The organism is Streptomyces sp. NPDC088194 (genome assembly GCF_040702025.1).
Lineage (GTDB): Bacteria > Actinomycetota > Actinomycetes > Streptomycetales > Streptomycetaceae > Actinacidiphila.
Genome location: NZ_JBFBIV010000008.1, coordinates 1 through 57,671, shown reverse-complemented (window position 1 = coordinate 57,671; position 57,671 = coordinate 1). Strand labels below are relative to the sequence as shown.

Genomic DNA, 57,671 nt, shown 5'->3' with positions numbered 1-57,671 from the left:
CGTCAACCTGCGGATCGGCAAGGGCGAGATCGTCGCGCTCATCGGCGAGTCCGGGTGCGGCAAGTCCACCCTGGCCCGCTCGCTGGTCGGCCTGGTGAAGCCGACCGCCGGCGAGGTGCGCTACGACGGCACGCCGCTGGACTACACCGCCAAGGGCCTCAAGGCGTACCGCCGCCACACCCAACTGGTCCTCCAGGACCCGGGCGGCGCCCTCAACCCGAAGCAGAACGTCTACGACGCCGTGGCCATGGGCCCGCGGCTGCACGGGCTCACCGACGGGCTGCCGCTCACCGTGCACGACGCGATGGTCCGGGCCGGATTGCGCCCGCCGGAGGACTTCTTCGGCCGCTACCCGCACGAACTGTCCGGCGGGCAGCAGCAGCGCGTCGTCATCGCCGGCGTGCTGGCGCTGAACCCGTCGGTCATCGTCGCGGACGAGCCGGTGGCGTCGCTGGACGCCTCGGTGCGCGGGGAGATCCTGGCGCTCATGCTGCGGCTGCGCGACGACCTCGGCCTGTCGGCCCTGGTGGTCAGCCATGACCTCGGCCTGGCCTGGAACATCGCCGACCGGGTGGCCGTGATGTACCTGGGCCGGGTGGTCGAGCAGGGCACCGTCGAGGAGGTCCTGCTGCGGCCGCAACACCCCTACACCAAGGCGCTGCTGTCGGTGGTGCCGACCGGTGCCGAGGACTGGCGCCCCACCCTGCTGACCGGTGAGCCGCCGGACCCGACCGCGATCCCGTCCGGCTGCCGCTTCCACCCGCGGTGCACCCGCTGGGCCGGCGCCTCGCCGTCCGACCGCGCCACGGCCGCCTGCGACCGCCGTGAACTGCCGGTGCTGGCGCCGGACACCTCCTGCGCCGCCTGCCATCTGCTCGGTTCGACATCCCTGGAGAAGATATGACTCTGCTTCGCCCGCCCGGGTTGAAGCCCGGCGACACCGTCGCCGTGATCTGCGCCAGCTCGCCCGTGGACAACCAGGACCACCTGGAGTCGGGGCTGGCGGCCATGCGGTCCGTGGGCCTGGTGCCGGAGGTCTTCGGGTCGGCCCGCGACGCCGGGAGCATGTACGACTACCTGGCGGGTGACGACGCGCTGCGGGCCGGCGACCTGACCCGCGCACTGACCGACCCCGAGTACGCCGCCGTGTTCCTCGCCTGCGGCGGCTACGGCTCGCAGCGCACGCTGGAGCTGGTGGACTGGAGCCGGATCGACCCGAACCGCCCGAAGGTCGTGGTCGGTTACTCGGACGTGACCGCGCTGCTGGAGGCGCTGGCCGTCAAACTGGGCTGGGTGTCGCTGTTCGGGCCGATGGTGGCCTGCGGCGGCTTCTGGGAGGGCCCGCAGGAGTACGACTTCACCGAGCTGATGAAGCTGCTCTACACGCCGGCCGAGGTGAAGGAGCTGACCTTCCCGGGGGCGCGGACGCTGGTGCCCGGCGTCGCCGAGGGGCTGACCCTGGGCGGGACGGCCACCTTGATCGCGGCCAGCCTCGGCACGGACACGTCGTATCCGGCCAGGGACGCGATCCTGTTCCTGGAGGACGTCGACGAACTGCCCTTCCGGATGGACCGGATCATCACCCAGATCCGCCGCGCCACCAGCTACCTCGACGGCGTGGCCGGGATCGTCCTCGGCACGTTCACCGAGTGCGGGGACCCCGAGCACATCGATCGGATGCTGGCCGAGCGCTTCGGCGACCTGGGCGTTCCGGTGCTGGCCGGGGTGAACATCGGCCACAACACGCAGATGCAGACCTACCCGGTCGGGGTGCGGGCCCGGTTGGACGCCGACGCCAGGACGCTGACCTTCCTCGACCAGCCGCTGACCGACCCGGGGGAGTGACGGCACGCCGAAGCGGCCGGTACGACGGGGCAGTCGATCCCGTCGGGCCGGCCGCTTCGCGCGGATGGCGGGCGCGCGTAACACGAACAGCGCGCCTCATACGAACAGTGCGCCTCACACGAACAGCGCGCGTCGCAGCGACAGTTCGCGTCCCGCGCGCAGCGCGCTTCACACGAACAGGCTGAGCAGGTCCTCCTGCGTCTCGCGGCGGACCAGGGTCCGGGCCGCACCGTCGCGCACGGCGACCACCGGCGGCCGGGGGACCTGGTTGTAGTTGCCGGCCGCCGACCGCTGGTAGGCGCCGGAGCAGGGGATCGCGACCAGGTCGCCCGGCCGGATGTCGCCCGGCAGCTCGACCGACTGCACCAGCACGTCCCCGCTCTCGCAGTGCTTGCCGACGATCGTGAACGTCCGCGGCGGGGCCTGACCGGCCCGGGAGGCGAGGACCGCCGTGTACGCGGCACCGTAGGTGGCCGGGCGGGGGTTGTCGCTCATGCCGCCGTCGACGCTGACGTAGTGTCCCTTCACCGTGCCGACCTCGTAGACCGCGACCGTCGTCGGCGCGGCGATCGACCGGCCGGGCTCGACGGCCAGCCGCACGTCGTCGGGCACCGCCACCCGGAGCGCGTCGGCGAGTTCGGCCGGTGTCGGGGCCGGCTCGCCGCCCGGGAGGTAGGGGACGCCGAGGCCGCCGCCGAGGTCCAGCCGGGCGATGCGGACCCCGTGCTCGGCCTCGACCTCCTTGAGGAAGCGCGCCATGCGCTCGGCCGCGGTGGTGAAGGAGCCGAGGTCGAAGATCTGCGAGCCGATGTGCGAGTGCAGGCCGACGAGTTCCAGGCCCGGCGTGGCCAGCACCCGGCGTACCGCCTCGGCCGCCTCGCCCGAGGCCATGGACAGCCCGAACTTGGTGTTCTCGCCGCCCGTCGCCAACGCCGCGTGGGTGTCCGCGTCCACCCCCGGCTTCACCCGGATCATGACCGGCTGCCGGGCGCCGCCGGCCCGCACCAGGTCCGCCAGGCGGTCCAGTTCGTGGAAGGAGTCCACGACGATGCACCCGATGCCCCACTCCACGGCGGCCCGGAGCTCGGCGACCGACTTGTTGTTGCCGTGGAAGACCACCCGCTCGGCAGGCATGCCCCCCAGCCGGGCCACGGCCAGCTCGCCGCCGGTGCACACGTCCAGCGACAGGCCCAGTTCCCGCAACCAGCCGACGAGGGCCGGGGCCAGGAACGCCTTGCCGCCGTAGTGGACGTCACCCGTGGGGAACGCGGCCGTCCATGCGGCGCACCGGGCCCGGAAGTCGTCCTCGTCGAGAACGTAGACCGGTGTGCCGAAGCGCGCGGCGAGTTCGCCGACCCCGATGCCGCCGACCCGCAGTTCGCCGTCCGTCCGACCGGCCGTACGCGGCCATACCTGATCCATCTCGTGGTAGCTGCCCATACGGCAGAAGCTAGGGACGGCAGCGCCGCCTGACGGGGCAGCGTCGAAGAACTGATTGCTCAGCATGCCGGCCGTGGGTGGAGGGCCCATGGGGGATGTGGCCGGCGCGTGGCGTCTGTCGCGATCATGATCCCTCCATGTCACGGGGTTGTCGCGGTCATGTCCGCGCGCAACCAGCCCGGGTGCGGCGGAACTCCATGAACGCAGAAGGGTCCGCACCATGTGGGCCGGCATCGATCTACGGAGTGGCAATGCGCAGCAGCAAGAGGCTCTCGGTCATCGCTCTGGTCGCCGTGGCCGCCGGACTGTCCCTGACGGCTTGCGGCCCCGACGACTCCAGCGCCTCCGGACCGACGTCGTCCGACACCGCCGGGGCGACCTCGTCCAGCGACGCCGGCCAGACGTTGGCGCCCAGCTCCGCGCCCGGCCAGGACACCTCCTCCAGCGGTGGTTCCTCCAGCGGTTCGTCCAGCGGTTCCAACGGCGGTTCCACCGGCGGCAGCAGCACGAGCGGCGGCTCCGGCTCCTCGAACTCCGGGTCGGGGTCGGGGTCCGGCAGCATGTGCATGACCTCGAACCTCGCCATCTCCGCCGAGCACGGCATCTCGGGGGAGGGCATGGAGCTGGTCCACCTCAAGAACACCGGTTCCAGCTCCTGCACGATGCACGGCTTCGCGGGTGTCGACCTGAAGAACGGCTCGGACTCCGTCAGCGTCCCGCGCCACAGCGGGGGCGACGTGCCCACCGTCAAGCTGGCCCCCGGCGAGGGGACCGACTTCGTCCTGTACTACCCCTTCAACAACAGCGGCGGCAGCGGCTACACGTTCACCACGATGGTCATCACGCCGCCCAACGAGACCCACTCCAAGACCGTCAGCGCGTCCATCAACGTCCCCGTCCAGAACCCCGACGACCAGGGCTCCGACTCCGGCAAGCTGTACCTGCTCGCGGTCGGCGGCGGCGAGTAGCCGCCCCTCGCGGGTCGCCCGCAGACGGGACGGCCGCAGACGGTACGGCCGCACGCGGGACGGCCCGCACCTCGAACGTGCGGCCTCAGGTGCCGGGTGCCGGGTGCCGGATGCCGGGGGCCGGGGGCCGGGGCAGGGACGCGCATCCCTGCCCCGGCCCCCTCGCGTCAGCGGGCCGCCGCCACCGCGCGGCGCAGCGACAGGCCGAGCAGGACCACGACCGCGACGGGCGGCAGCCACCAGGCGTTCACACCGGCGCCGTGCACCAGGCCGGCGGTCGCGCCCAGCGCCACCACCACCCCGACCGCGACCCGCCAGTCGTCGCCGACGACGAAGTCGTACCAGAACAGCGCGAACGAACGAATCCACTTCACTGCGTGCTTCCCTTCGCCGCCGGAGCCGGCGGAACGGTGGTGGCCGCGGCAGGGGGTACCGCGGTGTCGGTGCGGCGCAGCAGCGCGGCGGTGCCGAGGCCGAGCAGCGCGATGACCGGCACGAGGACCAGCAGGGCCGCGTCGGCGCCGGGCCAGTCGACCCCGGCGCCCTCGGCGGACCAGAAGACGCCGAAGGCGGTGAGCATGATGCCGACGGCGAACTTCATCGAGTTCTCCGGCACCCGGGCCAGCGGCGCGCGGACCGCGAGGCCGACACAGGTGACCGCGACCACCGCGGCCGCCGCGCCGAGCGCCGCCAGCGGCACGCTGCCCTGGTTGTTGCCGAAGGTCACGACGATGAAGGCGACTTCGAGCCCTTCGAGGAAGACCCCCTTGAAGGACAGGGTGAAGGCGTACCAGTCGGTGACGATGCCGCGTCCTCCGCCCGCCGCGGCGTCGGCCGCCGCGACCTCCTTGGCGTAGGCGCCGGCCTCGTCGTGCAGGGCCTTGTGGCCGGAGGCGCGCAGGATGGCCTTGCGGAGCCACTGGAGCCCGAAGACCAGCAGCAGGGCGCCCACCACCAGCCGCAGCGCCTCGAAGGGGATCATCCCGATCGCGGGGCCGAGCGCGGCGACCACGATCGCGAGGGTGACCAGCGCCGCCGCGCTGCCTTGCAGCGCCGAGCGCCAGTTCCGGCTGGTGCCGGCGGCCAGCACGATGGTCAGCGCCTCGACCGCTTCGACGGCACACGCCAGGAAGACGGTGAGGACGAGGACGAGGCCGCTCATGGACGACCACCGCCGCGTGGGTGGGCACGGGTGGTGAAGGGGCAGGGCATCACGGTTGGCTCCATGGTTCGGGCCCCGGTACGGGGCGGGTGGGACGGAACGAGCAGGTGGCATCGGGCCGGTGGCCGCTGCTGACGGCGACGGGCCTCAGACGGAGGTGGCCTCGGGCGCGGACGCGGCGGTCGGCGCCCGCCGGAAGGCGGCGGTCAGCGCGGGCAGGACGTCCCGCCAGTCGGCGACGATGCCGATGTCGCAGTGGGCGAACACCGCCGCGTCCGGATCGCTGTTGACCGCGAGGACGGTGTGCGCGCGCTCCACGCCGGCCAGGTGGTGCGGGCTGCCGGAGACGCCGAGCGCCACGTACAGCCGCGGGGCGATGTTCCGCCCGGTGACGCCCAGTTGGCGGCAGTGCGGCAGGGCGCCGGCGTCGGTCACCTTGCGGGTCGCGGCGAACTCCGCGCCGAGCAGGGCCCGCAGCGGCTCGACCTCCGCGTAGCGGTCCGGAGCGACGCCCGCGCCCAGGCCGATGACCGTGGCCGCACGCTCGACCGCGTCGAAGTCGTCCTCGGTGCGCCGGTCCGAGCGCCGCAGCAGCGGATCGGCCGGCACGTCCAGCGTCTCGACGGGGATCGGGGCGGCGATCCGGGCGGGGCTCGCTACGGGGTCGGCGTGCCCGGCGCGCACGGTCAGCGAGCCGGTCCGCAACGTGGCGATCTGCGGGACACCGTCGCTGCCGACCTCGGCGAGCGTGCCGTTGCCCGACGGTTTGCCGCCCACCAGGCGGAGCCGGCCGCGGGCGTCGGGGCGCACCGACGTGGTGGTCAGGTCGGAGAGCAGCCCGGCGTCCTGGTGCACCGCGAGGCGGGCCAGGACCTCGCGGTCCCAGGCGGAGGCGCCGCCCAGCACGGCCCAGGGCGCGCGGGAGCCGCGCAGCCGGCCGGCGAGCGCCGCCGCGGCGGGGCGGGGGTCGCCGCCGGTGAGCCGCAGTGCCGCGTCGGCGCCCCAGTCGCGGAGTTGTTCCGGGTCCGCGGCCGGCGTGACGGCCAGCACGTGGCCGCCGATCCGCCGCGCGATCCTCGCGGCCTCGCCGAGCAGGGCCCGCCCGCCCGTCTCGGGGCTGCCGGTCACCGCGAGGACGGCGGGCCCGGGGAGTCCGGCGGGATACGGGTCCGCCGCCCGGCGGGTGACGGCCGTACGGCCGGGTTCGCCGGCGGTCGCGGACGGCGCCGCGGGATCGGGCGCAGCGACGCCGGCAACCGCGACGTCGGATGCCGCAACACCCGCTGCCGCAACGCCCGTTGCCGCGAGGCCGGTTGCCGCGAGGACGGCGGGCCCGGGGAGTCCGGCGGGATACGGGTCCGCCGCCCGGCCGGTGACGGCCGTATGCCCGGGTTCGCCGGCGGTCGCGGACGGCGCCGCGGGATCGGGCGCAGCGACGCCGGCAACCGCGAGGCCGGTTGCCGCCGCCGGGCCGGGCCGGTCGGCAACGGGACTTCCCGGCCCGGGAGTTCCCGCGTACGTACCGGCCCCGACGGCCGAGGAGCGGCCGGAGCAGTCGGCCGCCGCCAACCGTGCGGTGATCAGCGCGACCGCCTGTGCGGCCTGTTCCGCCGGGCTGCCGGACACGAGCACCGGGCGGCGGGTCGCCGCGACGCGCTCCACCCGGTGCACCCGGGTGGGGCTCGCGGCCCCCGGCTGGGCGCCGGTCAACTGATCCAGCGTCAGGACGCGGATCTGCGGCGCGGCGAGCCAGGCGGCCGGCGGGGCCTTCGCCGGCCGGCAGGAGCGCTCCGCCACCGCGAGCACGGCGGGCAGCGCCAGTTCGGCGGTCTCGGTGACCGCGTCGAGCTGGAGTACCGCGCGCAGCCCGTCACCGCCGACCGCCTCGATCGACAGCGCCGGCCCGGCGAACGGCAGGCCGAGCAGCGCGGCGACCATCGGCCCGACCGCGCCGGTGCCGCCGTCCAGCGTGCTGTGCCCCGCCAGCACCAGGTCCACCGGGCCCAGGCTCCGTACGGCGGCGGCCAGGGCCTTCGCGGTGACCAGGGTGTCCGCGCCCGCCAGCGCCGGGTCGCACACGTGCAGGCCCTCGTCCGCGCCGCAGGCCAGCGCCTCGCGCAGGACGTCGGCGGCGGCGGGCGGCCCCATCGTGACGACCGTGGTGCGGCCCCCGCTGCCCCGGCCCAGTTGCACCGCGCGGGTCACCGCACGGCGGCACCAGGGGTTGAGCTCCACCGGGAAACCGTCCCTGCGCAGGCGCCCGCTGCCGTCCAGGTCGCCCGGGTGGTCGCCGAGCGGCACCTGCTTGACCAGCGCCACCGCGTGCAGCGGACGGTGGTACGCGGCCTCGCCCCACGGGCTGTCCGTCGTCGCCATCGGTCAGGACACCCCCGTGCCGACCAGCAGCCCGACCCCGAAGGTCACCGCCGCCGACAGCCCGCCGAGCACGAGTTGCCGGCTCGCGCCGAACCACCCGGAGCGCGCGGTGAGTTTCGCGGTCAGCGCGCCGGTGACGACCAGCCCCGCGGAACTGGCGAGCAGCGCGGGCACCAGGCCGGATGCGCCGAGCACGAACGGCAGCAGCGGGACCAGGGCGCCCAGCGCGAAGGCGGCGAACGAGGAGCCCGCCGCCGACCAGGGGGAGGGCAGGTCGTCCGGGTCGACGCCCAACTCCTCGCGTACGTGCACGCGCCAGGCGACGTCGGGCTCGGCGGTCAGCGCCCGGGCGACCTCCTCCGCCAGCTCCTGCCGTACGCCCTTCGCCTGGTAGGCCAGGGTCAGCTCGCGCAGTTCCCCGGCCGGGTTGGTGGCCAGTTCGTGCTGCTCGCGGGCGATCTCGGCCTGCGCCAGCTCGTTCTGGGACGACACCGAGACGAACTCGCCGGTGGCCATCGAGCAGGCGCCGGCGGTGAGGCCGGCCAGACCGGTGAGCAGGACGGTGTGGGTGCCGGCGCCGCCGCCGACGACGCCGGCGACCAGGGCGAAGTTCGACACCAGGCCGTCCACCACGCCGAAGGTCGCCGGTCGCAGCCAGCCGCCGGTCACATCGCGGTGCTGATGGTGGATCTCGGCCGTGCCGAGGTCCGCTGTCGCGGTCATGCGCGGGTCCAATCTCGGCCGGGGGAGTGCCCTACCCGGCCCGGCCGGCAAACAGGGAGAACGACCACGGTCGTTCGCGTTCTCGGGTCGTGCTCGGGTCATGGAGCACTGTGGCCGCCGGGCCGGTCCCCCGTGATTGGCGGCGGACGAGAACTCGGCCGGGAAACATTGGCCGCCCGCCCAAAGCACCGGGCGCGGGCCGCGCGCAGACTGGCCGCGCTTGCCAGGCTGCCGCCGTGCGATTGCGAGGACTCGCCCCATGATCCGCCCGCTGAAGTTCGACAGGTTCTACGTCCACGACGAGTTGACCGCGCTGCTGCGGGACTGGGCCGACGGCCGTCCCGACCTCGCGGCGCTGGAGAGCGTGGGCCGCTCGTGGGAGGGCCGCGACATCTGGCTGGTCACTCTCACCAACACCGCGACCGGCCCGGCCGCCGAGAAGCCGGCCCACTTCGTCGAGGCGGGCATCCACGGCACCGAGTGGTCGTCCTGCTTCGCGGCCCTGCACCTGGTGCACCGGCTGCTGACCGGCTACGGGACCGACGAGCGGGTGACCAGGCTGCTGGACACCCGCGCGGTCTACGTCGTCCCGCGGCTCAACCCGGACGGACACGAACACGCCATGGCCGAGGGCCGTTTCATCCGCTCCAGCGTGCGCCCGCACCCGAGCCCGGACGCCGATCCGGGCCTGCAACTGCGGGACGTCGACGGCGACGGCCGGGCGCTGTTCATGCGGGTGCGCGACGCCGACGGGCCGTGGAAGACCCACCCCGACGAGCCCCGGCTGCTGGTGCCGCGCGAACCCGACGAGGTCGGCGGCGACTACTTCCGGCTCTTCCAGGAGGGCGACGTCACCGGCTACCGCGGCGACGTCGTCGAGGTCGCGGAACCGGTCGAGGGCCTGGACCTGGGCCAGAACCTGCCGACCGACTGGGAGGCGGCGCCCGCGCTGCCGCGCAACGCCGGGCCGTTCCCCGGCTCCGAGCCCGAGACGCAGGCGGTGCTGCGCGCCGTCACCGACCGTCCGAACATCACCGGTTGGGTCACCTGCCACACCTTCGGCGGCCTGCACCTGTGCCCGCCGATGAACGCCGGCGTCCGGCTGCCCGGCCCCGACCAGCATGTCTACGACGTGTTCGGCGCCAAGGCGGCCGAGCTGACCGGGTACGACGTCATGTCCTTCCAGGACCTGAAGCACGACCCGGCCGCCGACTTCCGCGGCGGCCAACTGGGCTGGTACTACCACCAGTTGGGCATCTTCGCCTGGATCACGGAGTTCTGGAGCCCGCAGCGGGCGGCCGGCATCGAGTCGTACCACGCCTCGCGCTGGCTGATCGACCACCCGGTCGAGGACGACCTGCGGATGATCAAGTGGAGCGACGCCGAACTCGACGGCAAGGGCTTCGTCTCCTGGTACCCCTTCACGCACCCGCAGCTCGGACCGGTGGAGCTGGGCGGCTGGGACATGATCAACTACTGGTACAACCCGCCGATGGACCGGATCGAGGCCGAAGTCGCCCCGCACACCGAGTGGGTGATCTTCCAGGCGCTCGCCTCGCCGCGGATCGAGGTCCGCCGGCTGACCGCGACCCGGCTCGCGCCGGACGTGCACCGGGTCCGGCTGGTCGTCGGCAACACCGGCTGGCTGCCCACGTACGTCACCAGGACCGCGCTCGACCGCGGGGTGGCGGGGGAGCTGTCCGCGGAGATCACGCTGCCCGGCGGCGCGGAACCGGTCACCGGCGAGCGCGTCGAACGCCTCGGCCAGCTGGAGGGCAGGAGCGGCACCCTGTCGTCCACCACCTGGTGGGGCCATGACCCGGGCACCCCCGACCTGACCGCGGTGGAGTGGACGGTCCGGGCCCCCGCGGGGACCGTCGTCGCCGTCACCGCCCGGCACCCCCGAGCGGGCACCGCCCGCGCCGAGGTCCAACTCGGCTGACCGCCCGCCGAGTCGGGCGGGTGAACGGGCCAGGGGCTGCGGGACGCAAGTCCCCGCGGCCCCTCCGCCGTGCCGGCGGTGCGTGCCATGTCCGGGGGTGCGCGATGTGCGGTGGTGTGCGATGCGCGGCGGTGCGTGATGCGCGGGGCGGCGCGCCGTGTCTGGTGGTGCGTGACGCGTGGTGGTGCGCGATGTGTCCGGCGTCGCGCCGTGTCCGGTGGTGCGCGCCATGTCTGGCGGTGCGCCATGCCCGTCGGTGCGTGACGCCCGTCGGTGCGTGACGCCCGGCGGTGCGTGACGCCCGGCGGTGCGTGATGCGCGCGGCGGCACGCCGTGTCTGGTGGTGCGTGACGCGTGGTGGTGCGCGATGTGCCCGGAGACACGCCATATCTGGTGGTGCGTGATGTGCCCGGTGGCGTGCCATGCCCGGCGGTGCGCGCCATGCCTGGCGGTGCACGACGCCCGGCAGTGCGCGACGGCGGACGGCCGTCCGGTGGTGCGTGAGCCCGCACGGCCGTCCGGTGGGTGCCACCGGACGGCCGCTGTTCCCGCCCCCTCTCCCGCCCGGTCGCTGCTACCCGGCCGGCGCCGGCTGCGGCTCCTGGTCGGCGCGGTGGGTGAACCGCCCCGCGAGCAGCGTGCAGAAGACCGGCATGGCGGGCAGGTCGTGCGGGGCCGGCAGGGCCGGGTCGTACTCGGTGACCACGAGGTCGGCGGGATCGCCCACGCGCAGCGCGCGGCGGCCCGCCGCGGCGGCGGCGAGCGCGTCGGGCACCCCGATCGCCTGCTCGGGGTGCCACTCGGGCCGCCCGTCCGCGCCGGTGCGGTGCACCGCCGCGGCGATGCCCGGCCACGGGTCGAGCGGCGAGACCGGCGCGTCCGAGCCGATCTGCAACCGCGCGCCGGCCCGCGCGAGGTCGGCGTAGGCGAACGACCGCTCGGTACGGCCGGCCCAGTGGCGGTCGGCGATGTCGCGGTCGTCCGCGGCGTGCGCGGGCTGGACGCCGAGCACCAGCCCCGGCCGGGCGAAGCGGGGCAGGTCGGCCCGGTCGATCAACTGGGCGTGCTCGATCCGGCCCGGGCAGCCGACCTCCTCGAAGGCGTCCAGCGCGATGGTGTTGGCCCGGTCGCCGATGGCGTGCACGGCGCTGTGGATGCCGTGCCGCGCCGCGTACGCCATCAGCCGCCGCAACTCGGCCGGTTCGGTCTGGAGGATGCCGTACTCCTGCCCGGCCGCCGTCACCCCGGGATAGGGCTCGTTGCACAGCGCGGTACGGGTGTTGAGCGAGCCGTCGACGAAGAGCTTCAGCGGCCCCATCCGCACCATGCCCCCGGTGCCCGGCAGCCGGTCGCCGGTGCGCAGGCCGAGGGATACGGCCTGGTCCAGGTAGGCCGGGTAGACGGCGCAGGCGACCCGGGTGTCCAGCGGCTGCCGGCCGGCCCTGCGGGTCCAGTCGGCGACGTTGTCGGCGTACTCGAAGTCCAGCAGGCCGACCACGCCGCGCGCCGCCGCCGCCCGGAGCGCGTCGGCGACCCAGCGGTCGACGACCGCCGGATCGGCCGCGCTGAGCCGGGCCACCGCGTCCAGGCAGTCCGCCTCGCGCAGCACCCCGGTCGGGTGGCCGTGCACGCCGAGGCGGTGCAGCGCGGCCTGGTTGAGCCACGCGGTGTGCAGGTCGTTGCTGACCAGGGCGACGGCCTGGCCCGAGCCGTCGGACCAGGCGAGCAGCGCGGGCTCCGGGCGGTCGGGCCACAGCCCGTCACGGAAGCCGAAACCGATCAGCGGCTCGTCCGGGGCCCGTTGCCCGGCACCCGCGGCTTCGGCCATCGTCCGGGCCGCCTCGGCGGCGGACCCGGCGCCCGACAGGTCGACCCGGCGCCGCGCGCTGGCCCACTGCACCATGTGCACGTGCGCGTCCCACAGCCCCGGCAGCACCGTACGCCCGCCGGCGTCCACCACCTCGCCCGCGGTCCGCGCCAGGGCGTCGGGGGCCTCGAGGGTGATGGCGGCGATCCGGTCGCCGTCGATCATCAGGTGCGCGAGCGGCCCGCCGGAGCCGAGCCGGACATTGCGCAGCAGCACGCGGGCGGCCCGCCCCGCGGCCGTCCCGGTGGCGGTCTGCGGTTCAGTCACCGGGCACCAGCACCCGACGCATCGCCGCGGCCAGGGCCGGGTTGCCGTGCGGGCCGCCGTCCTCCAGGGCCTCGACCACCCGCCGCGCGACCTCGTACGGCTTGTCCTGGCTGAGCTTGTGCTTGCCGACCACCCGGCTGGGCCGCAGCCGGAAGGCCGTGGTGTACGGGGCGATCTCCCGCGCGTAGTCCGCCACGGTGTCCAGCCGCCACGGCTCCGGCCGGTCGGCCTCGAAGTGCTCCACGGTGCGCTCCAGCACCCGGTAGCCCGCCGCGCCCTCCAGTACGGTGGGCCGCCCGTGCAGGTGCGCGACGACGAAGTTCCAGGTCGGCACGTACGGTCCGGCGCGGTAGCTGCTCGGCGAGACGTAGCCGCCGGGTCCCTCGACGATCACCACCACGTCGTGCGCGCCCAGTTCGTGCAGCTCGGCGTCGGCCCTGGCCAGGTGCCCCACGATCGTCAGATCGCCCCCGCCCCCGCCACCGTCCCCGCCCTCGTCCGGTCCCGGGTCGGGGATCACCGGCAGATGGGAGACCACCGGGCCGCCCCGGCCGGTGGCGCTGACCAGGGTCGCCCAACCGTGGCCCGCGACCAGTTCACGTAGTCGTACCGGGTCGGTCAGGGCGTAGATCGGTTGTTCCAGCATGGGTTCCCCATCGGCTCGGTTGCGTTGTCCGGGCGACGGTATGCGCGGGGAGGGGGTCAGGAAATCGTGCGGCCCGTGCAATTGAGCCGGGGGGCGTTGTCGGCGCGGACAGCGGCAGCGCGCCGGGGGCGTCGGCGCGGCGGGCGCCGGCCGGTGTCACCCGGAGATCTGGTGCAGCCGCAGTTGCAGCCAGACCACGAGCCGGGTGTCGGGGTCGTCCAGGTCGAGGTCGAAGAGCTCCTGGATGCGGCGGACCCGGTAGCGCAGGGTGTTCTCGTGCACGGCCAGCCGCGCCGCCGCGGGAATCGCCTCGCCGAAGGCGTCCAGGTACGCCAGCAGCGACTGGGCGTACGTGGTGGAGTGCTGCGCGTCGTGTTCGATGATCCGCTGCACGGGGCCCGGTGGCAGGTCGACCGACGGGGCGCCGCGCTCGGTCAGCTCCATCAGCGTCACCCGGCTGCGGACGTCGGTGACCGTGGCGATCGTGGGCGCCTGCGCGCTGCCGGCCAGCGCCCGCAGCACCCGGTCCGCGATACGCCGGCCGGCCGGCACCTCGCCGAGCCGGGCCGCGGGCACCCCGATGCCGACGCGCAGGGCCAGGCCCGCGCTGCGCTGGACCGTGCTGACCACGTTCTCGGCGAACTTCACCACCCGCCGCTCGGCGCCCGCGTCGGTCCTGGTCGGGAGCAGGGCGTAGACCAGGCCGCCGGTCGTCGTGCACAGCGCCTGCGGATGCCACGCCTCGCAGTACAGACCGACCAGGTCGACGATCCGGGCGCCGCCGAGGCCGGGCATCTCCTCGGGTGCGGCCTGCGCGAACGCCACCACCGTGCTGGTGGTGTCCTCGGCGATGCCCAGCTGCGCCGCCGCCGTACGCCCCGACACCGCGCCGTCCAGCAGCGACGCCAGCGCCTCGCCGCGGCTCCACCGGTCCGGGTCCCGGTGGCTGCGGGCCCGCAGCAGATGCAGCGCGGTGACCTTCGCGGCCTCCTCCAGCGCGGTCTCCGCGCCCTCGCCGAGCGGCGGGTTGCCGTCCAGCGCCCACAGCAGGCCGAGCAGTTGCGGCCCGGCGCGCACCGCGACCGCCAGCCGGTCGACGTGCTTGGTGTCGGGGATGTCGAAGCGCACGGGCCGGTCGGCGCGGATGACCCGGTGGTACTCGTCGAGGTTGGTCGGGCGGTCCGGGGTCTGCCGGCCCAGGATGCCCTGCCGCCGGATCTCGTCGATCTCCTGATGCGGCAGGTTGGAGTAGGCCAGCACGTGGCCGAGCGGGTCCTCGATGGTGATCGCCCCGCCGACCTGGTAGGCGATCGCGTTGGCCAGCGGGAACAGGTCGCCCATGCCGATCGAGGTGTACGTGTCCTGGGCCGGCCCGGACGCGCTGGTCGCGGCGGTGACCAGCGCGTCGAAGTGCCGCCACGGCATGTCGTCGGGGATCACCAGCAGGGCGACACCCGCCGCGCCGGCCACCGCGGTGGCCGCCGCCAGGTCGCCGCCGCGGGTCTTGACGACGACCGCGCTGTAGCGGGCGGCGCCGGCCTGCCGGATCGCGTCGAGGCAGTCCTCGCGCTCCGGCGAGCCGCCCACGACCAGCAGCACGCCGTCGGCCTGCCCCGGCACCGGCTCGCACAGGTCGTGGACGACCTGCCGGCCGATGAGGACGTCCTCACTCTGCGGTGCGCACTCGACCTGGAGCACCAGCGGACCCAGGTGCTCGCGCAGGCGGCGCAGCGTCGTGCCGGCGGGCTCGTCGCGCGCTGTCGAGCCGGTGACCTGCGAGGAGGGACGGGAAGTGCTCGGCATCGCCACATCATAGGCACCCCTGGCAAGCCCCGGCCGGATCGCGCCCCGGTGACGTAACGCAGTCGCCGTCGGGGGACGGGCGGGATGCGTGGGGCACTGCGCGGGCACATTCGGCGGGTATCCGGGCACACCCGGCGGGCATCCGGGCGCGGCCGGCGTCGCCCCGGGAGCGGCCCTCGGCCGCAGGGCATGTGCGCCGAGACAAAGCGGCCGCGGCGTTTTTGCCCGCTCCGATAAAGCTGCCGCCTCGGTGAGGGGGCCAGTCTCGGCTCACCCGAAAACCAGACCGCGCCTGGAGGTACCCGAGATGACTCCGCCACGACCAGGACGTGTCACCCGGTCAGGACGTCTCAGCCGGCCGGGACGTGCCGACGGGCCGGGACGCACCGGCCGCAGAACCGCGGTGGCCCTGTGCGCGGTCGGCGCGCTGGCCGCCGTGAGCGCCTGCGGCGGGGGAGGGACGCAGGCCGGCGGCGCGACAGCCGACGGCGGCTCCTACTCGATCGGCGTTCCGACCTGGTACATCGCCCATCTCACCCCCGGCCGGGCCGGGTTCAGCGGTGTCGCGGACGCCATCTGGACCCCGCTGACCCAGGTCGACCGCAGCGGCAAGGTCGTCGACGCCGTCGCCAGGTCGGTGCGCTCCACCGACCAGCGGCACTGGACGATCACCCTGAAGTCCGGGTGGAAGTTCCAGAACGGCGAGCCGGTCACCGCTCAGTCCTTCGCCGACTCCTGGAACGCCGCCGCCTACGCGCCCAACACCATGGCCAACGGCTACCTGTTCGCCGGCATCGAGGGCTACGCCGCGCTCAACCCGCCCGACGGCAAACCCACCACCGACAAGCTCTCCGGCGTGCGGGTGACCGGCACCGACACCCTTGAAGTGACCCTGACCCGGCCGCTGTCGACGTTCCCCTACGTGCTGGCCGGCACCGCCTTCGCCCCGATGCCCAAGGCCGCCTTCAAGAACCTCGCCGGCTACGACCGGCTCCCGATCGGCAACGGCCCCTACCAGGTCGCGGCGCCCGGACTGGCCCCCGGCGGGCAGCAGATCACCCTCAAGCGCTTCGACGGCTACCCCGGTGCCAAGGGCCACGCGGCGCAGATCACCGTCAAGACCTACCAGACCGACGCCACCGCGTTCACCAGCTTCCGCTCCGGCGCCGTCGACATCGCCACGGCCGGCGGCAACGACCTGTCGACGGCGAGCCGGACCTACGCCGCGCAGCTCGTCACCTCGCCCACCGCGGCGGTGGAGTACCTCGGCTTCCCGCTGTGGGACCGCCGGTTCGCCGACCTGCGGGTGCGGCAGGCGTTCTCGCTGGCCATCGACCGCAAGGCGATCGTCGGCTCGCTGCTCCAGGGCCATGCCCAGCCCGCCGCGGGCATCGCCCCCGACGTGATCGCCGGCGGGGGCGGCACCGACTGCGCCGCCTGCGGCTACGACCCCGCCAGGGCACGGCAGTTGCTGGCCGCCGCGGGCGGCTGGCACGGCTCGCTGACCCTGTGGACCAAGCAGGAACCCGAGTCCCAGACCGTCCTGGAGGCGATCGTCAACCAGCTGCGTACCAACCTCGGCATCACCTCCATCTCGCTGAAGGTCCAGCCGACCGACCAGATCTACCCCAACCTGCTGGCGCACAAGACCACCGGGCCGTTCCTGCTCTACATGGGCGCGGCCTACCCGAACATCTACTCCCAGGACGACCAGCTCTTCGGCAGCAGTTCCGGCACCAACGTCACCGGCTACAAGAGCGCCGGCTTCGACGCCCTGATGGACAAGGCCGCGGGCGCCACCACGACCGCCGACGGGCTGCGGTTCGCCCGGCAGGCCGGCCGCACCGCGATGGCGGACCTGCCGCTGGCCCCGCTGTACTACCCGGTCAGCGGCGCCGTGCACGCGAAACGGCTCTCCGGGGTCCGGCTGGGCTACCTCGGCGACGTCGACCTCTCCTCGGTCACCGTCCGATGAGCGCGGCCGGCCGCGCCGCGCCGCGAGGGGGCCGGTGTGGGTAGCTACCTGCTGCGCCGCGTGCTGCTGATGGTCCCGGTGCTGGTGGGCACGACCTTCGTCATCTACGCCGCGGTCTACGCGCTGCCCGGCGACCCGGTCCAGTCGCTGGCCGGCCCCGGCCACGTGGTGACCCCCGCGACGGCCGCGGCGATCAGGGCGCACTACCACCTCGACGACCCGTTCCTCGTGCAGTACTGGCACTACGTCACCGGCCTGGCGCACGGCGACTTCGGCATCGACCTGAACAACACGCCGGTCTCCGCGGTGATCACCGCGAGCTGGCCGATCACGGTCAAACTCGCGGCCCTGACCTGGGTCATCGAGGCGGTCGCCGGGATCGCGCTGGGCTGCCTGGCCGCGCTGCGGGCCGGCCGGCCCAGCGACCTGGCGGTGCTCGGCGGGTCCAGCCTGATCCTCGGCGTGCCGTACTTCATCACCGCCTACGTGGCGCAGAACCTGCTCGGGGTGAAGCTCGGCTGGTTCCCGGTGTCCGGCACCGACGCGGGCTGGCCGCTGAGTTACCTGGTGCCCGCGCTGTGCCTGGCGCTGCTCGGAGTGCCAGAGATCTCCCGGCTGACCCGGGCGAGCATCCTGGAGAACCTCGGGGCGGACTTCGTCGTCACCGCGACCGCCAAGGGACTCAGCGGCACCCGCGTGCTGCTGCGGCACGTGCTGCGCACCTCGCTGGTGCCGGTGGTGTCCATGCTCGGGACCAACCTGGGCTACCTGCTGTCGGGGACGATCCTGATCGAGGGCATCTTCAACCTGCCGGGCCTGGGCTACCAGGTCTTCCAGAGCGTGCAGCAGCACGACGGCCCCACCGTCGTGGGCATCAGCACCCTGCTCGTGCTGGTCTTCCTGTTCGTCAACCTGGTCGTGGACCTGCTCTACGGCGTGCTCGACCCGAGGATTCGCCTTGACTAGCGCCCTGCGGAGGAGGACCTCCGCCGACACCGGGCCCGACGCCCCCACCCCCGCCCCCGACGCCCCCGCCCCCGCCCCCGGCGGACCTGCCGACCGCGGCACCCTGCGGCGCCTGCTGCGCCGCCCGCGCTTCTTCCTCCCGCTGTCCGCCGTCGTGCTGCTGTGCGCCATGGCGGCCGTGCCGTCGGCCTTCGCCGGCTGGTTCGGGCACGGCGATCCGCACCAGTGCTCCCTGGCGCACAGCGGGCAAGGGCCCACCGCGGGCCATCCGTTCGGCTACGACGTGCAGGGCTGCGACCTCTACAGCAACGTCATCCACGGCGCCCGCGACTCCCTCAGCATCGGCCTGCTGACCACCGCGCTCACCCTGGTCGTCGCCGTCGTCCTCGGCTCGGTCGCCGGATACTTCGGCGGCCTCCTCGACCTGCTGGTCAGCCGGCTGATGGACGTCTTCTTCGGCTTCCCCATGCTGGTCGGGATGATCGTGGTGCTGGAGACCTTCAGCGTGCACAGCATCCTGAGCGTCTCGCTGGTCCTCGCGCTCTTCTCCTGGCCGGTGCTCACCCGGATCATGCGCTCCTCGGTGCTCGCCGTGCGCGGCCTGGACTACGTCACCGCCGCCCGTGAACTGGGCGCGGGACCGCTGCGGATCATGCTGCGGCATGCCGTTCCCAACGCGATCATGCCGGTGGCGGTGCTGACCAGCATCAACATCGGCGGGGTGATCACCGCGGAGGCGTCGCTGACCTTCCTCGGTGTCGGCCTGACCGCCCCCGCGATCTCCTGGGGCGTCCAACTCAACACCGCGCAGCAGTACTTCACCACCCACCCGGGCCTGCTGCTGTTCCCCGCCCTGTTCCTGTCCCTGGCCGTGCTCAGCTTCGTCCTGCTGGGCGACTGCCTGCGCGACGCGTTCGACCCGAGGCTGCGATGACCACCATCGAAGACCCGCCCACCGCCCGGACCCACCCGCTCGCCCGGTTCCCCGGATACGATCCCGCCGCGCCCCCGCTGGAAGTCGTCGACCTGCGGGTGGCCTTCGCCGGCCGGACCGGGCGGCCCGGCGCCGGCAGCGTCGTGGTCGACGGTGTCGGCTACCGCACCGAGCCCGGCCGGACGCTGGCCGTGGTCGGCGAGTCGGGCTGCGGCAAGAGCCTGACGGCGCGCGCGGTCATGGGCATCCTGCCGCCCGGCGCGGCCGTCACCGGCGGATCGATCCTGCTGCACGGCATCGACCTGCTGCGACTCGACCGGCGCGCGCTGCGGAAGATCCGCGGCCGGCATATCGCCATGGTCTTCCAGGACGCGCTGTCCGCGCTCAACCCGGTGCTGCCGGTCGGCTTCCAGATCGCCGAGGTCTTCCGCGCCCACCGCGGCCTGACCCGCCGTCAGGCGGCCCGGGAGGCGGTGGCCATGCTCGACCGGGTGCGCATCGCCGACGCCGCCCGGCGCGCCGGCCACTACCCGCACCAGTTCTCCGGCGGCATGCGGCAACGGGTCATGATCGCCATGGCCCTCGCCCTCACCCCCGAGGTCCTGATCGCCGACGAGCCCACCACCGCTCTCGACGTGACCGTGCAGGCGCAGATCCTGGAACTGCTCGCCGACCTCCAGGCCGAACACGCCATCAGCCTGGTGCTGATCAGCCACGACATGGGCATCGTCGCCAACGCGGCCGACCGCGTGGTGGTGATGTACGCGGGCCGGGTCGCCGAGCAGGCACCGGCCGGCGCCCTCTACTGCCGCCCGGCCCACCCGTACACCCGGGCGCTGCTGGACGCGATCCCGCGGCGCGGCTCGCGCGGCCGCCCGCTCGCCGTGCTGGAGGGCGCGCCGCCGGACCCGGCCGCGATGCCGGACGGCTGCGCGTTCCGGGCCCGCTGCCGGTACGCGGACGAGGCGTGCGCGGTCGCTCCGCCGCACCACGGCGTCGCCCCCCTGCGCACCAGCGCCTGCCACCACTGGAAGGAGGTGGTCGGCGGATGACCGGCGCACCGCTGATCCTCGAAGTCCGCGACCTGGTCAAGCACGTGCCGGTCGGCGGCGGACCGCTGCGGCGCGGGACGGGGCAGGTCAGGACCGTCGACCGGGTGAACCTGGAGCTGCGCCGCGGCGAGACCCTGGGGCTGGTCGGCGAGTCCGGGTGCGGCAAGTCCAGCCTCGCCCGGCTGCTCACGGCCGTCGACCGGCCGTCCTCGGGAGAGATCCGGCTGATGGGCGAGCGGCTCGACGCGTTGCGCGGCAGCCGGCTGCGGGCTGCCCGACGGCACATCAGGCTGGTCTTCCAGGACCCCTTCGCGTCCCTCGACCCGCGGATGACCGTCGAGGCGATCGTCCGCGAGCCGTACCTGATCCACCGGGACGCCGCCCCGCGCGGCGAGCACCGGCGGCTGGTCCGCGAACTGCTGGAACTCGTCGGCCTCAACCCCGACCACGCAGGCCGCTACCCGCACCAGTTCTCCGGCGGGCAGCGCCAGCGCATCGCCATCGCCCGCGCGCTGGCGCTGCGCCCGGAGATCCTGGTCTGCGACGAGCCGGTCTCCGCCCTCGACGTCTCCGTACAGGCCCAGATCGTCAACCTGTTCACCTCGCTCCAGCGCGAACTGGGCATCGCCTACGTCTTCATCGCCCACGACCTGTCCGTGGTCGAGCACATCGCGGACCGGGTCGCGGTGATGTACCTCGGCAGGATCGTCGAGGAGGGCACGGCCGAGGAGGTGTACGACCGCCCCCGGCACCCGTACACCGACGCGCTGCTGTCCGCCGTCCCCGACCCGGTCCCCGATCCGTCCCGGACCTCCGCCCGGGTGGTGCTCCACGGCGACGTGCCGAGCCCGCTCGATCCGCCCGCGGGCTGCCGCTTCCACACCCGCTGCCCGCACGCGGCCCCCGAGTGCGCCACCCGCGAACCGCCCCTGCGCGCCCCGGACACGCCGGCCGTCGCCCACGCGGCAGCCTGCCACTTCCCGCTGCACACGGCTCCCTGAGGTGCGCGGGGGCGGGTGCCGCCATACGGCCCGCGGCCGGCGCTTCCGTGACGTTTCTGCGGTGAACGGGTTAGCCCGCGTGAGTGACTAAAGGCCCAGTCATCTATGAATCAAGACTCGGCACCGGAACCATCCTCTTTTGGTAAAGGGTCCCCGTTTCGGGACGGCCCGGGCCGCGCCCGTTCAGAGGGCGCCATCATCCAAGGGAGTCACCTTGAGCTACGGAAACAAGTTGCGTGCGCAGATCGCCGCGCCGGGCACGACGCCGTTGATCGGCGTCTACGACATGTACTCGGCGTCGCTGGCCGCTGAGCACTTCGACGGGATGTTCGTCTCCGGCTTCGGGTTCGCCGCGTCGTACTACGGCCTGCCCGACATCGGGTTCATCGCCTGGCCGGACATGGTGGGCTTCGTGCAGCGGCTGCGCGGCGCGTTCCCCCAGCAGCACCTGCTGGTGGACATCGACGACGGTTACGTCGACCCGGAGGTGGCCTGCCATGTCGTGGAGGGACTGGAGCGGATCGGGGCCTCCGGGGTGATCCTGGAGGACCAGAAGCGCCCGCGCCGCTGCGGGCACGCCGACGGCAAGCAGGTACTGCCGTTGGAGGAGTACCTGGAGAAGCTGGAGATGGTGCTGGCGACCCGCCGGGACCTGGTCGTGGTGGCGCGCACGGACGCGACGGAGGAGAAGGACATCCTGCGCCGCGCCGAGCGCCTCGCGGCGACCGACGCCGATGTCGTCCTGGTGGACGGGGTCCGCAGCGTGGAGTGGATCAGGCGGATTCGCGAGGCGGTAGGCAGCAAGCCCCTGCTGTTCAACCAGATCGCCGGCGGCAAGTCCCCGCGGCTGTCGTTGAGCGAGCTGACCGAGCTCGGCATGGACGTGGCGATCTACAGCACGCCGTGCCTGTTCGCGGCGCACGCGGCGGTGGGTGCGGCACTCGTCGACCTCAAGGCCGCCGACGGACGCCTTCCGGTCGTCGACGAAATGGAGGGGATCGGCGTCGCGGCGTCCACCCGGCTGCTGGAGCGGAACATCGCCCGCCACCACCCCGACGTCGAGCTGGCCGGCGTATGAGCCGGGGTGCGCACGCGGCTCTCCCGGGGTCGCGGGCGCGTTCGCGGGCGCGGGCGGTGCTGCTGCTCACCGCGGCCGCGCTGGCCTGCGGGGCGGCGCCCGCGGTGGCCGACGGAAGCCCGATCACCGTCCTGGACAACTCGCACTCCGACTCGATCCTTGAGGTCGACCGGACGGCCAACGTCCAGACCGGTCACGGCGATGCCGGCAGTGACCACGACGGCAGCGCGGTCGACGCCCTGGAGGTCCTCTTCGGCGGGGGCCACCCGGAGGGTGACGACTGAGCGGACGGGCGAGCGGCCGGCGTGCCGCGACCCGTACGCCGCGGGCCCCGGGCGAGTGCTCCCCGGGGCCCGCGGTACGCCCGGCGAACCGCGGGCCGGCGGCGTTCCCCGGGTGGGCGCTACTTCGGGGCGGGCCGCTCCGAAGCGCACCCGGCGCAGGTGCCGAAGATCTCCATCGTGTGCACGATGTCGACGAAGCCGTGCTCCGTGGCGATCGCGTCGGCCCACCGCTCCACCGCGGGCCCCTCGACCTCGACCGTTCGTCCGCAGGAACGGCAGACCAGATGGTGGTGGTGGCCGCCCTCGGAGCACCGGCGGTAGACGGACTCGCCGTCGCCGGTGCGCAGCATGTCCACTTCCCCCGCCTCGGCGAGGGACTGCAGGGTGCGGTAGACGGTGGTCAGGCCCACCGACTCGCCGCGCAGTTTCAGGATGCTGTGCAGGTCCTGCGCGCTGCGGAACTCCTCGACCTCGTCCAGGGCGGCGGACACGGCGGTGCGCTGCCGGGTCGAGCGGCCGCGGACGGACTGTCCGGCTGCGCTCACGGATCTTCCCTCCGGTGGATGCGGGGTGTGTTCGACGTGCTCGGTGTGTTCGGCGTGCTCGGTGGGCTCGGTGGCGGTGGTGGCCGGCGAAGCGGCGGCCGGGGCGGACACCCCGGCCGGCCGTTCACTCCTCGACATGCCGGATCGCGTCGAGCACGATGTGCGCGACGTGCTCGTCGACCAGGGTGTACTCGACCTCGCGGGCCTGGCGGTGGGTCGCCACGATGCGTGACGTGCGCAGAACGCGCAGGTGCTGCGAGACCAGGGGCTGGTTGACCCCGAGGGCGGCGACGAGTTCGTGGACCCGCTTGCCGCCGGTGGACAGCTCACGCACGATGCCCATCCGTACGGGCGACGCCAGGGCCCGGAGCAGCTCGCTTGCCGCCCGCAGGGCCAGGGTCGAGTCGTCCGGCTGAACGGGAACCGTCATATGCAAAACCTAACATATGAGAATGGGTCCCATGTAGGGCGTCGGACGGGGGCCGGGGCGGGCCCCGGGTGAGGTCCGGACGGGGCGTGGGCGGCTCTGGGTGGGCCCGCGCTCAGTGCTCGTCCCAGTGCCCTTCGTGGGCGGCGTGCCGGTGTCCGTCGTGCACGTAGTCGGTGTGGTCGCCGTGCGGCACCGCGACGTGGCCGCAGCCGGGGCCGTGCTCGTGGGTGTGCCCCTTGTGCTCGGCGTGCTGCGCGGTCGCGCACTCGTCGGCGTGGCCGTCGTGGCTCCGGTGCAGATGTCCGTCGTGCACGTAGTCGGTGTGGTCGCCGTGCGGCACGGCGACATGGCCGCATCCCGTGCCGTGCACGTGCTCGTGATCGGCGTGCGGCCGGTGCTCGGTCGAGGTGGTCATGCTGCCACTCCTCGTCTGGTGGCGGAGTTCGGGTCGGACTCCGGTGTCGGGCGGGCGCGATCGCCCTCTTATGGCGACATTAACATATGGCAATGTGCGCATGTATCGAGGTCGCGAGCGCGCCGCCGTACGAGCCGGGCCGTCGTGCGACGACGGCGCGCCGCCGTACACGGGCGCCCCTCCGCCCCTCCGGAGTGGCCCGCGGACGCCGCGCCCGACCCGGCCCTTCCCGCCGCGCACCGCTGTGACCAGCGGCGATGCGCCGACGGTGGGCTCCGGAGCCTGGACGGCGGAGCCAAAGGTCAAGATTCTGTAATGATTTTCATCTTGCCTTGGCCGAGGTGGGATTGAGATTCGTTTTCAATTACGGTGAGGGAGCCGCGGCCGATCGTGCCGCGGTCCTTGCCGGCACCGCACGAGGAGAACCGCCATGACCAGCCCCGTCGCCCGCAGTACGGCGCACCGCCGCTCCACGTTCGCCGCCGGCGGGATACTGGTCGCCGCCCTGGCGGCGACCAGCGCGTGCTCCACCTCCTCGAAGTCCTCCGGCGACGGCAAGTCCGGCGCCTCCGCCGGAAGTTCGGGCGGCGGCAAGGTCATCCGGGTGGTCGCGGCGGAGAACTTCTGGGGCAGCATCGCCGCGCAGGTCGGCGGCAGCCATGTGAAGGTCACCAGCATCATCTCGAACCCCGACACCGACCCGCACGACTACGAGCCGACCGCCGCCGACGCGCGCACCGTCGCCACCGCCACGTACGCGATCGTCAACGGCATCGGCTACGACGCGTGGGCCGGCAAGCTGCTGGCGTCCAACCCCTCGGGGCAGCGCACGGAACTCGACGTGGGCGACCTGGTCGGGGTCAAGGACGGCGGCAACCCGCACCGCTGGTACTCCCCGGACGACGTGCACAAAGTGATCGAGCGGATCACCGCCGACTACAAGAAGGCCGACCCCGCGGACGCCGGCTACTTCGACGCCCGGAAGGACGCCTTCGAGACCAAGACGCTCGGGGAGTACAACAGCCTGGTCGCCGGCATCAAAGCGACGTACGCCGGCACCCCGATCGGCGCCTCGGAGTCGATCGTCAGCCCGCTCGCGGACGGCCTCGGCCTGAAGATGCTCACGCCGTACTCGTTCCTCAACGCGATCAGCGAGGGCTCCGACCCCACCGCGCGGGACAAGAACACCATCGACCACCAGATCGCCGCCAAGCAGATCAAGGTCTACGTCTACAACAGCCAGAACGCCACGCCCGACGTGCAGGCGCAGGTCAAGGCGGCCAAGGCGAAAGGCATCCCGGTCGCCACGGTCACCGAGACCCTCACCCCGGCGGGGGCGTCGTTCCAGCAGTGGCAGGTCACCGAGCTCAAGGGTCTCCAGCGGGCCCTGGCCGAAGCGACGGGCAAATAGCCGTGCGCCCGCTCACCAGACTCCGCGAGGCCGTCCGCCAGGGCGTGCCCGGTCTGCGCGACGGCGTGCCCGGTCCGCGTGCCGGTGTGCCCGGTCCGCGTGCCGGCGAGGCCGCCGGCTCGTGCGAGGGCTGCCCGCCCGGCCCGCGAGGAAACGTCCCGCCTGGTCCGCGGGGAGACGCCGCGTCCGGCCGGCGAGGAAACGTCCCGCCTGCCGCGCGGGGAAACGTCCCGCCCGCGGCGACGGCCGCCGACCACACGCTGCGGACGGCCGCCGGCGGCCCGCCGCCGCCGGACGGTCCCGCGGTGGTGTCCCTGCGGGACGCGGCCGTGCGGGTCGGCGGCCGCACCCTGTGGTCCCATGTCGAACTCGACATCGCGCCGGGGGAGTTCGTCGCCGTCCTGGGGCCCAACGGGGTCGGCAAGTCGACCCTGGTCAAGGCGATCCTCGGGCTGGTCCCGACGGCCGGCGGCAGCGTCACCGTCCTCGGCCGCGCCCCGGGCCGGCTCGCGCACCAGGTCGGCTACCTGCCGCAGCGGCGCAGCTTCGACGCCGGCCTGCGCATCCGCGGCGTCGACATCGTCCGGATGGGCTGGGACGGCGACCGCTGGGGGCTGGGGCGGCCGGGCTCGGCGCGTGCCGCCCGGGAACGGATCGCCCAGGTCATCGATCTGGTCGGCGCGTCGGCGTACGCACACCGGCCGATCGGGCAGTGCTCCGGCGGCGAGCAGCAGCGGCTGCTGATCGCCCAGGCGCTGGTCAGGCAGCCCCGCCTGCTGCTGCTGGACGAGCCGCTGGACAGCCTCGACCTGCCCAACCAGGCGTCGGTGGCCGCCCTGATCGGCCGGATCTGCCGCGAGGAGAAGGTCAGCGTGGTGATGGTCGCCCATGACGCCAACCCGATCCTCGCGCACCTGGACCGGGTGGTGTACCTGGCCGAGGGCGGGGCGGTGGCCGGCACCCCGGACGAGGTCATCACCTCGCGGACCCTGACCCGCCTGTACCGGACGCCGATCGAGGTGCTGCGGACCTCCGACGGCCGGCTGGTCGTCGTCGGGCAACCCGAGGCGCCCGCGGTGCACGGCGACCGCCACCCGCCGGCGGGGGAGGGGGAGTTCCGTGCTGATCGCTGACGCGGCGACCGACTGGTCCTGGAACCCGGTCGCCGACCTCCGGCAGATGTGGGCGTTCCCCTTCATGGTCAACGCCTTCCGGGCCGGCGCGATCGTGGCCGTGCTGGCCGGGGTGATCGGCTGGTACATGGTGCTGCGCCGGCAGAGCTTCGCCGGCCACACCCTGTCCACCGTGGCCTTCCCGGGTGCCGCCGGTGCCACCCTGCTGGGAGTCGGCGCGGTCTACGGCTACTTCACGTTCTGCGTCGGCGCGGCGCTGGTGATCGCCGCGATCCCGCGGGCCGGGGGGCACGAGTCCGGCCACGGGTCCGGCGGCGGGTCCGGCGGCGGCGAGGAGGCGGCGGTGACCGGAACCATCCAGGCGTTCCTGCTCGGCGCCGGATTCCTCTTCATCGCCCTCTACAAGGGGTTCCTCGGCGGCGTCGACGCCCTGCTGTTCGGCAGCTTCCTGGGCGTCACGACGACCCAGGTGGAGGTGCTGGCCGCGGTGGGCGCGGCGGTGCTGCTGGTGCTGGCCGTCGTCGGGCGGCCGCTGCTGTTCGCCTCCGTCGACCCGGCGGTCGCCGCCGCCCGCGGCGTGCCGGTCCGGCTGCTGTCCACCGTCTTCCTCGTCGTGCTGGGCGCGGCGACGGCGGCGACCAGCCAGATCACCGGCGCGCTCCTGGTGTTCGCGCTGCTGGTGATGCCCGCCGCCACCGCGCAGAACCTGACCGCCCGGCCGGTCCTCGGCATCGCCGCGTCGGTGGGCATCGCGCTCGCCGTGACCTGGACCAGCCTGACCGTGGCCTACTACTCGCCGTACCCGATCGGATTCTGGGTGACCACCTTCGCCTTCGCCGCCTACGCGGCCAGTTGGGGAGTCCGCCTGCTGCGCGAGCGCCGCGGACGGGCGCCCGGCCGCAGGGCCGTGGCTGCCGCGGGCACGCCCGCGTGGACCTCGGGGAGCCTGCTGTGACCGTCCTCGCCTCCGGGTGGCCCGGCGCGCTCGGGCACCCCTTCTTCCTGCACGCGGTCCTGGCCGGGGCGGCCGTCGCCGCCGCCTCCGGCATGGTCGGCTACTTCCTGGTGCTGCGCGCCCAGGTCTTCACCGGCGACGCGCTCAGCCACATGGCGTTCACCGGTTCGCTCGCCGCGCTGGCCGCCGGGGTCGACCTGCGGCTGGGGTTGTACGCCGCGACCATCGCCGTCGCCGTCCTGCTCGGCACCCTGTCCCGGTCCGGCCGGGCCGACGACGTCGCGATCGGCAGCGTCTTCGCCTGGATCACCGGCCTGGGCGCCTTCTTCCTCACCCTCTACACGACCTCCGGCGGCGCGAACAACGCCGGAGCCGGCGTGCGGGTGCTCTTCGGCTCCATCTTCGGCATGTCGGCGGGCCAGGCCGGTACGGCCGCCGCCGTGGCGGCGGGGGTGTGCGCGGTGGTGCTCGCCGTCTTCCGGCCGCTGCTGTTCGCCTCCGTCGACGAGGCGGTCGCCGCGGCGCGGGGCGTCCCGGTACGGTTGCTGGGGTTCGGCTTCCTCGCGCTGGTCGGCGTCACCGCGGCCGAGGCCAGCCAGGCGGTCGGGTCGCTGCTGCTGCTCGGACTGCTCGCCGCCCCGGCGGGCACCGCCCAGCGGCTGACCGACAACCCCGCGCGGGCGTTCGCGCTGTCCACGGTGCTCGCGGTCGCCGAGATGTGGGGCGGCCTGACCATCAGTTACGCGGTCCCGAAGATGCCGCCGAGCTTCGCGATCGTGGCGGTGGCCGCCACGGTCTACGCGGCCGCGTTCGCCGTCGGGGCGCGCCCGCGGAGCCCGGCCCCGCGCCTCGCCCGGGCCTGAACGGGAGGGGTCCGCGCGGAACGGGTCCGCGCCGAACGGGCGTGCACGGAAAGGACCTTCGCGGTCCGGGCCGGTACGGACGGCACGCAACGGCCTTCCAGTGGCGACGAAGGAGTTGTTGCGACGGAATCGCAGCAGCTCAGCGCAGGTATCAGGGTGATGGCTGCAATCGGCCGGAGCTGTCACCGTAGGGGCATGGACGCCGGCGAGCACACCCACGGGCACGGGCACGAGCACGGGCACGGCCACACGCACGAGCGCGCGGACGAGCGGGAGCGCGGCCACGAACACGGCCACGAACAGGGCCACGGCCACGAACACGGCCGCGAACAGGGACACGGCGGTGCGCGGCGGGCCCGGTTCCGGTACCGGCTCGCGCACATGGTCACCCCGCACAGCCATGAGGCGATGGACAAGGTGGACTCCGCGCTGGCGACCTCGCGGGAGGGACTGCGGGCGCTGTGGCTGTCGTTGGGAGTCCTCGGTGCCACCACCGTGATCCAGGTGACGGTCGTCGCGGTGTCGGGGTCGGTGGCGCTGCTGGGCGACACGATCCACAACGCGGCCGACACGCTGACCGCGGTGCCCCTGGGGATCGCCTTCGTGCTCGGCCGGCGCGCGGCGACCCGCCGTTACACCTACGGGTACGGGCGGGCGGAGGACCTGGCCGGTATCGCGATCGTGCTGACCATCGCCGGCTCCTCCGCGCTGGCCGGCTACGAGGCGGTGCGCCGGCTGCTGGAGCCGCGTGACGTGACGCACCTGTGGGCGGTGGCGGTCGCCGCGCTGGCCGGGTTCGCCGGCAACGAGTGGGTGGCGCGCCACCGGATCGCCGTCGGCCGGCGGATCGGGTCGGCGGCGCTGGTCGCCGACGGCCTGCACGCCCGCACCGACGGCTTCACCTCGCTGGCGGTGCTGCTGGGCGCCGGGGGCGCCGCGGTCGGTTGGCGCTGGGCCGACCCCGTGGTGGGCCTGCTGATCACCGCGGCGATCCTGGTGGTGCTCAAGGACGCCGCCCGGCAGGTCTACCGGCGGCTGATGGACTCCGTGGACCCCGCGTCGGTGGACGCCGCGGAGGAGGCGCTGCGCCAGGTGCCCGGCGTGCTCGGCGTCGGGGCGGTGCGGATGCGGTGGATCGGCCACGCGCTGCGGGCCGAGGCGGACATCGTGGTCGACCCGCACCTGACGGTGATGCGGGCCCACGCGTTGGCGGTCGCCGCCGAACACGCCCTGATCCACGCCGTTCCGCGGCTGACCGCCGCGACCGTGCACATCGACCACGTCGCCCACGGCGCCGACCCGCACGCGGAGTTGCGCCACCACGCCGTGGCGTGACCGCCCGCGGGCACGCACCGCTTCGGGGCCGGCCGCGGGTCAACCGCGCTGGTTGACAACGGCGGTAGCGTGCCCGGTGGCCGCCGGCGCGCGTCGCGGGCGGGCGGGCGGAAGCGGACGGGCGCGGACAGGGGCGGGGCGGTATGTGGCGGAGAAGGACCGGGCGTGCGGGTGCGTCGACGGTGGTCGCGGTGCTGCTCGCGGCGGGTACGGTGGCGGTGCCGGCGGCCCAGGCAGCGGCGGCACCCGACTCCACGGCCGGGCCCGCGGATTCGTGGGTGCTCACCAACCGTTCCTACGCGCCGGACGACTACACGCAGGAGCCGTTCGTCGGCAACGGCTACCTCGGCCAGCGGGTGGCCGCCATCGGCGCCGGGTTCGAGGGCGACGGCGACCTCGGTACGGGCAACTGGCCGCTCGGCAACCCCCGTTCGACCACCGCCCTGGTCGCGGGGGTGTACGGGAAGGACGGCGACTCCGACTACATCTCCACCCTGCCGACCTGGTCGGACCTCTCCTTCACCGTCGACGGGCACGTACTGGACCCGCACGTCCCCGCCGACCAGGTCAGCGACTACCGCCAGACCCTCGACCTGCGCACGGCCACCGTCACCACCACCTTCCGCTGGACGCCCGCGCCGGGCCGGTCCGCGACCGTCAGGTACGAAGTGCTCGCCGACCGGGACCGTATGCACCTCGGCGTGGTGCGGGCGAGCATCACGCCGGCCTGGAGCGGCGGCCTGTCGGTCGCTTCGCTGCTGAACGGCGCCGGCGCGCAGCGGATCACCCCGACCGGGCGCGCGGTGGACACCTCGTCCGACACCGCGACCGTTCAACTCACCACGCCAGGACGCGGGACGGCCGTCGCGGAGACCGCCCGGCTGGTGGCGGAGCACGGGGTGCGGGTCGCCCGCCGGGACGCCCTGCTGCCGGCGGACGACGCCGCCACCGCGGGCGAGCGCCTCGCGGTGCCGGTACGCGCCGGGGCCACCTACGCCTTCACCAAGTACGTGGGCGTCTCGACGTCCGACGACCCCGGCAGCCCGGCCGCGGTGGCGCGGGACACCGTGGACCGGGCGGCCGCGACCGGCCGGCAGCGGCTGCTCGCCGCGCACGTCGCGCAGTGGGCCGCGCTGTGGCGGCGGCGCGTGACGGTCGACGGGCAGCCGTCCGTGCAGACGGCCGTCAACAGCTCCTTCTACCTGCTGTATTCCAGCCTGCGCGCGGGCGTGGACTTCAGCATCCCGCCGGCCGGACTGTCCAGCGACAACTACGGCGGTGAGATCTTCTGGGACGCCGACACGTGGATGTTCCCCGCGCTGCTCGCCCTGCACCCCGAACTCGCCAAGTCCATCGTCGCGTTCCGCCACGACACCATCGGCGCGGCCGAGGCGAACGCCAAGTCCGCCGGCTACCAAGGCGGTTCATGGGCCTGGGACAACGGCCCCAGCGGTACGTGCGGCGGCCTCGCGCCGTGCGCCGGCTACGAGGACCACCTCCAGTCGGACATCGCCCTCGCCCAGTGGCAGTACTACCAGGCCACCGCGGACACCGGCTGGCTGCGCGCCGACGGCTATCCGGTGATCAAGGACGTCGCCGACTTCTGGGTCAGCCGCGTGACGCCGGGCCCGGACGGCAAGGACCACATCGACCACGTCACCGGTCCCGACGAGTACACCTCGGGGGTCGACGACGAGTCGGCGACGAACGCCGGTGCGGTCGTCGCGCTGCGCGACGCCGTGGCCGCGGCGCACGCGCTGCACGTGGACCCGGACCCGGCCTGGTCGGCGGTCGCGGCGCGGATCGACGTCGCGACCGACCCCGACGGCACCCACCCCGAGTACCCGGGATACGCCGGGCAGCCGGCCAAGCAGGCGGACACGGTGCTGATGACGTACCCGTTCGGCTATGTCACCGACCTCGGCGCCGCCGCGGCCGACCTCGACCGCTACATGCCCGTCACGGACACCGGCGGTCCCGCGATGACCGCGTCGGTGGAGGCGGTGATCGCGGCGCAGGTCCGGCAGCCGGGCTGCCTGGACTACACGCTCTTCCAGAACTCCTACCAGCCGTTCCTGCGCGGCGCGTTCGCCCAGTTCAACGAGACGCAGTACCTGACGCCCTCCGGCGGCCAGTCCAACCCGGCGTTCGACTTCGCGACCGGGGCCGGCGGGTTCCTGCAGACCCTCGGCTACGGGTTCGCCGGCCTGCGGTGGGACACCGGCGCGCTGACGCTCGCCCCGACCCTCCCGCCGCAACTGCCGGGCGGGATCACCCTGACCGGCCTGCGCTACCAGGGGCGGAGCGTGGACGTGCACGTCGGGCCCGCGACGACCACGGTCCGCCTCGCCTCGGGCGCACCGATCACCCTCGCCTCCCCGGACGGCACCAGGCGCCTCGCCACCGGGCGGACCGCCGTCCTGCCGACCGCCCGCCCGGACCTGAGCCCGACCGACAACTCCGCCCGCTGCCAGGCCGTTTCGGCCAGTTCCGCGCAGGCCGTCGACCAGCCGGCCGCCGCCGTCGACGGCAACGCCGTCACCACCTGGACGGCGGCGGACACCACCTCGTCGTACACGGTGACGCCTGCCCGGCCGGTCAGGACCGGTCACGCGGACGTGCGCTGGGGTGCGACCCGGCCCGCCTCGTACGCCGTCCAGGTGCGGTCGGCCGGCGGGCGCTGGCAGCAGGTCGCCGCGGGCGCCGTGCCGCCGGCCGGGAACCTCGACGCCACCTGGCGCCCGGTCACCGGCCGCGCCGTCCGGCTCGCCTTCGCCGGAGGCGATCCGGCGAGCATCGCCGAACTCGACCTGCCCGACGCGGCGGCGCCCGACCTGATCACCACCCTCGACGCGCCCGACGCGATGGCGCCCGGCTCGTCGGCCGTGGTCACCCAGACCCTGCGGTCGATCGGCGGCGCGGACGCCACGGACGTGCGCACCGCGTTCTCGCTGCCCGCCGGCTGGACGGCCACGCCCGACCAGGCCACGCCCGACCAGGCCACGCCTGACTCAGCGGCGGCGGCGACCGTACGCCAGGGCGCGACCGTCACCCGCGCCTGGACGCTGACCGCCCCGGCGGACCAGGCGCCGGCCCGGGTGCCGCTCACCGCGACGACCACCTGGCGGGGCGCGGCCGGCACCGACTCGGCCACGGCCACCGCCCCGGTCTACGTGGCGACGCCGGTGCCGGCCGGGACCGCCGCCCAGGCCGAGGACGCGATCAACAGCGGCGGCGCGTCCGTGGCGAGCGACCACACGGGCTACACCGGCACCGGGTTCGTCGGCGGCCTCTACGCGGGGGCCGCGACCACCGCCGTCGTCGCGGTCCCGACGGCCGGCCCGCACCGGATCACCGTGCGGTACGCCAACTCCACCGGCGGCCGGCAGCCGCCCTACGAGTCGGTGACGCGGACGATCAGCGTCGTGGCCGGCGGCAGCGCGCAGCAGATCTCGCTGCCGGTGACCGGGAGTTGGGACACCTGGTCCACGGTGACCGCCGAAGTGACGCTGCCGGCCGGCGACGACGTGGTCCGCCTCCTGGTCCGGCCGGGCGACTCCGGCAGCGTCAACGTCGACAGCGTCCTCGTCGAGTGACGAGTGACGAGTGACGAGTGACGAGTGGTGACGTGCTGACGCGTGCCGACCCGTGCTGACGCGTGGGCCGCAAGGCCGCTGTCAGGCGCGGGAGTCGACGTCCAGCGCGGTGTGGGTGCCGAACGCCCGCGCGTGGTAGGTCAGCGGCGGCCTCGGCGCGGCCTCGGCGCTCAGGACCCGGCCGAAGACGACGACGTGGTCGCCGCCCGTCACCAGGTCGGCCACCTCGCACGCCAGGAAGCCGCTCGCGCCGGGCAGCCTGGGCACCTGGGAGCCGAGGCGCCAGTCGACCCCGCCGAACTTGGCCGGGCCGCCCTTGCGGGCGAAGTTCATCGCGAGGTCCGGCTGCTGCGCCCCGAGGATGTTGAGGCCGAACCTGCGGCTGCCGCCGATGACCGCCAGCAGGTCCGAGCCGCGGTCGAGGGAGACCAGGACCATCGGCGGGTCCATCGAGAGCGAGGTGAAGGCGCTGACGGTGGTGCCGTAGGGGGACGGCCCGGCCATGGCGGTGACCACGGCGACGGGGGTGGCCACGCCGGCCATGGCCTCCCGGAACGCGGACTTCAGGTCCGCCGCGACGTCCGGGCGGGATTCGGTACTGGTCACCAGGGCTCTCCTCTGCGTCGTCGGTCTGCTCGGATCGCTCGGTTCGCTCAGCCGTCCTCGGGTCCCGGCTCCGACCCCAGCGCGTAGAGCCGGGGCAGGTTGACCACGATCGCCTCCTGGGTGCTGCGCGCGATGACGACCACGGCCTCGTCGTCGGGGTCCGGGTTCTCCTCGCGGTGCGGCACGTAGGGCGGGACGAAGATGTAGTCGCCGGGGGAGGTGCGCAGCCGCACCTCCTGCGGGGTGTCGCCGGAGTCGTCGACGAAGACGAACTCCGGGTGGCCGCTCACCACATGGATCGCAGTCTCGGACTCGCCGTGGTGGTGGTCGGAGGAGGCCGTCGCGGGAGCCACGTGGGTCTGGCCCATCCACAGCTTCTCCGAACCGACGGTCTTCCCGCTGACGGCGGCGAACCTGCGCATGCCGCCGCTCTGGGCGGTGTCGCCGTCCAGCGCGTCGGCGCGGATGTGGTGCAGGCGGGCCCGCAGGGACGACGTCGGCGGGGTCGGGGTGTCGGTGTCGTGCAGGTGGGGATGGAAGCCTTCACCAGGCTGCGTCGGCGGCGTACTCATGGCCGGGACGCTAGGGCGCCGCCGAAAAGGATGTCAAGAGGTGTCTATTAGCCTTCACCTGCGGCAATGTTCCCGCAATGGTCGGTACACAGCGGAAATCCCCGCCCGGAAGGGGCATCGGGCATGATGGGAGCATGCATATCTCCGCGAAGGCGGACTACGCCACGCGCGCCCTTCTGGAACTCGCCAGCGAGCCCGGGCGCCCGCTCAGTTGCGAGGCCATCGCCTCGGCACAGGAGATCCCGTTCCGCTTCCTGAAGTCCGTGGTGGCCGAGTTGCGAAGAGCCGGACTGGTGCGCAGCCAGCGCGGCTGCGAAGGCGGTTACTGGTTGGGCCGGGCGGCCGACGAGATCACCCTGCTCGATGTCGTGCGCGCGGTCGACGGCGAGCTGATCACGCTGCGCGGCGAGCCGCTGGCCGCGCTGGCCTACCCCGGCCCGGCGGCCGGGCTGACCGCGGTGTGGCGGCAGGTCGAGGCGGAGGCCGCGGCGGTCCTGGGCGGGGTGACCCTGCACTCGCTGCTGGCCCCGGCGAAGCGCGAGCGGCCGGCCCGGAAGCGCGCGGCGTGACAGCTGCGCGGCAGCCGGAACCGGCGGTGGAGGTGGTGGAGTACACCGATCCGCTCTGCCCGTGGTCCTGGGGCTCCGAGCCGGTGCTGCGCCGGCTGCGGGCCGCGGTGGCCGGCCGGGTCCGCTGGCGCCGGGTGTACGCCATCCTCTTCGACCACGACGACGACCCGCCGCCCGACCCCGCCGCGGAGACCGCCTGGTACGCGCGCTACGTCGCGGGGATCACCGAGCACACCCGGGCGCCGTGCGCGGTACGGCTGAGCCGGGTCGCGGCCAGTTCCTGGCCGTCCTCGCTCGTCGCCAAGGCCGCGGAGCTCCAGGGCGGCGACACGGCCGAGGCGGTGCTGCGCCGGCTGCGGGAGACGGTCTTCGTGCTCGGCGAGCCGGCCGACACCGCGGAGTTGGCGCTCGCGGCGGTCCGCGGCGCGCCCGGCCTCGACCTGCGCCGGCTGGCGGCCGACGCGGCGTCGCCGCGGGTGCTCCGGCAGGTGCGCGCCGACCGCGCGGAGGCGCGCCGCCCGGTGCCCGAGGTGCTCGACCCCACCGCCGGCTCGCCGCACCCCGGCGTCGCCAAGGAGACCGCCGACGGGAGCCGCCGCTACGCCCTGCCGACGCTGCTGCTGCGGACGGCGGCCGGCTACCGCGTGGTGCCCGGCTGGCGGACGTTCGAGGAGTACGCCGCGGCCTTCGACGACCTGTGCCCGGGCCTGCTGCCGGCCCGCGACCGGCTGCCGGAGGGCGGAACGCTCTCCCCGGCGGCGGCACTCGCGCGCTACCGGAGCCTGACCGACCCGGAGCGGCTGCTGCTGGTGCAGGGGCCGTGGCCACCGCCGCACGCGGTGCGGGTGGAGACCGGCAACGGCCCGCTGTGGCTGCACCCCGCCGAGGCCGCACTGCATCCCGCCGCCCAGGTGTAGTTCGTCACGCCGGGCGGGGCCGGTCCGCGGCCGGGGCGGGGAAGACCCCGGTCCGCCGAATGAGACATCAAAAGGTGTCCATTGACAGCCGCTCGCCGTAGCCCACAAGATGTGCAGCATGCTCTCGACGCACCCTGGTGTGGTGTGCCGCTACGTGGACCTGCGGCGCACGTGCAGCGCCCTCTGTCGCTGACCATCCGTCACCCACGGTTCACCGGCGCCTGACCGCCCCCGGCGGTACCGGCCCCCCTTCGCGCCGCCGAGCGGCGCCCCCGCCGTTCCGCGTCACCGACGCCGCGCATCGGCGTGCCCCCTTTCCCCGTCCGGCCCGCTTCGCCTGCCCGCCCGGCCCCTGCTCGCCGCTGTGCGCCACCGACCCGCTCCCTGACCAACAGCACCTGAAACGCGGTGCGTTGGCCGAGGTGTGTCCCGACGCGTGCTCGTGAGCCGTACCGGCATGCCCGTACCGACCGCGCCGCGGGCCGGTGCGCTCCGGTACGGGCGCCGGGCCCGCCCTCCGCCCTGCCGCTCCTGCCCCGCCCCGGTCGGGAGTGCGTCGACAGAAAGTATGAGATGTCCATACGCATCGCCACCCGCCGTTCCGCGGCGGGCCCCCGCCTCCGCCCCCGCCCCCGTCCGCGGCTCGGCCGTATCCGGCTGGCTGCCCTCTCCGCCGTCCTCGTCACCACCGCGGGCGCCTCGCTCAGCGCCTGCGGCGGGCAGTCCGCGTCCGCGGGCGGCGGCGACACGCTGAAGTGGGCCTCCTCCTCCTTCCCGAGCCACTGGGACCCGGTGGTCAGCGGCAGCGGCGCCCAGTTCCGCGAACTCGCCCTGGTCTACGCCTCGTTGACGCGTACCGACGCCACCGGCAAGGCCGTGCCCGACCTCGCCAGGTCCTGGGAGTACAACGCCAAGGGCGACCAGGTCACCTTCCACCTGCGGCCCGGCCTGAAGTTCAGCGACGGCAGCGTACTGGACGGCAGCGCGATCAAGGCCGCCATCGAGCGGGCCAAGACGCAGAAGGACTCCGCGCTGTTCGGCGACCTGACGTCGATCAGGTCCGTGGACGCGAGCGGCCTCGACGTGGTCGTCCACCTCTCCCAGGTCGACTACCAGATCCCGCAACTGCTCGGCGAGCGCGTGCTCCAGGTCGCCAGCCCCAAGGCGGCCGCGAACCCGAAGAAGCTGGACCAGAGCCCGGTCGGCGCCGGGCCGTTCACCGTCACCCAACTCGTGCCGGGCACCAAGGTGCTGCTGAAGAAGAACCCGGACTACTGGGACGCGAAGGACATCCACATCGACAACGTGGAGCTGACCTCCGCCCCGGACGCCTCCACCGTCGTCTCCGGCCTGCAGACCGGCGTCTACAACTTCGCCGACATCGCGCCCAGCCAGGCCGACGCCGCGAAGAAGGCCGGCCTCGACGTGTTCGTGCAGCCGGGCTTCAACGCCGAGAACATCAGCCTCAACGTCAACAAGGCGCCGTTCACCGATGCCAAGGTGGTGGACGCCGTCCGCTACGCCGTCAACCGGCAGGAGTTCGTGGACAAGCTGACCTTCGGCTACGGCTCGGCCACCGACCAGCCGTTCCCCAAGGGCTACGTGGCCTACGACCCGAAGTCCGCGGACCTCTACCCGTACGACCCGGCGAAGTCGAAGCGACTGCTCGCCGAGGCGGGCTACCAGCCCGGCGCCATCAAGCTGACCCTGGTCATCCCGGCCGCGGACCCGCAGGCCGAGATCGTCCAGTCACAACTCGCCAAGGTCGGCATCACCGTCACCATCAAGGTCGACAAGAACTGGGCGACGCCGTTCTTCGCCAAGGACCTGACCTTCTCCCTGTACGGGACCACCGGGCGCGACTCGGCCCTCCAGACGCTCACCGCGCACTTCGGCCCCGACGGCCCGCTGAACCTCAGCACGCCGTACGAGCCGGCCGGCTTCGAGGCGGCGGTGGCGAAGGTCCGGCAGACCAGCATCGACTCGCCGGACTACCCGCAGGTCCTCCAGGCGGCGACCCGCGCGGGCCTGCAGAGCAAGGCGCTGGTCTTCACGTACTCCGCGCCGAACCTCTTCGCCAAGAGCAAGGCGCTGTCGAACCTGCCGAAGAACCCCGGCCACATCGACTGGACCGGCGTGACCCTCGGCCACTGATGTCCACCCAGCACAGAGAGGGGGCAACCCCATGACGACGACCACGACCACGACGGCGCCACCGGTGAAGGAGCGCCCGGCACCGGCCGGGCCCGCCCGCCACCGCGGGGTCGCCGCGGCCAGCGCCCGGCACACGCTGGGCCGGGTGACGGCCGCCCTCGCCCGATCCGCCGCGATCTTCGTGCCGGTCTTCCTGGTCGCGACCTTCGTGACGTTCGCACTGCGGTCGCTGAGCGGACTCAGCCCCGCGCGCATCCAGTTGGGCGAGGACGCGACTCCCGCGGCGATCCACCGGGTGGAGGCCCAGTGGGGCCTGAACCAGCCCTTCCTGGTCCAGTACGGGCACTGGTTCAGCGGTGTCCTGCACGGACAGCTCGGCACCAGCTGGACCAACGGCGCCGACATCTCCACGCTCATCGGCCTCGGCCTGGGCGTCAGCCTCTCCATCGCGACCTTCGCGCTGATCATCGGCGTCTGCGCCGGCTTCCTGCTGGGCACGGCGGCGGCGCTGCGGCACACCACCTGGGTGGACCGGGCGATCACCGGGTTCGTCACCCTGATCTCGGTGATGCCGGCGTTCGTGGTCGGCATCGTGCTCGTGGAGGTCTTCGCGGTCGGGCTGCACCTGTTCCCGGCGGCGGGCTACGTCCCCGCGGCGCAGGGCCTCACCCCGTGGCTGGAGCACATCACGCTTCCCGCGCTCGCCCTCAGCTTCGACGTGATCGCCGACGTCGCCCGGCAGTTGCGCACCAGCCTCATCGCGTCGTACCGGGAGAACTACGTCACCGGCGCGATCGTCCGCGGGCTCAGCCCGCGGCGGATCTTCTTCGGGCATGTGCTGCGCAACGGGATCGGGCCCGCGCTCGCCACGCTGGGGCTGAAGTTCCCCGCGCTGGTCGGCGCCTCCGTGGTGACGGAGTGGGTGTTCGGCCTCCAGGGGTTCGGCCGGTTCGCCAACGACTCGGCCCAGTCCGGCGACGTGCCGGCGGTGCAGGGCGTCCTGGTGGTGTCGATCGTGCTCGTCGTCGTCTTCAACCTGATCGTCAACCTGGTGCTGGCCCGCGTGACGCCGGCGTCCCAGCGGGGGGTGTGACGGATGTTCCGCCGCGTACTGTCGCTTCCCACCGGCCGGATCGCCGTGGCGATCCTCACCCTCATCGCGCTGCTCGCCGTCTTCGGCCCGCTGCTGGCGCCGCAGAACCCGCTGGGCACCAGCACCCACACGCTCGCGGCCGGCTCCGGCTCCCACTGGCTGGGCACGGACTACCTCGGCCGCGACGTGTTCAGCCGGCTGCTCGCCGGCTCCCGGGTCAGCGTGCTCGGCTCCCTCGAAGTGGCCGTGACCGCCCTGGTGGTCGGGGTGGTCCCCGGCATCCTGTCGGTGTACCTCGGCCGGGTCTTCGAGTGGGTCACCCTGCGGGTGGTCGACACGCTGGTCGCGCTGCCGTTCCTGCTCTTCGCCGTCGCGGTGATCGCGCTGCTCGGCAACGGCATCACCCAGGCCATGCTGGTCACCGGCGTGCTGGTCTCGCCGCTGTTCTACCGCGTCTCGCGCGCCGCCACCTTGACCGTGGCCCGCTCGCAGTACGTGGAGGCGGCGCTGATCTCCGGCGCCTCCGTCGGCTGGGTGGTCCGCCGCCACGTCTGGACCAAGGTGCTCCCGCCGATCGCGGTCGCGCTCGCCCAGACCGTCGGCGTCGGGTTCGTCATCGTCTCCAGCCTGACCTTCCTGGGGATCGGGGTCCAGCCGCCCGAGCCCACCTGGGGCGGCCTGCTCGCCTCGGACCTGGGATACCTCAGCTACCAGCCGTGGGCCCCGGTGGCCCCCGCGCTGCTGATCATGGTCACCGTCTGGGCCGGCAACCTGCTCGCCGACGCGATCCGGGACGTCTCGGGCGAGGCGGGCCGCGCGCTGGTCGACAACCGCAAGGTCCGCGCCGGCCGCCCCGACCGGACCCCACCCACTCCGGTCGGAGGCGCGTCATGACGGCACTGTCCGAGAACCTGTCCGAGAGCCCGTCGTCCACGCGGACCGCGGAGACGGAGGAGGCCGAGCAGACGCAAGGGGCCGCCGAGACGGCCGGGACCGCGGGCACGCCCGGCACCGCGCCCGCCGAGGCTCCCGCCGGGAGCCCCGAACCCGCCACCGTGCTCAAGGTCGCCGGCCTGCACATCACCGACCGGGCCACCGACCGCGAGATCGTGCACGGCGTCGACTTCGAGCTGACCCCCGGCAAGGCGGTGGGCGTGGTGGGGGAGTCGGGCAGCGGCAAGACCCTCACCTGCCGTGCCGTACTCGGCATCCTCCCCGCGCACTTCGAGATCTCCGAGGGCGCGGTCGAGATCGCCGGCACCGACATCGCCACCCTCACCCCGCAGCAGTGGACGCGGTTGCGCGGCGCCACGATCAGCGCGGTCTTCCAGGACCCGGCGTCCTACCTCAACCCGTCGATCAAGGTGGGCGCGCAGATCGCCGAGGTGGTCCGCGCCAAGAACGGGCTGAAGCGGGGCCCGGCCCGGCAGCGCGCCCTCGAACTGCTACGCGCGGTCCACCTGCGCGAGCCGGAACTGGTCTACGGCCAGTACACCTACGAGCTGTCCGGCGGGATGCTCCAGCGGGTCCTGATCGCCGCGGCGATCGCGGCCGGCCCGCGCGTGCTGATCGCCGACGAGGCCACCACCGCGCTCGACGTCACCGTGCAGGCCGAGATCCTCGACCTCCTGGCCGACCTGCGCGAACGCACCGGCCTGGCGCTGGTGGTGGTCTCCCACGACCTGGCCGTGGTCGCCCAGATCTGCGACGAGGTGCTGGTCATGCGGCAGGGCGAGGTCGTGGAGCACGGCCCGACCCGCCAGGTGCTGCACCACCCGCGCCACGAGTACACCCGGCTGCTCGTCGCCGAGCACGAGCAGTACGGCCTGGACAGGTTCCGTACGTCGAAGGAGGCGTCGTGACCGGCGCGCACCCGCAACTCCCGCCCGCCGCAGAGACGTTGGCGGGGCCGTCCGGCAGTCCGTCCGCCGGGCCGTCCGCCGGTGCCTCGGCCGGGCTGTCCGGCAGTCCGTCCACCGGGCCGTCCGCCGGTGCCTCGGCCGGTCCGTCCGCCGGTCCCGCCGGTCCGGTGCTCGCCATCGACGGGCTCGACGTCCACTACGGCCGGCGCCGGCGCCGGCGGCGCGCCCTGCACGGGATCACGCTGAGCGTCGCCCCCGGCGAGACCGTGGGCGTCATCGGCGAGACCGGGTCGGGCAAGTCCACCCTCGCCCGCGCCGTCCTCGGCCTGGTCCGCGCCTCGGCCGGCTCGATCGTCGTCGGCGGCGAGGAGGTGACCGGGTACGGCGCCGGCAAGTGGCGCGCCCTGCGCCGCCGCGGCGTGGTGCAGTACGTCTTCCAGGACCCGCTGCGCAGCCTCGACCCGGACCTCACCATCGCCGACTCGCTGGCCGAGCCGCTGCTGCTGAAGGGCGTCGCCCACGCCGAGGCGACCGCGCGGACCCGGTCCTTCCTCGCCCGGGTCCACCTGCCCGAGGACCTGCTCGACCGGCTGCCCGGCGAACTCTCCGGCGGCCAGCGGCAGCGCGTCGCGGTCGCCCGGGCCCTGGTCACCGAGCCCGAACTGATCATCCTCGACGAGCCGGTCAGCGCCCTGGACTCCGCGAACCGGGTGCAGATCCTGGAGATCCTCAAGGAGTTGCGCGGCACCGGCGTGGCCATCGTGCTGATCTCCCACGACCTGGGGTCCGTCGCCGGGATCGCCGACCGTATCGCCGTGCTCTACCAGGGCGAACTCGTGGAGGCCGGCGCCGCCCGCGACGTCATCGAGGAGCCGCGACACCCCTATACCCGCCTGCTGGTCAGGTCCGCGCCCACCCTGCACACCGCCCCGGCCGGACGGGCCGAGCGCGACGCCCTGCGCGCGCTGCTCGACGCCTGAACCCGCGCCGCTTCGCGGCCACCCCCGAACGGGCCACCCCACGGCCGCTCAACCGCCGCCCCGCGCCCGCCCCGAGCCCTGCCACCCACGTCTCATCACGGAAGAGGGAGAACCATGTCCCGCACGATCCACCTCGCGCTCCACCCCTACGGCGTCGGCGGCCCCGGCCAGCACGGCCTGTGGAAGGACCCGAGCGTCGCGAAGAACGCCAGCATCGACATCAACTACTACATCCGGCAGGCCCAGGCCGCCGAACACGCGCTCTTCGACGCCCTGTTCATCGTCGACAGCCAGTTCATCAACTCCACCTACCCGGCGCACTACCTCAACCGGCTGGAGCCGCTCACGCTGCTGTCCGCGGTCGCCACCCACACCAAGCACGTCGGACTGGTCGGCACCGCCAGTTCGACGTACAACTCGCCGTTCAACCTGGCCCGCCGGTTCGCCTCCCTCGACCACATCAGCGGCGGCCGCGCCGGCTGGAACGTCGTGACCAGCTTCGACACCGGCGCGTCGAAGAACTTCGGTCTCGAGGAGCACCTCGACTACGCCACCCGCTACGGCCGCGCCCTGGAGTTCGTCCAGGTCGCGCGCGGCCTGTGGGACTCCTACGAGGACGACGCGTTCCCCGCCGACGTCGAGCGCGACGTCTTCCTCGACCCGGCCAAGCTGCACGCGCTCGACCACGTCGGCGAGCACCTCAGCGTGGCCGGCCCGCTCAACCTCTCCCGCTCCCCGCAGGGCCAGCCGGTGATCTTCCAGGCCGGTGTCTCGGAGGAGGGCCGCGACCTGGCCGCGCAGGTCGCCGAGGGCATCTACGCGCCCGGCGGCGGCCTCCAGCAGGCCCGGGAGTACTACTCCGACATCAAGAAGCGCACCGCCGGATACGGCCGCGACCCCGAGCACATCAAGATCTTCATCCACGGCGGCCCGATCGTGGCCGGCACCGAGGAGGCCGCCCGGCGCCGCGAGCGGGAGATCTTCGAGGAGGACGACGACTTCGAGGGCAACCTCGCGCTCCTCGGCCGGTCCTTCGGAGCCTACGACTTCAGCGTGCACGACCTGGACGCGCCGTTCCCCGACGTCGCGCACCTGGCCGAGCGGGGCGGCCGGACCGGCGCGGGCCGGATCATCGAGCGGGCCCGGACCGAGAATCTGACGCTTCGTCAAGTAGCCAACTCCGTACGGGAGTTCCGCCGCTCACCGTTCGTCGGCACGCCGCAGGGCGTCGCCGACACCATCGAGGAGTGGTTCCACGCCGGCACCTTCGACGGCATCAACCTCGCCTTCCGCACCGAGGCCGAACTCGCCGCCTTCGTTGACGGAGTGGTGCCGATCCTCCAGCGGCGCGGGCTGTTCCGCACCGAGTACGAGGCCGACACCCTGCGCGGCAACCTCGGCCTGCCGGTACCGGCCAACCGCTACACCCGCGAGCGCCAGCTCGTGAACGACTGAGAGGCCGGCCGATGACCGCGTCCGTGGCACCGCTGTCCAGATCCCTGCCCCCGTCCGCCCCCGCCTCCTCCCCTTCGCCCTCCGCCCTCTCCCCGTCCCTCTCCCCGACCGGGGGGCGCGACGTGCACACCGTCCGGTTCCCGGTCGGCACGCCGCCGCGGTCGGTGGACGTGCTGATCGTCGGCGCCGGCCCGGCCGGCCTCGCCGCGGCGGTCGAACTGACCTCCCGCGGCGTGCGGGTGGCCGTCGTCGAACGGGCCCGCACCGCGACGCTGGTCCGGGCCGGCGCGATGGGCCACACCCCGCGCGTGGTGGAGCACCTGCGCCGCTGGGGGCTGCTCCAGCGGGTCCGCGACGCGTGGACCTTCCCCCCGGAGTGGAACCAGGGCATCAAACTGGTCACCTCGCTGGCCGGGCACGAACTGGTGCCGGTGCCTCGCCCCGACTTCCGAGGCACGCTCGGCGGCGGCCACTCGGCCGACGAGGCGCTGCGCCGGCCGCAGACCGTCTTCCAGCACGTCTTCCTCGAACACCTCGCCGAGCGCCGGGTGAGCGTGGCCGGCGGCTGGGAACTGCGCGGCCTGCGCCAGGACGAGGACGGCGTGGACGCCGAGGTCGTCGACGTCGACTCCGGCGAACCGCTCGTGATCCGGGCCGGATACGTCCTCGGCACCGACGGCGGCCGCAGCACCACCCGCCGGCTGGCCGGCATCGAACGGGACGGGGAGCACGCCACCGAGAAGCGGCTGCGCCTCATCGTGCGCACCGGCGACATCACCGAACGGGTCGGCGCCGCGCCCAGCGGCACCAACATCGTCTTCAACCCGCACGCGTCCGGCTTCCTCGCCGCCGTGAGCACCCGCGAGTGGCGGGTGTACGCGGGGCCGTTCCCGCTCGAACACGAGCCCACCGAGGAGGAGTTGCTGGCGACCGCGCGGGCCGCCTTCGGCTTCGACCTCGACCTGGAACTCGTCTCCGCCACGACCTTCTACCACGCCACCCGGATCGCCCGGACCTTCCGGCACGGCCGGGTGCTGCTGGCCGGCGACGCGGCCCACGTACGGACGCCCGGCGGCAACCTCGGCGAGGGCATCGGCGACGTGGTGAACCTCGGCTGGAAGCTCGCCGCGGTGCTCGGCGGCCAGGCCCCGCCCGCGCTGCTCGACTCGTACGACCAGGAGCGCCGCCGGCACAACTGGCGGATCGCCGACCACGCGCTCCAGCGCGCCCGCCGGGCCCAGGCCACCCTCGCCGACATCCGGGCCGGCGGTATCCCCGACGACGCCGACCTCGGCCCGGCCGCCGCCGCCCGCCGCGCCGAGATCGGCGAACGCCTGCGCCGGGACCGCCTCGGCGCGAACGGCGTCACCTTCGACGAGCGGTACGACGACTCGGCCGCGGTCTGGTACGAACCGGGCCAGCTCGACACCGAGCCCGCCTGGCGCCCGGACGTCTACGAGGACGACCCCCGCCCGGGCCACCGGGCGCCGGACGGACTCGTGGACCCCTACGGCGGCACCCTCTACGACCGGATCGGCACGTCCTTCGCGCTCCTCGTCCTGACCGACGCGCCCACCGACGTACGCGCGGACGCGCGCACGATCGAGCGGGACTTCGCCGAGCAGGCCGCGGCCAGGGCGCTGCCGTTCACGGTCATCCACCTGACCGACCCGGCGGCCCGCGCGCTCTACGGCACCGCGCACGTGCTGGTCCGCCCGGACCAGCACGTCGCGTGGCGGGGCGCGGAGCTTCCGGCCGGCGGCGCGGCGGCGGTCCTCAACCGGGTGCTCGGCGGAAGCGCCCACCGTGCGGCGGCGGAAGCGGAAGCGGAAGCGGAGGCGGAGGCGGAAGCGGAAGCGGAGGCCGCGGCAGACGGCCGGGCGGCCGGACTGGTGGAGGCGGGCGCCGCCGGCGAGTAGGCGGACGGACCGCGATGCGGGCGGGCCCGCGGCCACGCGAGCCCGCCCGTACACCGATGCCCGTACACCGATGCCCGTACACCGCCGCCCCTTTCAGTCAGGGCTTCGCGGGCCGCCGCCCGCGCCCTCTGCGAGAATCGGGGCGGCGCCGCCGACGCGGCGGACCCCGCCGCCGGGACCATGGAGGAAGCACGTGCCACCTGCCTCGGAGCCGCTGCGGAAGCTGGGCTTCCTGACCATCGGGCTGTTCGACGAGGCCGATCCGCGCGCGGGCCACGAATCGACGCTGCGCGTCATCGAGCTGGGCGAGCAACTGGGCTTCGACAGCGCCTGGGTGCGGCACCGGCACCTCCAGTACGGCATCTCCTCGCCGGTCGCGTTGCTCGCCGCGGCCACGCAGCGCACCAGCCGGATCGAACTGGGCACCGCGGTCATCCCGTTGGGCTGGGAGAACCCGCTGCGGCTCGCCGAGGACCTGGCCACCGTGGACATCCTCTCCGGCGGCCGGCTCAACCCCGGCGTCAGCGTCGGCCCGCCGATGCGGTACGACCGGGTCAAGGACGCCCTGTACCCGGACACGGCCGACGCCGAGGACTTCGGCTACGAACGGGTGCGGCGGCTGCTGTCCTTCGTCCGCGGCGAGCCGGCGACCGCGTCCGGCGCGACCGAGGGCTTCGAGGTGTTCTCGCCACGGGTCCAGCCGCACGCCGCCGGGCTGGCCGACCGGATGTGGTACGGCGGCGCGAGCCTGCGGTCGGCCCGCTGGGCGGGGGAGCAGGGCATGAACTTCCTGACCAGCAGCGTCGTCAAGGCGGGGCCGGCCGAGCGGGCGGGGACGGCCGACGGGTCAGAGGCGGCCGACGGGTCAGAGACGGCCGGCGGCTCCGGCGACTCCGGGGTGCCCGGCGGCTCCGGGGACTCCGGCGAGGCCGCGGCCACCGCCACCTTCGCCGCGCTGCAACTCGCGCAGATCCGCGAGTTCCGCGCGCACCACCCGGCGGGCGACCGGGCCCGGGTCTCCCAGGGCCTCGTGGTCATCCCCACCGACTCCGCGACGCCCGAACAGCGCGCGAAGTACGAGGAGTTCGCCCGCAAGCGGCTGCCGCGCACGGCCGCCCCGCAGGGACCGGCGCGGTTGCTGTTCGCCCCCGACCTGGTCGGCGAGTCCGCGCGACTCGCCGAACGGCTGCACGGGCACGCCGCGTTCCGCGAGGTCCACGAGGTCGCCTTCGCGCTGCCCTTCACCTTCGACCACGCCGACTACGTCCAGATCCTCACCGACCTCGCCACCCGCCTCGGCCCCGCCCTCGGCTGGCACCCCGCCGCGCCCTGAACGGGCGGCCTACAAGGTCGAGAAGGGGGCGGCGCCGACCGCGAGGGTGGCGTCGAGGGTGGCCGGGTCCAGCACGTGGTCGCGGACCAGGTAGGCGGCTCCCGCGATGCCGGCGCGGGACTTGTACTTGGTGGGCACGATCTGCAACTGGCGGGTGGCCAGCGGCAGTGAGCGCTGGTAGATGACCTCGCGGACGCCGGCCATCAGGTGGTCGCCGACGGTGCTGAGCCGGCCGCCGAGCACGATGATGTCGGGGTTGAGCAGGCTGGTCGCGTAGGCGACGGCCTCGCCGAGGACGCGGCCGGCGGTCCGGAGCGCGGCGACCGCGGTGCTGTCGCCGCGCCGCACCTGGTCGACGACGTCGCGCGCGTCCTGGCCCTTGGTCTGGCGGCGGTCGCGCAGGTCGCGGGCGAGCGCCCAGCCGCCGACCAGGGACTCCAGGCACCCCCGGTTCCCGCACCGGCACTGCGGGTCGCCGAACCCGCTGATGTGGATGTGCCCGATGTCGCCGGCCGCGCCCTGCGCACCGCGGTTGACGTGGCCGTCTATCACCATCCCGCTGCCGACCCCGGTGCCGGCCTTGATGTAGAGCAGGTGCGGCTGGTCGCGCCAGAAGCGGCGGTGCTCGGCGAGGGTGAGCAGGTTGACGTCGTTGTCGATGAGGATCGGGACCTGCCAGGTGCGGCGCAGGTGCCCGCGGATGTCGTAGTCGTCCCAGCCGGACATGATCGACCAGCCGAGCACGCGGCCGGCCTCGTAGTCGACCGGCGCGGGCAGCCCGAATCCGATGCCGGCGACCGGGGTGGCACCGAGGTCGGCGTGGCTGATCATGCCGCGCACCGTCGCCGTGATCGTGTCCAGCAGCGCCTCGGGGCCGTCGCCGACGGCGAGCCGTTCGACCCGCTCGGCGAGGATGCCCGCGTTGAGATCGGTGATCGCCACCCGCGTCCGCTGCTCCCCGATGTCCACGCCGATGATGAGCCCGGCGGCGTGGTCGAGGGTGAGCGCGCGCGACGGGCGACCGCGCGAGGGCACGCTCTGGTCGCTCTCCTTGAGCAGCCCCGCGGCGAACAGCGCGTCCAGCCGCTGACCGACCGTCGACCGGGACAGGCCCGTCAACTGGGCAATCGCGGTACGGGTGTTGGCCCTTCCGGTCGTGATCAGCTGCAAGATCCGCCCGGGGCCCTCCTCGGCCCGCCAGGGGGCCGGGCCGCTCGCGGCCGTGCGTGTCGTCTCGCTCATCTCGCTCCGCTCTCGGGACGTCGGACTGCACTGTAGTGAAGGGCCATTTATGTCGGCAACCATACAGAAGTAGTTTATTTTTGCTTGACAGCCGATCGAACGATCCGCAACATCGACGTAATCACCCGGTCATATCGACGCCCGTGGCGGGTTCCTCCCGCACCGAAGCCGAGTTGACGGCCCTGCGTCCAGGAGGACTCAATGAAGATCGTCCGACGTGCTCCCGCCTCCTTGCGGATCAAAGTCGCCGCCCTCACCGTCGCCTGTGGCGTGGCCGCCGTGGCGTGCGGGCCCGGTGGCTCCGGCGGCGGTTCCGGCGGGTCCCCGAAGATCGGGATCGTCGCGCTGAACCTGAGCAACCCGTTCTTCGGCACGCTGGAGAACGCCACCGAGAAGGCCGCGAAGGCCAAGGGCTGGAAGGTCATGAAGGCCGAGGCCAAGACCCCCGGGGACTCGGCGACGCAGGTGACCGCGATCGAGAACATGATCGCCAACAAGGTGAAGGCGATCGTGGTCACCCCGGCCAACGCGACGGCGCTCAACGGCGTGCTGAAGCAGGCCAAGTCCAAGGGCATCCTGGTCCTGACGGTGAACGCGGCGCTCGACCCGACCGACGCCGCGGACGCCACCTACGCCACCGACAACGTCGCCGCCGGCGAACTCATCGGGAAGTGGGCCAAGGCGTCCGCCCCGAAGGACCCGCATGTCGCCCTGCTCGACTTCGACCTCTCGGACAAGCCCGCCGCCGACCGCCACCAGGGGTTCCTCAGCGGGTACGGCATCACGTCCAAGTCGCCGGAAGTGGCCGGCAGCGCGCTGACCCAGGGCACCGAGGACACCGGCCAGTCCGCGATGGAGAACCTGCTGTCGGCGCACTCCGACATCAACGTCGTCTACACCATCAACGAGCCGACCGCGCACGGCGCCTACACCGCCATCAAGAACAAGGGCCTGGCCGGCAAGACCGTCCTGGTCTCCGTCGACGGCGCGTGCAGCGGCGTCGAGGACGTGAAGAGCGGTGCGATAGGCGCCACCGCCATGCAGTTCCCGGACAAGATGGGCGAGATGGCGGTCGACGCCGCCGCCGCGTACATCAAGGACGGCACCAAGCCGAAGAGCGGCGTCATCGACTCGGGCACGGCCCTGATCACCGACCACCCGGTGCCCGGCGTCGCCTCGCAGACCTCCGCCTGGGGCCTGAGCCACTGCTGGGGACCGAAGTGACCGCGACCACCCAGGACGCCGACGTGCTGGCGCTCGAACGGGGCGTCGGTCCCCGCCGGGACCTGCGCGGCCTCGCGTCCCATCAGATCGCCGGGCCGCTCGCGGCCCTGGTCACCGCGGTGATCGTCTTCGCCCTGTCGACGAGCACCTTCTTCAACTCCGACAACCTGGCCCTGATCGCGCAGCAGTCCGTCGTGGTGGGCACCCTGGCGCTCGGTCAGACGCTGATCATCCTGACCTCCGGGATCGACCTGGCCAACGGCGCCATCATGGTGCTCGGTTCGGTCGTGATCGGGAAGATGGCCGTGCACGGCGACCCGGTGGCCGCCGCGCTGGTCGGCCTGGTGGTCTGCGTCGTGGTCGGCTCGGTCAACGGCGTCCTGGTGTCGCTGCTGAAGCTGCCCCCGTTCATCGTCACGCTCGGCGTGATGTCGGTGGTCGCCGCCTCGTCCCGGCTCTACACCTCCTCGCAGAGCTACCCGATCAGCTCGGACTTCCTGACCTTCCTCAACCGGGGCCCGACGGTCGGCGGCGTGACCATCACCTACGGGGTGATGCTGTGGATCGCGCTCACCGCGGTGCTCGGCTACGCGCTCAGCCAGACCTCCTGGGGCGTACGGGTCTACGCGGTCGGCGACAACGACAAGGCGGCCGCGCTGGCCGGCATCAAGGTCAAGCGCATCCTGCTGAGCGTCTACATCGTGGCCGCGGTGATCTACTACTTCGCCGCCTGGCAGGCCCTGGGCCGCACCCCGACCGCCGACCCCAGCGGCTACACCAACGGCAACCTCGACAGCATCACCGCCGTGGTGATCGGCGGCACCAGCCTCTTCGGCGGCCGGGGCGGCGTGGTCGGCACGTTCATCGGCGCGCTCATCGTGACGGTGCTGCAGAACGGCCTCACCCAGGCGGGCATCGACTCGCTCTACCAGCAGGTCGCCACCGGTGTCCTGGTGGTCATCGCGGTCGGCGTGGACCACCTCGTGCGAAGGAGGCAGACCCGATGACCGGCTCCGAGAACGGCTCCGACACCCGGCCGAACGTGCTCCAGGCCCGCGGCCTCACCAAGCGCTACGGCCACGTGGTGGCCATGGACAACAGCGACTTCGACCTGCGCCCGGGCGAGATCCTCGCCGTCATCGGCGACAACGGCGCGGGCAAGTCCACCCTGATCAAGTCGCTCACCGGCGCGGTCGTCCCCGACGAGGGCACCTTGCACCTCGACGGCGAACCGGTGCACTTCCGCAACCCGCTCGACGCCCGCAACGCCGGCATCGAGACCGTCTACCAGGAGCTGGGCGTCGCCCCCGCGCTCGACATCTCGCAGAACCTCTACCTCGGCCGGGAGCAGCGCCGCAAAGGCGTACTGGGCACCGTATTCCGGCAGTTGGACAAGCGCGGGATGCGGCACGGCTCGGCGCGGCACATGGTCGACCTCGGTATCCGCATCCAGTCCATCGGCCAGAAGGTCGAGACGCTCTCCGGCGGCCAGCGGCAGGCCGTCGCCGTCGCCCGCGTCGCCGCGTGGGCGACCCGGGTCGTGGTCATGGACGAGCCGACCGCGGCGCTCGGCGTCCGCGAGACCAACCAGGTCCTGGACCTCATCCTGCGGGTGCGCGAGCGCGGCCTGCCGGTGGTGCTCATCAGCCACAACATGCCGAACGTCTTCCAGGTCGCCGACCGTATCCACATCCACCGGCTGGGCCGCCGGATCGCGCTGGTCGACCCGAAGGACACCTCCATGGAGGAAGCCGTCGCCCTCATGACCGGCGCCAAGTCGCCCGAGGACGTATCCATGCCACTGACGAAGGACGGACCACGATGAACCCCGCACCGACCGGCCGCGACGCCCAGCCGCCGCGCGGCGAGGCCGTCACCTTCGAGGAGCTGACCGCGGCGGCCCGCGCCCTGATCACCCCCGGCGGGCGGCGGATACTCGGCATCACCGGCGCGCCGGGATCGGGCAAGTCCACCCTCGGCGAGACCCTCGTGGCCGCACTCGACGGCCAGGCGGTGCTGGTCGGACTCGACGGCTTCCACCTGGCCGGCGCCGAGTTGGACCGGCTGGGGCGCAAGCCCCGCAAGGGGGCCGCCGACACCTTCGACGCCGCCGGCTACGTCCACCTGCTGCGCCGGCTGCGGGCCCGCGAGGACGCGACCGTCTACACCTCCTTCTTCGACCGGAGCCTGGAGGAGTCCATCGCCTGCGCCGTCCCGGTGCCGCGCGAGGTGCCGCTGATCATCACCGAGGGCAACTACCTGCTCGTCGACCAGGGCCCGTGGCAGCCGGTGCGCGAACTGCTCGACGTGTGCTGGTTCCTGGAGCCGGGCGAGGACGTCCGCTTCGACCGGCTGATCGCCCGGCACATGTCGTACGGGCGGACCGCCAAGGAGGCGTACGAACGCTCGCACGGCTCGGACCAGCGCAACGCCGAACTCATCGAGAGCACCCGGTCCCACGCGGACCGGATACTCCGGGTGCCCGCCGTGCGGACACCGTCCCGACCCACAGAAGAGGCAACCGCATGAGCGTCCTGGATCGATTCCGTCTGGACGGGAAGGTCGCCGTCGTCACCGGCGGCAACCGCGGCATCGGCAAGGCCATCGCGACCGCGCTGGCCGAGGCCGGCGCGTCGGTGGCGATCGCGAGCCGCGACGAGGACCGCAACCGCGAGGCCGTCGCCGACCTCGCGAAAGTCGGCGGCGCCGTCATCTCGACGAGGACCGACGTCACCAGCCGGGCCGACCTGGAGGCCATGCGCGAGACGGTCACCGGGCAACTCGGCCCGATCGACATCCTGGTCAACAACGCCGGCGTGGGCATCCACGGCGAGTCCCTGAGCATCGACGACGAGGACTGGGACCGGGTGATGGCCACCAACCTCGACGCGGTGTGGAAGGCCAGCCAGGTGGTCGGCGCGTCCATGGTCGAGCGCGGCACCGGTTCCATCGTCAACGTCGGCTCGATGTCCGGCATGATCATCAACCGGCCGCAGTGGCACGCCCCTTACGCCGTCTCGAAGGCGGGGGTGCACCACATGACCCGCTCGCTGGCCGCGGAGTGGGCGCCCCGCTCGGTACGGGTGAACGCGATCGCCCCCGGCTACACCAAGACCGAGATCTCCGACATCGACCTGCCCGAGTACAAGCACTACTGGATCGACGAAGTCCCCATGCAGCGCTACGCGCAGGCCGTGGAGATCGCCCCCGCCGCGCTCTACCTGGCCAGCCCGGCGTCCTCCTTCGTCACCGGCGAGGTCCTGGTGATCGACGGCGGCTACACCCTGTGGTGAACCCGCCCCGCAGCGGCCGGCGCACCCCGCGCCGGCCGCCGGTGCGCCGCGCCGGCCCACCCGCACGCCTCACCTCGTCGAAGGAGCGCCCCGTGACGGGCACCGCCGCACCCCAGCCCACCACCCCGTTCGTGTGGACCGAGCAGGACGCGCGCGCCGTCACCACCGCGCGGGTGCTGGCCATGGACGCCGTGCAGGAGGCCGGGCACGGCCACCCCGGCACCGCGGTCAGCCTCGCCCCGGCCGCCCATCTGATCTTCCAGCGGTTCCTGCGCCACGACCCCGCCGACCCGCAGTGGCCCGGCCGGGACCGCTTCGTGCTGTCCTGCGGCCACTCCAGCCTCACCCTCTACATCCAGCTGCACCTCACCGGTTACCCGCTCACGCTGGACGACCTGCGCGGGTACCGGAAGAAGGGCAGCCTCACCCCGGCACACCCCGAGCGGGGACACACGCCGGGCGTGGAGACCACCACCGGGCCGCTCGGCCAGGGCATCGCCACCGCGGTGGGCATGGCCATGGGCGCCCGCCGCGAGCGCGGACTGCTCGACCCCGACGCGCCGGCCGGCACCAGCCCGTTCGACCACCGGATCTTCGTGCTGTGTTCCGACGGCGACATGCAGGAGGGCATCAGCTCCGAAGCGGGCGCCTTCGCCGGCCACCAGCGACTCGGCGACCTCGTGGTGGTCCACGACGACAACCGCATCTCCATCGAGGGCAGCACCGAACTGGCCACGAGCGAGGACGTCGCCGCCCGCTACGCCGCCTACGGATGGCACGTGCAGAGCGTCGACCTCGCCGCCGACGGCGACATCGACCTGCCGGGCCTGTCCCGCGCGCTCCAGGCGGCGACGGCCGAGACCACCCGGCCCTCGCTGATCGTGATGCGCAGCATCATCGCCTGGCCGGTGCCCGGCGCGCAGAACACCCCCGCCTCCCACGGCTCCGCGCTCGGCGCGGAGGCGGTGCGCGCGGCCAAGACGGTGCTCGGCGTCGACCCCGACACGACGTTCGACGTGCCCGCGGGGGTCCACGCGTGGACCGCGTCCGCGGCGCGTGACGCGGGCGCCCGCGCCCACGACGCCTGGGACAAGGACTTCGCGGCCTGGGCCGACCGGCACCCCGACAGGCACGACCTGGTGCGGCGGCTGCGCGGCGGCCGGCCGCCGGCCACCTTCGACGGCGCGCGACCGGCGTTCGCGGCGGGCACCCCGGTCGCCACCCGGAAGGCGTTCGGCCGCGCGCTGAAGGCCGCCGCGGCGCAACTGCCGGAACTGTGGGGCGGCTCCGCCGACCTCGGCGACTCCAACAACACCACCGTCGACGGCGGTTCCTCGTTCCTGCCGGCCTCCAGCCCGCTGCCCGGCGCGGACCCCGCCGGGCAGACCATCCACTGGGGCATCCGCGAGCACTTCATGGCCGCCGCCATGAACGGCATCGCGCTGTCCGGGCTCAGCCGCCCCTACGGCGGCACGTTCCTGGTGTTCAGCGACTACATGCGCCCGGCCGTCCGCCTCGCCGCGCTGATGCGGCTGCCCACCGTCTACGTCTGGACCCACGACTCCATCGGCCTCGGCGAGGACGGCCCCACGCACCAGCCGGTCGAGCACCTCGCCTCGCTGCGCGCCATGCCCGGCCTCGACGTGGTGCGGCCGGCCGACGCCAACGAGACGGCGATCACGCTGTGGAAGGTCCTCGCCGGCCCGGCCCGGCCGACCGGATTCAGCCTCAGCAGGCAGGACCTGCCGGTGTTCCCCGACGACGGGGAGGGCTTCCACCCGGCCACCGGCGCGGTCCGCGGCGGATACGTCCGCTACGAGGCGCCGTCACCGGGCGCCGCGACCGACCCGGACGTGGTCGTCATCGCCACCGGGTCCGAGGTCGCGGTCGCGGTCACCGCGGCCCGCCTGCTCGCCGACGAGGGCGTCCGGGCGCGGGTGGTCTCGATGCCCTGCCGCGAGTGGTTCGACGAGCAGCCCAGGTCGTACCAGGACAGCGTCATCCCGCCGGCCGTCCGCCGCCGGATCTCGGTGGAGGCGGGCGTCAGCCAGGGCTGGCACGACCTGGTGGGCCTGGACGGGAGGACGATCGGGGTGGAGGACTTCGGCGCGTCGGCCTCGGCCGCCGAGCTCTTCGAGGACTTCGGGATCACCCCGCACTCCGTCGCCGCGGCGGCCCGGGAGCTGATGCGGTGACCCGAGCGCCCGGCGGCCGACGGGCTGCGAGCGGTCAGCGTCCAGGCCGGCGACGGGCGGGGCGCCGAGCCGTTGGAGCAGGCTGCGGGCGCCGCCGTGCGGGAACGGGACGGCCGTGCGGGAACGGGACGGCCGTGCGCGGCCGTCCCGGATACCCCGGGCCGGCCCGGGGCACTGACGGCGGGCGGGCACCGACGTCCGCCGTACCGCCTCGCGCGCCGCCGTACCGCCTCGCGCGGGGCGAACGGCCCCGGTGCGCCGCCGCGTTCGGCGGGCTTCGCCGTCGGGAGGCAGCAGGGTCGGGTCGTTCTCGTCGAGGCGGGGGGCCGCGCGAGGCGCGGGGAGCGCGGGCCGGCGGGCTACCGGTGCTGGGCGGTGGCCTCGCGCGCCTCGGCGGCGGTGCTCGCGCCCCGGGCGTCGTCCGGGTCCGCCTTCCCGCGCCGACGCAGGCGCGGCCGGGGCAGGTTGAGGAACGCCTCGGCCTGGAGCGCGGCGACGCTGATCCGGAGCAGGTCGCGGCCGGTCGGGTAGACCAGGAAGCGCGGCTCCCACCGCGGCTGGAACTTGGCGTTGAACCTGTAGAGCGACTCGATCTGGAACCAGCGGGACAGGAAGAGCAGCAGACCGCACCAGGCGCGCAACACCGGCCCCGCGCCCAGGCGTTCACCGCGGGCCAGCGCGGCGCGGAACATCGCGAAGTTCAGCGACACCCGGGTGATGCCGAGGTCGGGGACCTGCTGGAGGGCCTTGACGATGAGCAGTTCGTTGAGCCCCGGGTCGGCCTCCCGGTCGCGGCGCATCAGTTCCAGCGAGATGCCGTCCCTGCCCCAGGGCACGAAGTGCAGGATCGCCCGGATGTTCCCGCCCGGCGCGGCGGCACCGGCCTCCGGCTCCTTGTGGGCGGTGACCACCACGCAGTCGCCGTCGCCGCTGCCGCCGAAGCGGCCGAGCGCCATCGAGAAGCCGCGCTCGACCTCGGTGCCGCGCCAGGCCGCGGCCGCGTCGCGGATCTCCGCCTTCTCCGCCTCGGACAGGTCGCCCACCCGGCGCACCCGGCAGGTGTACCCGGCGCGCTCGATCCGGTTGACCATCTGCCGGACGTTGCGCATCGACCGGCCGGTCAGGCTGAAGGAGCCGGTGTCGATGATCGCCTCGTCGCCGATCTCCAACGCGGACAGGTTCGCCTCGCGCGCCCACACCTCGCCACCGGTCTCGCTGCACCCCATCGCCGCCGGCACCCACGCGTGCCGGGTGGCGGTGTCCATGAACTCCCTGATCGCGCCGGGCCACGCCTCCACGTCGCCGATCGGGTCGCCGCTGGCGAGCATCACCCCGGACACCACCCGGTAGGCGATGGCCGCCTTCCCCGACGGGGAGAAGCAGACGTTCTTGTCGCGGCGCAGCGCGAAGTAGCCGAGCGAGTCCCGCCCGCCGTGCCGCGCCAGCAGCGCGCGCACCCGCCGCTCGTCGGTCTCCTCCAGCAGCGGCACCGGCGAGGAGGGGCGCAGCGCGAGGTAGATGGTGGTGGCCGCGGTCAGCAGGCCGAGCCCGGCGAGCGAGTAGTAGACGAGGTCACTGGTGCGGGTGCTCGCGTACTGGACCGGGCCGCTGATGCCGACCAGGCCGTAGGCGACGTGCTGGAGCCGGTCGGTGAGGGGAGGGGTGCCGATGTCCGTCTTCGGGTGGGCGCTGACGATCAGCAGCCCGGCCCCGAAGCTGAACGCGGTCAGCGCGAGGAAGTTGACCACCGCGCGCCAGCGGGTGCGCGGATCGGACAGTGCGTGGAACTCGCGGTGCGCGATCAGCAGCAGGACGAACAGCACCACGGTGACCATGGCCGGAACCCGCTGGTGCCAGCGCAGCGCCTCCAGTACCGCGCCGGTCGGCAGCAGGACCATCACCGCGCGCCAGGCGCGCCGCTTCCGGCGGCGCAGGGCGTGCGCGAGCATCACCATCAGCACGCCCACGATCAGCGAGGCCGCCGTCGCCAGCGTGGACACCACGCCCGGCAGCGCCACCGCCAGCGTCTGCACCCGCGCCCGGCGCATGTGCGGGAAGATCGCCGCGAGGACGTCCAGCACCCCTGCCAGCAGGCACAGGTAACCGGCCACCGCCGGAACCCAGTCGTATCGGAAGAGCCGAATCCTGTTCCCGACGGAGCGGATTCCGGATGCCGCGGAGCCATTCACGAGCACAGCGTACGGCGTGCCGACGCCCATGACAGCCACCCGTTCGGCCCAGGCGCCGCCCGGATACGAGCAGGTCGGGCGGCCGTCGCGGGCCGAGCTGCGACAACTCCCGGGCGTGGCGCGGGCGGCGGGCGCGGCCGGACGCGCACCCTGGCCGGAAACCGGCGGTCACCGCCCCGAACGCCCCCGCGCCCAGCCCATATATGTAACCCCTGTGTGTGCGCCATGTAGCCAGGGGGTTAGATTCCGATGGGCACGATCGCGGACGCGGCGGTTGCTGGGAGGGGCATTGATCCGGCGAGACAGACAGGTGTACCCGCTCCGCGCAGGCGTGGCAGCAGCAACGTTCCTGTGGCGCACGCTGCGTCGCGAGTGGCAGGGCGTCATCGCCGATCCGGTGCGGCAACTGACCCGGCGAGGCCCGTCCGGGCTCCTGCTGGCCTGTGTCGCCGCGTTCGGCGTCATCTTCTTCCACGACCTGGCGCAGCGTCAGGCCGGCGCCGTGGCCGTACGGATACTGGGCGGCGTCTACGGCAGCCTCCCGCTGTGGCTGGAGCTGCTGCGCACGCCGGTGTCACTCTACGTCCCGGCGCTCGACCTGCCGGTGTGGGCGGGCATCACCCAGCTCTTCCTCGCCTTCGCGCTGGCCGAGTTGGCGCTCGGCCGGCTCAGGACCCTGTTCATCGCCTACGCGACGACGCTGGCCGGCACGCTCACCGTGCGGGTGATGATAGCGATGGGACCGGGCTGGTGGCGGCTGGGGCTGCCGCCGCAGACCGGGCAGGTGCTCGACACCGGGCCGTCGGCCGCGGTGGTCGGCCTGTTCACCTACATCTCCGTCATCCGCCGCGCCCCGATCGTCTTCGCGCTCACCGGCGGGTCCATGGTGTGGGAGTCGATCGCCGATCCCAACCTGGCCGGGCGCGAGCACCTCATCGCCGTGGCCACCGCGATGATCCTGGGCCTGTGCCACGGGCGCGGCCGGTGGTGGCCGGCGTTGAGGGCCCGGGGCGCGTCATGGCGGCATCCGATCGGTCCCGCGCCGCGGCCGGCCGC

General features: G+C 73.7%; 50 protein-coding genes (1 of these 50 running past the window's edge). 34 read left to right on the top strand and 16 right to left on the bottom strand.

Translation table 11 applies throughout. The annotated features are described in order from the left end of the window. Together AB0399_RS06230 and AB0399_RS06225 are read left to right on the top strand one after the other, a co-directional pair. On the top strand, positions 1 to 904 hold the 3' portion of the coding sequence (locus tag AB0399_RS06230; protein ID WP_366410472.1) for an ABC transporter ATP-binding protein. It extends 71 nt beyond the left edge of the window; the window shows 904 of its 975 coding nt (coding positions 72–975); its start codon lies beyond the left edge, outside the window; the stop codon is at positions 902 to 904. Then, positions 901 to 1,845 (top strand): LD-carboxypeptidase, encoded by a 945-nt coding sequence (locus AB0399_RS06225; RefSeq protein WP_366410415.1) that lies wholly within the window; start codon positions 901 to 903, stop codon positions 1,843 to 1,845. Before AB0399_RS06230 ends, AB0399_RS06225 begins: the two co-directional genes overlap by 4 nt. A 168-nt stretch (positions 1,846 to 2,013) precedes the next feature. On the opposite strand, the gene lysA is transcribed toward AB0399_RS06225, so the two are convergent. Continuing rightward, entirely contained in the window at positions 2,014 to 3,285 is a 1,272-nt protein-coding gene (gene lysA, locus AB0399_RS06220; protein WP_366410414.1) for a diaminopimelate decarboxylase, read from the bottom strand. A 238-nt stretch (positions 3,286 to 3,523) separates the two neighbouring features. Continuing rightward, on the bottom strand, positions 3,524 to 3,853 hold the full coding sequence (locus AB0399_RS06215) for a hypothetical protein (protein ID WP_366410413.1): 330 nt from the start codon (positions 3,851 to 3,853) through the stop codon (positions 3,524 to 3,526). Here AB0399_RS06215 and AB0399_RS06210 point away from each other — a divergent pair. Continuing rightward, positions 3,852 to 4,253, top strand: a complete 402-nt coding sequence (locus tag AB0399_RS06210; protein ID WP_329363379.1) for a DUF4232 domain-containing protein — start codon at positions 3,852 to 3,854, stop codon at positions 4,251 to 4,253. The two genes, AB0399_RS06215 and AB0399_RS06210, sit on opposite strands and share 2 nt — an antisense overlap. Before the next feature lie 167 nt (positions 4,254 to 4,420). Here the strand turns inward: AB0399_RS06210 and AB0399_RS06205 are convergent, their stop codons facing one another. From AB0399_RS06205 to AB0399_RS06190, 4 genes are all read right to left on the bottom strand, one after another. Beyond that, positions 4,421 to 4,627 (bottom strand): hypothetical protein, encoded by a 207-nt coding sequence (locus tag AB0399_RS06205; RefSeq protein ID WP_329363378.1) that lies wholly within the window; start codon positions 4,625 to 4,627, stop codon positions 4,421 to 4,423. Further along, positions 4,624 to 5,415 (bottom strand): hypothetical protein, encoded by a 792-nt coding sequence (locus AB0399_RS06200; RefSeq protein WP_366410412.1) that lies wholly within the window; start codon positions 5,413 to 5,415, stop codon positions 4,624 to 4,626. The genes AB0399_RS06205 and AB0399_RS06200 overlap by 4 nt, the downstream gene beginning before the upstream one ends. Before the next feature lie 147 nt (positions 5,416 to 5,562). Further along, positions 5,563 to 7,791 carry an FAD-binding protein gene (locus tag AB0399_RS06195; RefSeq protein ID WP_366410411.1) on the bottom strand — a complete coding sequence of 743 codons (2,229 nt, stop codon included), beginning with the start codon at positions 7,789 to 7,791 and terminating at the stop codon, positions 5,563 to 5,565. 3 nt (positions 7,792 to 7,794) lie between these two features. Continuing rightward, positions 7,795 to 8,514, bottom strand: a complete 720-nt coding sequence (locus AB0399_RS06190; protein WP_328471179.1) for a VIT1/CCC1 transporter family protein — start codon at positions 8,512 to 8,514, stop codon at positions 7,795 to 7,797. A gap of 259 nt (positions 8,515 to 8,773) precedes the next feature. Here AB0399_RS06190 and AB0399_RS06185 point away from each other — a divergent pair, with 259 nt between their 5' ends. Next, positions 8,774 to 10,456: a M14 family metallopeptidase gene (locus AB0399_RS06185; protein WP_329363372.1), complete on the top strand. Its 1,683-nt coding sequence runs from the start codon at positions 8,774 to 8,776 to the stop codon at positions 10,454 to 10,456. Positions 10,457 to 11,030: 574 nt separating this feature from the next. Here AB0399_RS06185 and AB0399_RS06180 read toward each other — a convergent pair. From AB0399_RS06180 to AB0399_RS06170, 3 genes are all read right to left on the bottom strand, one after another. After that, positions 11,031 to 12,590, bottom strand: a complete 1,560-nt coding sequence (locus AB0399_RS06180) for an amidohydrolase family protein (RefSeq protein WP_366410410.1) — start codon at positions 12,588 to 12,590, stop codon at positions 11,031 to 11,033. Beyond that, a complete protein-coding gene (locus AB0399_RS06175) occupies positions 12,583 to 13,236 on the bottom strand; it encodes an FMN-binding negative transcriptional regulator (protein ID WP_366410409.1) in 654 nt (217 codons plus the stop codon). Before AB0399_RS06175 ends, AB0399_RS06180 begins: the two co-directional genes overlap by 8 nt. Positions 13,237 to 13,392: 156 nt before the next feature. After that, complete coding sequence (locus AB0399_RS06170; RefSeq protein ID WP_329363366.1) at positions 13,393 to 15,039, bottom strand: helix-turn-helix domain-containing protein; 1,647 nt, start codon at positions 15,037 to 15,039, stop codon at positions 13,393 to 13,395. A 403-nt stretch (positions 15,040 to 15,442) separates the two neighbouring features. Between AB0399_RS06170 and AB0399_RS06165 the strand changes: the two genes are divergently transcribed. The 7 genes from AB0399_RS06165 (at position 15,443) to AB0399_RS06135 (ending at position 22,329) form a co-directional block, all read left to right on the top strand. Then, a complete protein-coding gene (locus AB0399_RS06165) occupies positions 15,443 to 17,014 on the top strand; it encodes an ABC transporter substrate-binding protein (RefSeq protein ID WP_366410408.1) in 1,572 nt (523 codons plus the stop codon). Positions 17,015 to 17,050: 36 nt separating this feature from the next. Then, positions 17,051 to 17,980 carry an ABC transporter permease gene (locus AB0399_RS06160; protein WP_328471190.1) on the top strand — a complete coding sequence of 310 codons (930 nt, stop codon included), beginning with the start codon at positions 17,051 to 17,053 and terminating at the stop codon, positions 17,978 to 17,980. After that, positions 17,973 to 18,914 carry an ABC transporter permease gene (locus AB0399_RS06155; protein ID WP_366410407.1) on the top strand — a complete coding sequence of 314 codons (942 nt, stop codon included), beginning with the start codon at positions 17,973 to 17,975 and terminating at the stop codon, positions 18,912 to 18,914. The genes AB0399_RS06160 and AB0399_RS06155 overlap by 8 nt, the downstream gene beginning before the upstream one ends. Then, entirely contained in the window at positions 18,911 to 19,966 is a 1,056-nt protein-coding gene (locus AB0399_RS06150) for an ABC transporter ATP-binding protein (protein WP_366410406.1), read from the top strand. The genes AB0399_RS06155 and AB0399_RS06150 overlap by 4 nt, the downstream gene beginning before the upstream one ends. Next, positions 19,963 to 20,967: an oligopeptide/dipeptide ABC transporter ATP-binding protein gene (locus AB0399_RS06145; RefSeq protein ID WP_366410405.1), complete on the top strand. Its 1,005-nt coding sequence runs from the start codon at positions 19,963 to 19,965 to the stop codon at positions 20,965 to 20,967. Before AB0399_RS06150 ends, AB0399_RS06145 begins: the two co-directional genes overlap by 4 nt. A 214-nt stretch (positions 20,968 to 21,181) precedes the next feature. After that, positions 21,182 to 22,045, top strand: coding sequence for an isocitrate lyase/PEP mutase family protein (locus AB0399_RS06140; protein ID WP_366410404.1), 864 nt, complete (start codon positions 21,182 to 21,184; stop codon positions 22,043 to 22,045). Between the two features lie 56 nt (positions 22,046 to 22,101). After that, a complete protein-coding gene (locus AB0399_RS06135; RefSeq protein ID WP_329363354.1) occupies positions 22,102 to 22,329 on the top strand; it encodes a hypothetical protein in 228 nt (75 codons plus the stop codon). A 119-nt stretch (positions 22,330 to 22,448) separates the two neighbouring features. Here the strand turns inward: AB0399_RS06135 and AB0399_RS06130 are convergent, their stop codons facing one another. The 3 genes from AB0399_RS06130 to AB0399_RS06120 all read right to left on the bottom strand — a co-directional run bounded on the left by AB0399_RS06130 (position 22,449) and on the right by AB0399_RS06120 (position 23,719). Beyond that, on the bottom strand, positions 22,449 to 22,874 hold the full coding sequence (locus AB0399_RS06130) for a Fur family transcriptional regulator (RefSeq protein ID WP_366410403.1): 426 nt from the start codon (positions 22,872 to 22,874) through the stop codon (positions 22,449 to 22,451). A gap of 124 nt (positions 22,875 to 22,998) precedes the next feature. Then, on the bottom strand, positions 22,999 to 23,304 hold the full coding sequence (locus tag AB0399_RS06125; protein ID WP_329363349.1) for a metalloregulator ArsR/SmtB family transcription factor: 306 nt from the start codon (positions 23,302 to 23,304) through the stop codon (positions 22,999 to 23,001). A 112-nt stretch (positions 23,305 to 23,416) separates the two neighbouring features. After that, complete coding sequence (locus tag AB0399_RS06120; protein ID WP_366410402.1) at positions 23,417 to 23,719, bottom strand: hypothetical protein; 303 nt, start codon at positions 23,717 to 23,719, stop codon at positions 23,417 to 23,419. A gap of 430 nt (positions 23,720 to 24,149) precedes the next feature. On the opposite strand from AB0399_RS06120, the gene AB0399_RS06115 reads away from it, so the two are divergent. From AB0399_RS06115 to AB0399_RS06090, 6 genes are all read left to right on the top strand, one after another. Beyond that, the gene (locus tag AB0399_RS06115; RefSeq protein WP_366410401.1) at positions 24,150 to 25,130 is read left to right on the top strand and encodes a zinc ABC transporter substrate-binding protein; all 981 of its coding nucleotides are present in this window, start codon (positions 24,150 to 24,152) and stop codon (positions 25,128 to 25,130) included. Between the two features lie 305 nt (positions 25,131 to 25,435). Next, positions 25,436 to 26,263: an ABC transporter ATP-binding protein gene (locus tag AB0399_RS06110; RefSeq protein WP_366410400.1), complete on the top strand. Its 828-nt coding sequence runs from the start codon at positions 25,436 to 25,438 to the stop codon at positions 26,261 to 26,263. Continuing rightward, positions 26,250 to 27,218 (top strand): metal ABC transporter permease, encoded by a 969-nt coding sequence (locus tag AB0399_RS06105; protein WP_366410399.1) that lies wholly within the window; start codon positions 26,250 to 26,252, stop codon positions 27,216 to 27,218. Before AB0399_RS06110 ends, AB0399_RS06105 begins: the two co-directional genes overlap by 14 nt. Further along, complete coding sequence (locus AB0399_RS06100; RefSeq protein ID WP_366410398.1) at positions 27,215 to 28,081, top strand: metal ABC transporter permease; 867 nt, start codon at positions 27,215 to 27,217, stop codon at positions 28,079 to 28,081. Before AB0399_RS06105 ends, AB0399_RS06100 begins: the two co-directional genes overlap by 4 nt. Positions 28,082 to 28,276: 195 nt before the next feature. Then, positions 28,277 to 29,416, top strand: a complete 1,140-nt coding sequence (locus AB0399_RS06095) for a cation diffusion facilitator family transporter (protein ID WP_366410397.1) — start codon at positions 28,277 to 28,279, stop codon at positions 29,414 to 29,416. 143 nt (positions 29,417 to 29,559) lie between these two features. After that, a complete protein-coding gene (locus tag AB0399_RS06090; RefSeq protein ID WP_366410396.1) occupies positions 29,560 to 33,012 on the top strand; it encodes a carbohydrate-binding protein in 3,453 nt (1,150 codons plus the stop codon). An 81-nt stretch (positions 33,013 to 33,093) separates the two neighbouring features. On the opposite strand, the gene AB0399_RS06085 is transcribed toward AB0399_RS06090, so the two are convergent. Then, a complete protein-coding gene (locus AB0399_RS06085; RefSeq protein WP_329363331.1) occupies positions 33,094 to 33,618 on the bottom strand; it encodes a flavin reductase family protein in 525 nt (174 codons plus the stop codon). A 47-nt stretch (positions 33,619 to 33,665) separates the two neighbouring features. Next, positions 33,666 to 34,190, bottom strand: coding sequence for a cupin domain-containing protein (locus AB0399_RS06080; protein ID WP_329363329.1), 525 nt, complete (start codon positions 34,188 to 34,190; stop codon positions 33,666 to 33,668). A 134-nt stretch (positions 34,191 to 34,324) separates the two neighbouring features. Here AB0399_RS06080 and AB0399_RS06075 point away from each other — a divergent pair, with 134 nt between their 5' ends. The 10 genes from AB0399_RS06075 (at position 34,325) to AB0399_RS06030 (ending at position 46,472) form a co-directional block, all read left to right on the top strand. After that, positions 34,325 to 34,759 carry an Rrf2 family transcriptional regulator gene (locus tag AB0399_RS06075; protein WP_328471231.1) on the top strand — a complete coding sequence of 145 codons (435 nt, stop codon included), beginning with the start codon at positions 34,325 to 34,327 and terminating at the stop codon, positions 34,757 to 34,759. Continuing rightward, positions 34,756 to 35,676, top strand: a complete 921-nt coding sequence (locus tag AB0399_RS06070; RefSeq protein ID WP_366410395.1) for a DsbA family protein — start codon at positions 34,756 to 34,758, stop codon at positions 35,674 to 35,676. The genes AB0399_RS06075 and AB0399_RS06070 overlap by 4 nt, the downstream gene beginning before the upstream one ends. 573 nt (positions 35,677 to 36,249) lie before the next feature. Beyond that, positions 36,250 to 37,830 carry an ABC transporter substrate-binding protein gene (locus AB0399_RS06065; protein ID WP_366410394.1) on the top strand — a complete coding sequence of 527 codons (1,581 nt, stop codon included), beginning with the start codon at positions 36,250 to 36,252 and terminating at the stop codon, positions 37,828 to 37,830. 31 nt (positions 37,831 to 37,861) lie between these two features. After that, positions 37,862 to 38,923: an ABC transporter permease gene (locus AB0399_RS06060; protein WP_366410393.1), complete on the top strand. Its 1,062-nt coding sequence runs from the start codon at positions 37,862 to 37,864 to the stop codon at positions 38,921 to 38,923. Between the two features lie 3 nt (positions 38,924 to 38,926). After that, the gene (locus AB0399_RS06055; protein ID WP_329363320.1) at positions 38,927 to 39,817 is read left to right on the top strand and encodes an ABC transporter permease; all 891 of its coding nucleotides are present in this window, start codon (positions 38,927 to 38,929) and stop codon (positions 39,815 to 39,817) included. After that, on the top strand, positions 39,814 to 40,785 hold the full coding sequence (locus AB0399_RS06050) for an ABC transporter ATP-binding protein (RefSeq protein ID WP_366410392.1): 972 nt from the start codon (positions 39,814 to 39,816) through the stop codon (positions 40,783 to 40,785). The genes AB0399_RS06055 and AB0399_RS06050 overlap by 4 nt, the downstream gene beginning before the upstream one ends. Before the next feature lie 167 nt (positions 40,786 to 40,952). Next, positions 40,953 to 41,765, top strand: coding sequence for an ABC transporter ATP-binding protein (locus AB0399_RS06045; RefSeq protein ID WP_329373762.1), 813 nt, complete (start codon positions 40,953 to 40,955; stop codon positions 41,763 to 41,765). 114 nt (positions 41,766 to 41,879) lie between these two features. Next, positions 41,880 to 43,220 (top strand): NtaA/DmoA family FMN-dependent monooxygenase, encoded by a 1,341-nt coding sequence (locus AB0399_RS06040; RefSeq protein ID WP_329363316.1) that lies wholly within the window; start codon positions 41,880 to 41,882, stop codon positions 43,218 to 43,220. 11 nt (positions 43,221 to 43,231) lie between these two features. Beyond that, entirely contained in the window at positions 43,232 to 45,139 is a 1,908-nt protein-coding gene (locus tag AB0399_RS06035) for an FAD-dependent monooxygenase (RefSeq protein ID WP_366410391.1), read from the top strand. Between the two features lie 193 nt (positions 45,140 to 45,332). Beyond that, entirely contained in the window at positions 45,333 to 46,472 is a 1,140-nt protein-coding gene (locus AB0399_RS06030; protein WP_366410390.1) for an LLM class flavin-dependent oxidoreductase, read from the top strand. A gap of 9 nt (positions 46,473 to 46,481) precedes the next feature. On the opposite strand, the gene AB0399_RS06025 is transcribed toward AB0399_RS06030, so the two are convergent. Next, entirely contained in the window at positions 46,482 to 47,714 is a 1,233-nt protein-coding gene (locus tag AB0399_RS06025; protein WP_366410389.1) for an ROK family transcriptional regulator, read from the bottom strand. 201 nt (positions 47,715 to 47,915) lie between these two features. On the opposite strand from AB0399_RS06025, the gene AB0399_RS06020 reads away from it, so the two are divergent. The 6 genes from AB0399_RS06020 (at position 47,916) to tkt (ending at position 54,426) form a co-directional block, all read left to right on the top strand. Further along, positions 47,916 to 48,938 (top strand): substrate-binding domain-containing protein, encoded by a 1,023-nt coding sequence (locus tag AB0399_RS06020; RefSeq protein WP_366410388.1) that lies wholly within the window; start codon positions 47,916 to 47,918, stop codon positions 48,936 to 48,938. After that, positions 48,935 to 49,945, top strand: a complete 1,011-nt coding sequence (locus AB0399_RS06015) for an ABC transporter permease (RefSeq protein ID WP_366410387.1) — start codon at positions 48,935 to 48,937, stop codon at positions 49,943 to 49,945. Before AB0399_RS06020 ends, AB0399_RS06015 begins: the two co-directional genes overlap by 4 nt. Beyond that, complete coding sequence (locus AB0399_RS06010; RefSeq protein WP_366410386.1) at positions 49,942 to 50,763, top strand: ATP-binding cassette domain-containing protein; 822 nt, start codon at positions 49,942 to 49,944, stop codon at positions 50,761 to 50,763. Before AB0399_RS06015 ends, AB0399_RS06010 begins: the two co-directional genes overlap by 4 nt. Beyond that, positions 50,760 to 51,467, top strand: coding sequence for a nucleoside/nucleotide kinase family protein (locus AB0399_RS06005; RefSeq protein WP_366410385.1), 708 nt, complete (start codon positions 50,760 to 50,762; stop codon positions 51,465 to 51,467). The genes AB0399_RS06010 and AB0399_RS06005 overlap by 4 nt, the downstream gene beginning before the upstream one ends. Next, positions 51,464 to 52,231, top strand: a complete 768-nt coding sequence (locus tag AB0399_RS06000) for a glucose 1-dehydrogenase (RefSeq protein ID WP_366410384.1) — start codon at positions 51,464 to 51,466, stop codon at positions 52,229 to 52,231. Before AB0399_RS06005 ends, AB0399_RS06000 begins: the two co-directional genes overlap by 4 nt. 92 nt (positions 52,232 to 52,323) lie before the next feature. Beyond that, a complete protein-coding gene (tkt, locus tag AB0399_RS05995) occupies positions 52,324 to 54,426 on the top strand; it encodes a transketolase (protein WP_366410383.1) in 2,103 nt (700 codons plus the stop codon). A 359-nt stretch (positions 54,427 to 54,785) separates the two neighbouring features. Here the strand turns inward: tkt and AB0399_RS05990 are convergent, their stop codons facing one another. Next, positions 54,786 to 56,570, bottom strand: a complete 1,785-nt coding sequence (locus AB0399_RS05990) for a phosphatidylglycerol lysyltransferase domain-containing protein (protein WP_366410471.1) — start codon at positions 56,568 to 56,570, stop codon at positions 54,786 to 54,788. 376 nt (positions 56,571 to 56,946) lie between these two features. Between AB0399_RS05990 and AB0399_RS05985 the strand changes: the two genes are divergently transcribed. Beyond that, positions 56,947 to 57,671, top strand: a 725-nt coding sequence (locus tag AB0399_RS05985) for a hypothetical protein (protein ID WP_366410382.1), incomplete at its 3' end; no start/stop codon positions are given.

Excerpts from the sequence above, each read along its gene's own strand:
- AB0399_RS06225 (WP_366410415.1), top strand. The coding sequence starts at position 901 with ATGACTCTGCTTCGCCCGCCCGGGTTGAAGCCCGGCGACACCGTCGCC.
- lysA (WP_366410414.1), bottom strand. The coding sequence starts at position 3,285 with ATGGGCAGCTACCACGAGATGGATCAGGTATGGCCGCGTACGGCCGGT.
- AB0399_RS06210 (WP_329363379.1), top strand. The coding sequence starts at position 3,852 with ATGACCTCGAACCTCGCCATCTCCGCCGAGCACGGCATCTCGGGGGAG.
- AB0399_RS06215 (WP_366410413.1), bottom strand. The coding sequence starts at position 3,853 with ATGCACATGCTGCCGGACCCCGACCCCGACCCGGAGTTCGAGGAGCCG.
- AB0399_RS06200 (WP_366410412.1), bottom strand. The coding sequence starts at position 5,415 with ATGAGCGGCCTCGTCCTCGTCCTCACCGTCTTCCTGGCGTGTGCCGTC.
- AB0399_RS06195 (WP_366410411.1), bottom strand. The coding sequence starts at position 7,791 with ATGGCGACGACGGACAGCCCGTGGGGCGAGGCCGCGTACCACCGTCCG.
- AB0399_RS06190 (WP_328471179.1), bottom strand. The coding sequence starts at position 8,514 with ATGACCGCGACAGCGGACCTCGGCACGGCCGAGATCCACCATCAGCAC.
- AB0399_RS06185 (WP_329363372.1), top strand. The coding sequence starts at position 8,774 with ATGATCCGCCCGCTGAAGTTCGACAGGTTCTACGTCCACGACGAGTTG.
- AB0399_RS06175 (WP_366410409.1), bottom strand. The coding sequence starts at position 13,236 with ATGCTGGAACAACCGATCTACGCCCTGACCGACCCGGTACGACTACGT.
- AB0399_RS06170 (WP_329363366.1), bottom strand. The coding sequence starts at position 15,039 with ATGCCGAGCACTTCCCGTCCCTCCTCGCAGGTCACCGGCTCGACAGCG.
- AB0399_RS06150 (WP_366410406.1), top strand. The coding sequence starts at position 18,911 with ATGACCACCATCGAAGACCCGCCCACCGCCCGGACCCACCCGCTCGCC.
- AB0399_RS06145 (WP_366410405.1), top strand. The coding sequence starts at position 19,963 with ATGACCGGCGCACCGCTGATCCTCGAAGTCCGCGACCTGGTCAAGCAC.
- AB0399_RS06125 (WP_329363349.1), bottom strand. The coding sequence starts at position 23,304 with ATGACGGTTCCCGTTCAGCCGGACGACTCGACCCTGGCCCTGCGGGCG.
- AB0399_RS06120 (WP_366410402.1), bottom strand. The coding sequence starts at position 23,719 with ATGACCACCTCGACCGAGCACCGGCCGCACGCCGATCACGAGCACGTG.
- AB0399_RS06115 (WP_366410401.1), top strand. The coding sequence starts at position 24,150 with ATGACCAGCCCCGTCGCCCGCAGTACGGCGCACCGCCGCTCCACGTTC.
- AB0399_RS06095 (WP_366410397.1), top strand. The coding sequence starts at position 28,277 with ATGGACGCCGGCGAGCACACCCACGGGCACGGGCACGAGCACGGGCAC.
- AB0399_RS06090 (WP_366410396.1), top strand. The coding sequence starts at position 29,560 with ATGTGGCGGAGAAGGACCGGGCGTGCGGGTGCGTCGACGGTGGTCGCG.
- AB0399_RS06080 (WP_329363329.1), bottom strand. The coding sequence starts at position 34,190 with ATGAGTACGCCGCCGACGCAGCCTGGTGAAGGCTTCCATCCCCACCTG.
- AB0399_RS06075 (WP_328471231.1), top strand. The coding sequence starts at position 34,325 with ATGCATATCTCCGCGAAGGCGGACTACGCCACGCGCGCCCTTCTGGAA.
- AB0399_RS06065 (WP_366410394.1), top strand. The coding sequence starts at position 36,250 with ATGTCCATACGCATCGCCACCCGCCGTTCCGCGGCGGGCCCCCGCCTC.
- AB0399_RS06060 (WP_366410393.1), top strand. The coding sequence starts at position 37,862 with ATGACGACGACCACGACCACGACGGCGCCACCGGTGAAGGAGCGCCCG.
- AB0399_RS06055 (WP_329363320.1), top strand. The coding sequence starts at position 38,927 with ATGTTCCGCCGCGTACTGTCGCTTCCCACCGGCCGGATCGCCGTGGCG.
- AB0399_RS06050 (WP_366410392.1), top strand. The coding sequence starts at position 39,814 with ATGACGGCACTGTCCGAGAACCTGTCCGAGAGCCCGTCGTCCACGCGG.
- AB0399_RS06040 (WP_329363316.1), top strand. The coding sequence starts at position 41,880 with ATGTCCCGCACGATCCACCTCGCGCTCCACCCCTACGGCGTCGGCGGC.
- AB0399_RS06035 (WP_366410391.1), top strand. The coding sequence starts at position 43,232 with ATGACCGCGTCCGTGGCACCGCTGTCCAGATCCCTGCCCCCGTCCGCC.
- AB0399_RS06025 (WP_366410389.1), bottom strand. The coding sequence starts at position 47,714 with ATGAGCGAGACGACACGCACGGCCGCGAGCGGCCCGGCCCCCTGGCGG.
- AB0399_RS06020 (WP_366410388.1), top strand. The coding sequence starts at position 47,916 with ATGAAGATCGTCCGACGTGCTCCCGCCTCCTTGCGGATCAAAGTCGCC.
- AB0399_RS06010 (WP_366410386.1), top strand. The coding sequence starts at position 49,942 with ATGACCGGCTCCGAGAACGGCTCCGACACCCGGCCGAACGTGCTCCAG.
- AB0399_RS06005 (WP_366410385.1), top strand. The coding sequence starts at position 50,760 with ATGAACCCCGCACCGACCGGCCGCGACGCCCAGCCGCCGCGCGGCGAG.
- AB0399_RS06000 (WP_366410384.1), top strand. The coding sequence starts at position 51,464 with ATGAGCGTCCTGGATCGATTCCGTCTGGACGGGAAGGTCGCCGTCGTC.